The 57,401-nt window shown below is 74.2% G+C and carries 52 protein-coding genes and 2 pseudogenes (1 of these 54 running past the window's edge); 9 read left to right on the top strand and 45 right to left on the bottom strand.

The genetic code is table 11. The features are described 5' to 3' along the window. The 6 genes in view from carB to pyrR are tightly spaced (each overlapping or abutting the next) and all read right to left on the bottom strand, a layout consistent with a single transcriptional unit that may run on beyond the window. On the bottom strand, positions 1-630 hold the beginning of the coding sequence (gene carB / locus CAE01nite_RS05815) for a carbamoyl-phosphate synthase large subunit (protein WP_146901350.1). The gene continues 2,697 nt to the left of window position 1, outside the view; only the first 630 of its 3,327 coding nucleotides appear in the window; it begins with the start codon at positions 628-630; its stop codon lies off the left edge, out of view. Continuing rightward, on the bottom strand, positions 630-1,859 hold the full coding sequence (gene carA / locus CAE01nite_RS05810; RefSeq protein WP_146901347.1) for a glutamine-hydrolyzing carbamoyl-phosphate synthase small subunit: 1,230 nt from the start codon (positions 1,857-1,859) through the stop codon (positions 630-632). Before carA ends, carB begins: the two co-directional genes overlap by 1 nt. Further along, on the bottom strand, positions 1,856-2,473 hold the full coding sequence (locus CAE01nite_RS05805) for a PH-like domain-containing protein (protein WP_186816436.1): 618 nt from the start codon (positions 2,471-2,473) through the stop codon (positions 1,856-1,858). Before CAE01nite_RS05805 ends, carA begins: the two co-directional genes overlap by 4 nt. Then, positions 2,473-3,840 carry a dihydroorotase gene (locus tag CAE01nite_RS05800; RefSeq protein ID WP_146901344.1) on the bottom strand — a complete coding sequence of 456 codons (1,368 nt, stop codon included), beginning with the start codon at positions 3,838-3,840 and terminating at the stop codon, positions 2,473-2,475. The genes CAE01nite_RS05805 and CAE01nite_RS05800 overlap by 1 nt, the downstream gene beginning before the upstream one ends. Then, positions 3,837-4,832: an aspartate carbamoyltransferase catalytic subunit gene (locus CAE01nite_RS05795; RefSeq protein WP_146901341.1), complete on the bottom strand. Its 996-nt coding sequence runs from the start codon at positions 4,830-4,832 to the stop codon at positions 3,837-3,839. The genes CAE01nite_RS05800 and CAE01nite_RS05795 overlap by 4 nt, the downstream gene beginning before the upstream one ends. Beyond that, positions 4,829-5,389, bottom strand: coding sequence for a bifunctional pyr operon transcriptional regulator/uracil phosphoribosyltransferase PyrR (pyrR, locus tag CAE01nite_RS05790; RefSeq protein ID WP_146901338.1), 561 nt, complete (start codon positions 5,387-5,389; stop codon positions 4,829-4,831). The genes CAE01nite_RS05795 and pyrR overlap by 4 nt, the downstream gene beginning before the upstream one ends. A 253-nt stretch (positions 5,390-5,642) precedes the next feature. Here pyrR and CAE01nite_RS05785 point away from each other — a divergent pair, with 253 nt between their 5' ends. After that, entirely contained in the window at positions 5,643-7,856 is a 2,214-nt protein-coding gene (locus CAE01nite_RS05785) for a putative bifunctional diguanylate cyclase/phosphodiesterase (RefSeq protein WP_146901333.1), read from the top strand. 58 nt (positions 7,857-7,914) lie between these two features. Here CAE01nite_RS05785 and nusB read toward each other — a convergent pair whose 3' ends face one another. The 5 genes from nusB to CAE01nite_RS05760 all read right to left on the bottom strand — a co-directional run bounded on the left by nusB (position 7,915) and on the right by CAE01nite_RS05760 (position 11,569). After that, a complete protein-coding gene (gene nusB, locus CAE01nite_RS05780) occupies positions 7,915-8,331 on the bottom strand; it encodes a transcription antitermination factor NusB (protein ID WP_146901328.1) in 417 nt (138 codons plus the stop codon). Next, complete coding sequence (gene efp, locus CAE01nite_RS05775) at positions 8,332-8,895, bottom strand: elongation factor P (protein ID WP_146901325.1); 564 nt, start codon at positions 8,893-8,895, stop codon at positions 8,332-8,334. A 96-nt stretch (positions 8,896-8,991) separates the two neighbouring features. Continuing rightward, positions 8,992-9,618, bottom strand: coding sequence for a MarR family transcriptional regulator (locus tag CAE01nite_RS05770; protein ID WP_307724975.1), 627 nt, complete (start codon positions 9,616-9,618; stop codon positions 8,992-8,994). A gap of 72 nt (positions 9,619-9,690) precedes the next feature. Further along, entirely contained in the window at positions 9,691-10,137 is a 447-nt protein-coding gene (locus tag CAE01nite_RS05765) for a type II 3-dehydroquinate dehydratase (protein WP_146901316.1), read from the bottom strand. A gap of 43 nt (positions 10,138-10,180) precedes the next feature. Continuing rightward, positions 10,181-11,569, bottom strand: a complete 1,389-nt coding sequence (locus CAE01nite_RS05760; RefSeq protein WP_186816435.1) for a DUF222 domain-containing protein — start codon at positions 11,567-11,569, stop codon at positions 10,181-10,183. 577 nt (positions 11,570-12,146) lie between these two features. Here CAE01nite_RS05760 and CAE01nite_RS05755 point away from each other — a divergent pair. After that, positions 12,147-12,581 (top strand): VOC family protein, encoded by a 435-nt coding sequence (locus CAE01nite_RS05755; protein WP_146901311.1) that lies wholly within the window; start codon positions 12,147-12,149, stop codon positions 12,579-12,581. Between the two features lie 68 nt (positions 12,582-12,649). Here CAE01nite_RS05755 and aroB read toward each other — a convergent pair whose 3' ends face one another. From aroB to CAE01nite_RS05645, 22 genes are all read right to left on the bottom strand, one after another. Further along, on the bottom strand, positions 12,650-13,813 hold the full coding sequence (gene aroB, locus CAE01nite_RS05750) for a 3-dehydroquinate synthase (RefSeq protein ID WP_146901308.1): 1,164 nt from the start codon (positions 13,811-13,813) through the stop codon (positions 12,650-12,652). Beyond that, entirely contained in the window at positions 13,810-14,367 is a 558-nt protein-coding gene (locus tag CAE01nite_RS05745) for a shikimate kinase (protein ID WP_146901303.1), read from the bottom strand. The genes aroB and CAE01nite_RS05745 overlap by 4 nt, the downstream gene beginning before the upstream one ends. Then, positions 14,364-15,557 carry a chorismate synthase gene (gene aroC / locus CAE01nite_RS05740; protein ID WP_146901300.1) on the bottom strand — a complete coding sequence of 398 codons (1,194 nt, stop codon included), beginning with the start codon at positions 15,555-15,557 and terminating at the stop codon, positions 14,364-14,366. The genes CAE01nite_RS05745 and aroC overlap by 4 nt, the downstream gene beginning before the upstream one ends. Before the next feature lie 140 nt (positions 15,558-15,697). Then, positions 15,698-16,723, bottom strand: a complete 1,026-nt coding sequence (locus CAE01nite_RS05735; RefSeq protein WP_146901296.1) for a hypothetical protein — start codon at positions 16,721-16,723, stop codon at positions 15,698-15,700. Next, positions 16,720-17,394 (bottom strand): PilN domain-containing protein, encoded by a 675-nt coding sequence (locus CAE01nite_RS05730; protein WP_146901293.1) that lies wholly within the window; start codon positions 17,392-17,394, stop codon positions 16,720-16,722. Before CAE01nite_RS05730 ends, CAE01nite_RS05735 begins: the two co-directional genes overlap by 4 nt. Next, complete coding sequence (gene pilM, locus CAE01nite_RS05725) at positions 17,391-18,455, bottom strand: type IV pilus assembly protein PilM (RefSeq protein WP_146901290.1); 1,065 nt, start codon at positions 18,453-18,455, stop codon at positions 17,391-17,393. Before pilM ends, CAE01nite_RS05730 begins: the two co-directional genes overlap by 4 nt. A gap of 121 nt (positions 18,456-18,576) precedes the next feature. After that, a complete protein-coding gene (locus CAE01nite_RS05720; RefSeq protein ID WP_146901287.1) occupies positions 18,577-19,350 on the bottom strand; it encodes a prepilin peptidase in 774 nt (257 codons plus the stop codon). A 12-nt stretch (positions 19,351-19,362) separates the two neighbouring features. Further along, positions 19,363-20,538 (bottom strand): hypothetical protein, encoded by a 1,176-nt coding sequence (locus CAE01nite_RS05715; protein ID WP_146901284.1) that lies wholly within the window; start codon positions 20,536-20,538, stop codon positions 19,363-19,365. Between the two features lie 68 nt (positions 20,539-20,606). Continuing rightward, positions 20,607-21,278, bottom strand: a complete 672-nt coding sequence (locus tag CAE01nite_RS05710; protein ID WP_146901281.1) for a hypothetical protein — start codon at positions 21,276-21,278, stop codon at positions 20,607-20,609. Continuing rightward, positions 21,275-21,688: a hypothetical protein gene (locus CAE01nite_RS05705; RefSeq protein WP_146901278.1), complete on the bottom strand. Its 414-nt coding sequence runs from the start codon at positions 21,686-21,688 to the stop codon at positions 21,275-21,277. Before CAE01nite_RS05705 ends, CAE01nite_RS05710 begins: the two co-directional genes overlap by 4 nt. A 94-nt stretch (positions 21,689-21,782) precedes the next feature. Next, positions 21,783-22,196: a type II secretion system protein gene (locus CAE01nite_RS18725; protein WP_146901275.1), complete on the bottom strand. Its 414-nt coding sequence runs from the start codon at positions 22,194-22,196 to the stop codon at positions 21,783-21,785. A 165-nt stretch (positions 22,197-22,361) separates the two neighbouring features. Continuing rightward, positions 22,362-23,591 carry a type II secretion system F family protein gene (locus CAE01nite_RS05695; protein ID WP_146901272.1) on the bottom strand — a complete coding sequence of 410 codons (1,230 nt, stop codon included), beginning with the start codon at positions 23,589-23,591 and terminating at the stop codon, positions 22,362-22,364. Then, entirely contained in the window at positions 23,591-24,853 is a 1,263-nt protein-coding gene (locus tag CAE01nite_RS05690) for a type IV pilus twitching motility protein PilT (protein WP_246131028.1), read from the bottom strand. The genes CAE01nite_RS05695 and CAE01nite_RS05690 overlap by 1 nt, the downstream gene beginning before the upstream one ends. 147 nt (positions 24,854-25,000) lie before the next feature. After that, positions 25,001-26,677 (bottom strand): GspE/PulE family protein, encoded by a 1,677-nt coding sequence (locus CAE01nite_RS05685; RefSeq protein WP_146901266.1) that lies wholly within the window; start codon positions 26,675-26,677, stop codon positions 25,001-25,003. Positions 26,678-26,804: 127 nt separating this feature from the next. Continuing rightward, positions 26,805-27,650, bottom strand: coding sequence for a shikimate dehydrogenase (locus tag CAE01nite_RS05680; protein WP_146901263.1), 846 nt, complete (start codon positions 27,648-27,650; stop codon positions 26,805-26,807). Between the two features lie 8 nt (positions 27,651-27,658). After that, positions 27,659-28,846, bottom strand: a complete 1,188-nt coding sequence (mltG, locus tag CAE01nite_RS05675) for an endolytic transglycosylase MltG (RefSeq protein WP_246131027.1) — start codon at positions 28,844-28,846, stop codon at positions 27,659-27,661. Positions 28,847-28,900: 54 nt separating this feature from the next. Further along, positions 28,901-29,500, bottom strand: a complete 600-nt coding sequence (ruvX, locus tag CAE01nite_RS05670; RefSeq protein WP_146901260.1) for a Holliday junction resolvase RuvX — start codon at positions 29,498-29,500, stop codon at positions 28,901-28,903. Next, a complete protein-coding gene (alaS, locus tag CAE01nite_RS05665) occupies positions 29,497-32,208 on the bottom strand; it encodes an alanine--tRNA ligase (protein WP_146901257.1) in 2,712 nt (903 codons plus the stop codon). The genes ruvX and alaS overlap by 4 nt, the downstream gene beginning before the upstream one ends. Before the next feature lie 53 nt (positions 32,209-32,261). After that, positions 32,262-32,675, bottom strand: coding sequence for a hypothetical protein (locus CAE01nite_RS05660; protein ID WP_146901254.1), 414 nt, complete (start codon positions 32,673-32,675; stop codon positions 32,262-32,264). Further along, positions 32,672-33,037, bottom strand: coding sequence for a DUF948 domain-containing protein (locus CAE01nite_RS05655; RefSeq protein WP_146901251.1), 366 nt, complete (start codon positions 33,035-33,037; stop codon positions 32,672-32,674). The genes CAE01nite_RS05660 and CAE01nite_RS05655 overlap by 4 nt, the downstream gene beginning before the upstream one ends. Before the next feature lie 168 nt (positions 33,038-33,205). Beyond that, positions 33,206-33,832: a 30S ribosomal protein S4 gene (gene rpsD / locus CAE01nite_RS05650; RefSeq protein ID WP_146901248.1), complete on the bottom strand. Its 627-nt coding sequence runs from the start codon at positions 33,830-33,832 to the stop codon at positions 33,206-33,208. A gap of 237 nt (positions 33,833-34,069) precedes the next feature. Continuing rightward, entirely contained in the window at positions 34,070-35,470 is a 1,401-nt protein-coding gene (locus CAE01nite_RS05645) for a replication-associated recombination protein A (RefSeq protein ID WP_146901245.1), read from the bottom strand. A 143-nt stretch (positions 35,471-35,613) separates the two neighbouring features. Between CAE01nite_RS05645 and CAE01nite_RS05640 the strand changes: the two genes are divergently transcribed. The 4 genes from CAE01nite_RS05640 to CAE01nite_RS05625 all read left to right on the top strand — a co-directional run bounded on the left by CAE01nite_RS05640 (position 35,614) and on the right by CAE01nite_RS05625 (position 40,578). Then, complete coding sequence (locus CAE01nite_RS05640; protein ID WP_307724973.1) at positions 35,614-37,845, top strand: MMPL family transporter; 2,232 nt, start codon at positions 35,614-35,616, stop codon at positions 37,843-37,845. A gap of 116 nt (positions 37,846-37,961) precedes the next feature. Continuing rightward, complete coding sequence (locus CAE01nite_RS05635) at positions 37,962-39,152, top strand: LLM class flavin-dependent oxidoreductase (protein WP_146901239.1); 1,191 nt, start codon at positions 37,962-37,964, stop codon at positions 39,150-39,152. 38 nt (positions 39,153-39,190) lie between these two features. Further along, on the top strand, positions 39,191-39,808 hold the full coding sequence (locus CAE01nite_RS05630) for an FMN reductase (protein ID WP_146901237.1): 618 nt from the start codon (positions 39,191-39,193) through the stop codon (positions 39,806-39,808). A gap of 251 nt (positions 39,809-40,059) precedes the next feature. Continuing rightward, positions 40,060-40,578, top strand: a complete 519-nt coding sequence (locus CAE01nite_RS05625; RefSeq protein ID WP_146901235.1) for a hypothetical protein — start codon at positions 40,060-40,062, stop codon at positions 40,576-40,578. 89 nt (positions 40,579-40,667) lie between these two features. On the opposite strand, the pseudogene CAE01nite_RS05620 reads toward CAE01nite_RS05625, so the two are convergent. The 9 genes and pseudogenes from CAE01nite_RS05620 to aspS form a co-directional block, all read right to left on the bottom strand. Further along, positions 40,668-40,949 (bottom strand): annotated as a pseudogene (locus CAE01nite_RS05620) (ATP-binding protein); the annotation flags it as partial. Positions 40,950-40,985: 36 nt separating this feature from the next. Continuing rightward, positions 40,986-42,509, bottom strand: a complete 1,524-nt coding sequence (locus tag CAE01nite_RS05615; RefSeq protein ID WP_146901229.1) for a sensor histidine kinase — start codon at positions 42,507-42,509, stop codon at positions 40,986-40,988. After that, a complete protein-coding gene (locus tag CAE01nite_RS05610) occupies positions 42,506-42,970 on the bottom strand; it encodes a response regulator (protein ID WP_146901224.1) in 465 nt (154 codons plus the stop codon). Before CAE01nite_RS05610 ends, CAE01nite_RS05615 begins: the two co-directional genes overlap by 4 nt. Then, on the bottom strand, positions 42,967-46,041 hold the full coding sequence (locus tag CAE01nite_RS05605) for a PAS domain S-box protein (protein ID WP_146901221.1): 3,075 nt from the start codon (positions 46,039-46,041) through the stop codon (positions 42,967-42,969). Before CAE01nite_RS05605 ends, CAE01nite_RS05610 begins: the two co-directional genes overlap by 4 nt. 98 nt (positions 46,042-46,139) lie before the next feature. After that, positions 46,140-47,612 carry a glycosyltransferase family 2 protein gene (locus tag CAE01nite_RS05600; protein WP_146901216.1) on the bottom strand — a complete coding sequence of 491 codons (1,473 nt, stop codon included), beginning with the start codon at positions 47,610-47,612 and terminating at the stop codon, positions 46,140-46,142. Then, positions 47,609-48,649: a HEAT repeat domain-containing protein gene (locus CAE01nite_RS05595; RefSeq protein WP_146901212.1), complete on the bottom strand. Its 1,041-nt coding sequence runs from the start codon at positions 48,647-48,649 to the stop codon at positions 47,609-47,611. Before CAE01nite_RS05595 ends, CAE01nite_RS05600 begins: the two co-directional genes overlap by 4 nt. After that, positions 48,646-49,035, bottom strand: a complete 390-nt coding sequence (locus CAE01nite_RS05590) for a response regulator transcription factor (RefSeq protein ID WP_146901207.1) — start codon at positions 49,033-49,035, stop codon at positions 48,646-48,648. Before CAE01nite_RS05590 ends, CAE01nite_RS05595 begins: the two co-directional genes overlap by 4 nt. A 147-nt stretch (positions 49,036-49,182) precedes the next feature. Then, entirely contained in the window at positions 49,183-49,947 is a 765-nt protein-coding gene (locus tag CAE01nite_RS05585) for a GNAT family N-acetyltransferase (RefSeq protein ID WP_146901203.1), read from the bottom strand. A gap of 48 nt (positions 49,948-49,995) precedes the next feature. Beyond that, positions 49,996-51,846 carry an aspartate--tRNA ligase gene (aspS, locus tag CAE01nite_RS05580; protein ID WP_146901199.1) on the bottom strand — a complete coding sequence of 617 codons (1,851 nt, stop codon included), beginning with the start codon at positions 51,844-51,846 and terminating at the stop codon, positions 49,996-49,998. A 178-nt stretch (positions 51,847-52,024) separates the two neighbouring features. Between aspS and CAE01nite_RS05575 the strand changes: the two genes are divergently transcribed. Next, positions 52,025-52,492: a PPOX class F420-dependent oxidoreductase gene (locus CAE01nite_RS05575; RefSeq protein ID WP_146901196.1), complete on the top strand. Its 468-nt coding sequence runs from the start codon at positions 52,025-52,027 to the stop codon at positions 52,490-52,492. A gap of 11 nt (positions 52,493-52,503) precedes the next feature. On the opposite strand, the gene CAE01nite_RS05570 is transcribed toward CAE01nite_RS05575, so the two are convergent. The 3 genes from CAE01nite_RS05570 to CAE01nite_RS05560 all read right to left on the bottom strand — a co-directional run bounded on the left by CAE01nite_RS05570 (position 52,504) and on the right by CAE01nite_RS05560 (position 55,972). Next, complete coding sequence (locus CAE01nite_RS05570) at positions 52,504-53,610, bottom strand: Rv2578c family radical SAM protein (protein ID WP_146901447.1); 1,107 nt, start codon at positions 53,608-53,610, stop codon at positions 52,504-52,506. A gap of 65 nt (positions 53,611-53,675) precedes the next feature. Further along, entirely contained in the window at positions 53,676-55,100 is a 1,425-nt protein-coding gene (hisS, locus tag CAE01nite_RS05565) for a histidine--tRNA ligase (RefSeq protein WP_146901191.1), read from the bottom strand. 92 nt (positions 55,101-55,192) lie between these two features. Continuing rightward, on the bottom strand, positions 55,193-55,972 hold the full coding sequence (locus tag CAE01nite_RS05560) for an MBL fold metallo-hydrolase (protein WP_146901186.1): 780 nt from the start codon (positions 55,970-55,972) through the stop codon (positions 55,193-55,195). Between the two features lie 110 nt (positions 55,973-56,082). Here CAE01nite_RS05560 and CAE01nite_RS05555 point away from each other — a divergent pair, with 110 nt between their 5' ends. Continuing rightward, complete coding sequence (locus tag CAE01nite_RS05555; RefSeq protein WP_146901181.1) at positions 56,083-56,877, top strand: peptidylprolyl isomerase; 795 nt, start codon at positions 56,083-56,085, stop codon at positions 56,875-56,877. After that, positions 56,874-57,401 (top strand): annotated as a pseudogene (locus tag CAE01nite_RS05550) (hypothetical protein); the annotation flags it as partial. The gene CAE01nite_RS05555 and the pseudogene CAE01nite_RS05550, both read left to right, overlap by 4 nt.

Here is a 57,401-nt window from a genome sequence, read left to right as displayed (position 1 = left end):
GATCGACTCCTCCAGGAGCACCTCGGTGGTCGGCGAGTAGTGCAGGCCCTGCCCGGCGATCTGCCGCAGCTCGGCCTCGTCGTAGGCGATGCCCGAGCCCAGACCACCCATGGTGAACGAGGGCCGCACCACCAGGGGGTAGCCCAGCTCGTCGGCGGCGGCGAGCACCTCGTCGAGCGTGTGCGTGATGAACGAGCGGGCCGACTCCGCGCCGCAGCGCTCGACGACGCCCTTGAACAGCTGGCGGTCCTCGGCGAGGTGGATGGCGGCGATGTTCGCGCCGATCAGCTCGACGCCGTACTCGTCCAGGACGCCGTTCTCGTGCAGCGCGATGGCGGCGTTGAGCGCCGTCTGCCCGCCCAGGGTGGGCAGCAGGGCGTCGGGGCGCTCCTTGGCGATGATCGAGGCGATCACCTCGGGGGTGATCGGCTCGACGTAGGTGGCGTCGGCGAACTCGGGGTCGGTCATGATCGTCGCGGGGTTGGAGTTCACCAGGATCACCCGCAGGCCCTCGTCCCGCAGGACGCGGCAGGCCTGGGTGCCGGAGTAGTCGAACTCGGCGGCCTGCCCGATGACGATCGGGCCCGAGCCGATGACCAGGACGCTGGCGATGTCGGAGCGGCGGGGCATCAGTGGGCGTCCTTCGGGGTGGTGGGGGCGGCCGAGGGCGCGCCCTGCTGCATGAGGTCCAGGAAGCGGTCGAACAGGTAGGCGGCGTCGTGCGGTCCGGCGGCGGCCTCGGGGTGGTACTGCACCGAGAAGGCCGGCAGGTCCAGGGCCGACAGGCCCTCCACGACGTCGTCGTTGAGGTCCACGTGGGAGACGACGACCCGGCCGTAGCGGCCGCCGTCGTGCGGGGCGACGCTCTCGCCGTCCAGCGGGGCGTCGACGGCGAAGCCGTGGTTGTGCGCGGTGATCTCCACCTTGCCGGTGGTCCGGTCCATCACCGGCTGGTTCACCCCGCGGTGGCCGTAGGCGAGCTTGTAGGTCCCGTACCCCAGCGCCCGGCCGAGCAGCTGGTTGCCGTAGCAGATGCCGAAGAACGGGATCCGCCGGTCCAGGACGTCGCGCAGCAGGTCGATCTCGTGCGTCGCGGCGGAGGGGTCCCCGGGGCCGTTGGAGAAGAACACCCCGTCCGGTCCGGTCGCGAGCACCTCGTCGATGGTCGCGGTCGCGGGCAGCACGTGGACCTCGACGCCGCGCTGGGCGAGCGAGCGGGGGGTGTTGGACTTGATCCCCAGGTCCACCGCGGCGACGGTGGCGACCGGGGTCGCCAGGCGCTCCCCGTCCGGGCCGAGCGCGGGCACGACGTACGCGGTGCCGGTGGAGACCTCGCCGGCCAGGTCGGCGCCGGCCATCCGTGGTGCGGCCTCGACCTCGGCGCGGAGCTCGGCGACGGGACGGGCGCTGCCGTCGCGTCCGGCCAGCGCGTCCCCGGAGAAGATGCCGGCGCGCATGACGCCGCGCTCGCGCAGGTGCCGGGTCAGCGCACGGGTGTCGATCGCGCTGATCCCCACCACGCCCTGCTCGGCGAGCTCGGAGTCCAGGTCCCGCGTGGAGCGCCAGCTCGAGGCGCGGCGGGCGGGGTCGCGGACGACGAAGCCGGCGACCCAGATGCGGGTGGACTCGTCGTCCTCGTCGTTCACGCCGGTGTTGCCGACGTGCGGCGCCGTCATGACGACGATCTGCCGGTGGTAGGAGGGGTCGGTGAGCGTCTCCTGGTAGCCGGTCATGCCGGTGTTGAAGACGATCTCGCCGACCGTGCGGCCGGTGGCGCCGTACGCGCGCCCGGTGAACACGCGCCCGTCCTCCAGGACGAGCACGGCGGGGCCCGCCGCGCGGGCGGTCTGCTCGGTCACGCTGTCTCCTTGTCGCCGCCGCCGGGAGCCCCGGCGTCGTTCGGGCCGGCCGTGTCGGTGCCGGCGTCGTCCGGGCCGGCCGTGCGGTCGCCGGCGTCCGTGTGGTCGATGAGGCCGCGCACGGCGGTCAGCAGCGGCTCGCGGTCGGCCGAGCGGCGCAGCCGCAGGCCGGTGTCGAGCGCGGCGGCGCCGCTCGCGGGGGGCTGCCAGGTCAGGACCACCAGGCCCTGGCCGCCCACGTACTTTCCGGCCATGCCGCCCGAGGTCCCGGCGGCGCGCAGCGCGGAGGCCGGGAGGAACAGGTTGCGCGCGCCCGGACGCTCGATGCGGACGCCGGCGTCGAACACCTGCACCACGGCGGCCGACCGGGTGCCCAGGTCCTGCGCGACGACGCGCTCCAGCCAGTCACCGGAGACGGTGCTCGAGACGTACGTGCCCTCGATCGGTGCGGTGCGGGCGGCGCCGAGGGACCTGTCGTCCGCGGCGGGGACGTCGGGCAGGTCCGGCACCGCGGCGGCCGTCCGCTCCCCGCGGCGCTGCCACCCGCTGCGCATGCCCCACAGCGCGGCGACGCCGGCCGCGGCCAGCAGCGCGACGGTCACGGCGGGGGGCATCAGCGCACCTCGCCGGACGCGGGGGCGGTCGCCGACGGGGCGGGCACGGCGTGCCCGTCCAGGACGGTCGCGCGTCCGCGCAGGAAGGTCGCCACCACCCGGCCGGGCAGCTCGCGCCCACGGAACGGGGAGTTGACGCTCGCCGTGCCCTGCCGCTCCGGGACGACGGTGGTGCGCGCCGCCGGGTCGACGAGCGTGAGGTTCGCCGGCTCGCCGACGGTCAGCGGGCGGCCGTGGTCGGTGACGCGCCCGATCCGCGCGGGCGCCTCGGACAGCACCCGGGCGACGTCCGCCCAGGTCATGCGGCCGGTCTCCACCATGGTCTCCTGCACGACGGAGAGCGCCGTCTCCAGGCCGGTCATCCCCATGGCCGCCGCGGCCCACTCGCAGTCCTTGTCCTCGCGGGTGTGCGGGGCGTGGTCGGTCGCGACGATGTCGATCGTCCCGTCCGCCAGGCCGTCGCGGACGGCGTCGACGTCGGCCTGCGTCCGCAGCGGCGGGTTGACCTTGTAGACCGGGTCGTAGTCGCGGGCGAGCTCGTCGGTCAGCAGCAGGTGGTGCGGGGTGACCTCGGCGGTGACGTCGATGCCGCGGGACTTGGCCCAGCGGATCAGCTCCACGGACCCGGCGGTGGACAGGTGGCACACGTGCAGCCGCGAGCCGACGTGCTCGGCGAGCAGCACGTCGCGGGCGATGATCGCCTCCTCCGCGACCGCGGGCCAGCCCGTCAGCCCGAGCTCGGCGGACACCACCCCCTCGTGCATCTGCGCGCCGACCGTCAGGCGCGGCTCCTGCGCGTGCTGGGCGACGACGCCGTCGAAGGCCTTGACGTACTCCAGCGCGCGGCGCATCAGCACCGGGTCGTGGACGCACCGGCCGTCGTCGGAGAAGACGCGGACCCGGGCGGCGGAGGCAGCCATCGCGCCGAGCTCGGCGAGGTGCTCGCCGTCCAGGCCGATGCTGACCGCGCCGACGGGGTGGACGTCAACCCAGCCGGCGTCGCGGCCCAGCCGCCACACCTGCTCCACGACGCCGGCGGTGTCGGCGACCGGCGACGTGTTCGCCATCGCGTGCACGGCCGTGAACCCGCCCAGGGCGGCGGCGCGCGTGCCGGACCCGACCGTCTCGGCGTCCTCGCGGCCGGGTTCGCGCAGGTGGGTGTGCAGGTCGACCAGGCCCGGCAGGGCCACCAGGCCGGCGCCGTCCACCTCCACGACGGGCGACCCCGCTGCGGCGTCGCGGTCGAGCGCCGCCTGGATGTCGCCCCGTCCCGCCGCGGCGATGACGCCGTCGGCCAGCAGCAGGTCGACCGGGTCACCGCCGAGCGGCGCGACCCCCCGCAGCACGTACCTCGTCGAGCCGCTCACGCGATCCCCGTCCTCTCCTCGTGCGTCTCCCCCGCCAGCAGCAGGTACAGGACCGCCATCCGCACCGCGACGCCGTTGGCCACCTGCTCCACGATCACCGCACGCGGCGAGTCCGCCGCGTCGGCGGAGATCTCCAGCCCCCGGTTCATCGGGCCGGGGTGCATGACGACGGCGTGGTCCGGCAGCAGGTCCAGGCGGCGCTGGTCCAGGCCGTAGTTCCGCGTGTACTCCAGCGGCGTCGGGAAGAACCCGCCCGCGGACGTCCCGGCGCCCATCCTCTCGCGCTGGACGCGCAGCATCATGACGGCGTCGGGCGCCCCGTCCGCGAGCACGGGGTCCAGGTGGTAGGACACGTCGCACGGCCACTGCTGGACGCCCACCGGCACCAGCGTGGGCGGCGCCACCAGCGTGACGCGGGCACCGAGCGTGGTGAGCAGCTGCACGTTGGAGCGGGCGACGCGCGAGTGCAGGACGTCGCCGACGATCGCCACGTGCAGGCCGTCCAGGTCGCGACCGGCGGGGTCGCTCGCGCCCGCGCCGCCGACCAGGTGCCGGCGGATCGTGTAGGCGTCGAGCAGCGCCTGGGTGGGGTGCTGGTGCGTGCCGTCGCCGGCGTTCACGACAGCGCCGTCCACCCACCCCGACCGGGCCAGGACGTGCGGAGCCCCGGACGCCTGGTGCCGGATCACGACGGCGTCGGCGCCCATGGCCTGCAGCGTCAGGGCGGTGTCCTTGAGGGACTCGCCCTTGGAGACGCTCGAGCCCTTGGCGGAGAAGTTGATGACGTCGGCGGAGAGCCGCTTCGCGGCCGTCTCGAAGGAGATGCGGGTGCGGGTGGAGTCCTCGAAGAAGAGGTTGACCACCGTCCGGCCGCGCAGGGTGGGGAGCTTCTTGATCTCCCGCGACTGGGTGGCGGCCATCTGCGCCGCGGTGTCGAGGATCAGGACGGCGGCGTCGCGGTCGAGGTCACCGGTGGAGAGCAGGTGCCTCACCGGGTCGCCTCGATGAGGACGGCGTCGCGGCCGTCCGTCTCGTCCAGCAGCACCCGGACCCGCTCGGCCTGGGACGTGGGCAGGTTCTTGCCGACGTAGTCCGCGCGGATCGGCAGCTCGCGGTGCCCACGGTCGACGAGCGCGGCCAGCTGCACCGCACGCGGGCGGCCGAGGTCGTTGATCGCGTCGAGCGCGGCGCGGATGGTGCGGCCGGAGTACAGGACGTCGTCGACCAGCACGACCACCTTGCCGTCGATGCCGCCTGCGGGCAGCCGGGTGGTCCCGATCGGCCGGGTGGGGTGCCGGGACAGGTCGTCGCGGTACATCGTCACGTCGAGGACCCCGACCAGCGCCAGCGGGTCCAGGCCCGGCTCGACGGCGGCGAGGCGGCGCGCGAGGCGCTCGGCGAGCGGCAGGCCCCGCGTCGGGATGCCGAGCAGGACGAGGTCGTGGGCACCCTTGTTGCGCTCGAGGAGCTCGTGGGCGATGCGGGTCAGCGCTCGACCGATCTCGGGAGCGCCCAGCACGGTCGTGGGCACAGCAGGGCCGGACGTCATCCGGCGACCTCCTTCCCCGCCTCACAGGACGGGCCTTAAAGGAATGTCTGTCGGCGCCGACGATACCCGCCGGTGACCGTGCAGCTGGACGGGCGTCCGCCCAGCGGGCACCCGGTGGTCGACCGTCGACGGCTCCGGTGCTGCTCCGGACGGGTGGCTCGATCGGGTGGACCTGGCGCCCGTGCGGGCGACGCGCCGGCTTGTGCAGTCCTTCAGGACTCCAGTCATGGGCTTGATGACTGATACTCGTCCCATGCCCGTGAGCGTCTCCTTCGTCGCCGTCGTCACGCAGAGCGTGGCGGCCGGCCTGGTCGCAGGCCTGTGCCTCCTGCAGGCCATCTGGTGGCGCAACGACCGCGGGCGCAGCGGCTCGGGCTGGCTGCTGGCGTGGACGGCGGCGATCGGGGTCCTGCTCGCCGTCAACGTCGCCCTGTCGGTCCTGCCGCCCGGGACGGCGTACGACGTCGTCATGTTCGCCCGGGCGCAGGTGCTGGCGACCTGCGTGGTCCTCGCGCTGCCGACCGTGGCCGCCTTCACGGGTGGGCCGCCGGTCCGTGCCTGGGTGCTCGCCGCAGCGGCCGCCTTCGCGCTGCGCGCCGTCGTGTGGCTCACCACGGACCTGGTCGTGGTCGCCTCCACGGGGGCGAGCAGCGTCCGCGGTCCGCTCGCGGTCCCGACGTTCTTCCTGCCGCTGCTCGTCGTCGTCGGCTATCTGCTGCGCGCGCTGCGGAGCACGGACGACCGGCGCGCGTCGGTCGTCATCGGCGGGACGGGGCTGGTGTCGGTCGCGCTCCTGGCGCTCCCCTACCTGGCGCCGGTCGGTCCCTGGACGCACCCCCTGACGGTCACCTGGACGCTGCCGCTGGTGGCCGGCCTGACGGCCGTCGGGCTGGGGCGCCTCGCCACGGTGGATCGCGAGACCCGTCGGCAGCACGCGCTGCGGGACGCGCTCTCGGAGGCCAGCAGCGCGGCGTCGGTGGCGACCGAGCCCGACGGCCTGCTGCAGCAGGCCGAGACGATCGCGCGCCGGCACCTCGGCGACCCGACGGTCGCCGGCACGACCCGCCCGTTGCCCTGCGGTCGGTTCGTCACCACGTTCGAGCGTGCCGACGGGGCGTCGACCGACCCGCGGGCCGCCGGGTTCCTCGACGACCTGGCCCGCCTGGTCTCCAGCGCGGCCGAGCGGATCACCCTGGCGCGGGACCTGCGGCAGGCGGCGTTCGTCGACTCCCTCACCGGGCTGCCCAACCGGCATGCGCTCGAGCGCCACCTCGCCGCGGCGATCCGCACCGCGTCCGAGCGCAACCACCAGCTGGCGGTCCTCTTCTGCGACCTCGACGGGTTGAAGATCGAGAACGAGCTGCACGGCCACGCCTGGGGCGACCGCCTGCTCACGGACGCCGGCCGCCACCTGCGGGCGACGGCCGGCGAGGACGGCGTCGTCGCGCGCTTCGGCGGCGACGAGCTCGTCGTCGTCCTGGCGGAACCGGGGCCGCCGGAGGCGCTGCGCGACCTCGCGTGGCGCATCCGGAGCGGCCTGTCGACCGGCGTGCCGGACCGCGCGGTCCCGCTGCTGTCGGTGGGCATCGCCCTGTGGTGCCCCGAGTCGGCCGGCGCGCCGGAGCACCTGCTGCGCCAGGCCGACGCCGCGATGCTCGAGGCCAAGCGCACCCGGTCCGGCGTCGTCGTGTTCGACGACGCGCTCCGCGCCCGCATGCAGGCCGAGGAGGAGCTGCGGCGCGAGCTCGACGTCGCCCTGGTCGGCAACGAGCTCACCGTGCACTACCAGCCCGTCGTGGACGCCCGGACGCTCGAGGTGGTCGGCGTCGAGGCCCTTGCGAGGTGGGAGCACGGCGGACGGCTGCGGATGCCCGGTGAGTGGCTGCCGTTCGCGGAGGACACCGGGCTGATCGTCCCGATCGGCCGCACGATCGTGGGCATCGCCAGGGGCGGCTCGCGGCGGATGGGTCTCCCCGTCATGGTCAACGTGGCCGCACGCCAGCTCGCGGAGCCGTCCTTCGTCGACCACGTCGTCGCCGACTGGGGCCGCGGGGACTGGGGCCGGCTGACCCTCGAGATCACCGAGAGCGCGCTGCTGCAGGACATGCCGCACGTCCTGGAGTCGCTCACGCGTCTGCGCGCGCTCGGCGCGCGGATCGCGATCGACGACTTCGGGACCGGCTACAGCTCCTTCGCGCGGCTCGCGACGCTGCCGGTCGACGTCCTGAAGATCGACCGCGCGTTCGTCGACGCGGTGACGACGGACGAGGGCGCAGCGGTGGTCCGCGCGATCGTCAGCCTGGCGCAGGCCTACCGGCTGGACGTCGTGGCCGAGGGCGTGGAGACCCTCGAGCAGCTCGACGCGCTGGTCGCCCTCGGCGTGCCGAAGCTGCAGGGGTTCCTCCTCGGGCGGCCGGCGGCGGGCCGTCCGGGGCCGGTCCGGCTCCCCCGGCCCGCCGAGCGGTAGGGACCGCTCCTGCCGGAGGTGCCGACCGGGCAAGACCGGACAGGCCGGTCGGGACCGGTCAGGCGAGCAGCGTCGGCTTGAGGTCGACGATCCGGCCGAGCAGGCCGTTGACGAAGGTCGGGGACTCGTCGGTGGACAGCGTGCGGGCGAGCTCGACCGCCTCGTCCACCGCGACGGCGTCGGGCACCTCGTCGTTGTAGAGGACCTCCCAGGTGCCGATGCGCAGCAGGGCGCGGTCGACGGCCGGCATGCGCTCGAGCGTCCAGCCGTGGGAGTGCGTGGACAGCACCTCGTCGATGCGGGGCCGCTCGGCGAGGACGCCCTCGACGATGTCCACGGAGTACTGCGGCAGGGCCGCCTCGGTGCCGGGCTCGGCGATCCGCTCGGCGAGCAGCGTCAGCGGGTCCCGCTGACGCTGCTCCGCCTCGAAGAGGACGTCGAGGGCGCGCTTGCGCGCCTTGGTCCGGGCACCCACTTAGTCGTTCACGCGGCCCAGGTAGCTGCTGTCGCGGGTGTCGACCTTGACCCGGGTGCCGGTCTCCAGGAAGAGCGGGACCTGGATCTGGTGGCCGGTCTCGAGCGTCGCCGGCTTCGTGCCGCCGGTGGAGCGGTCACCCTGCAGGCCGGGCTCGGTGTAGGTGATCTCCAGGACGACCGACGGCGGCAGCTCGACGTACAGCGGGATGCCCTCGTTGGTGGCGACCATCGCGCTCTGGTTCTCGAGCAGGAAGTTCGACGCGTCGCCGACGGTCGTCTCCGACACGTGCAGCTGGTCGTAGTTGTCCGTGTCCATGAACACGTAATCCGTGCCGTCCTTGTACAGGTACTGCATGTCGCGCTTGTCGACGTTCGCCGTCTCGACCTTCAGGCCGGCGTTGAACGTCTTGTCGACGACCTTGCCGGAGAGGACGTTCTTGAGCTTGGTGCGCACGAACGCGCCACCCTTGCCGGGCTTGACGTGCTGGAACTCGATGACGGTCCAGAGCTGACCGTCGATGCGCAGGACGGTGCCGTTCTTCAGGTCGTTGGTGGTGGCCACGATGGCTGCTTTCGTCGAGGGGGTGCATGCGTGCCGGCGCACTCGGCGCCCGGCAGACCGCCGTCGATCCTAGCCTGCCGACGCAGGGGCGGCGGTTCACGCGCCGAGCACCCGGGTGCCCTCGGCGGCCCGCAGCAGCCGCGCCGCGAGCGGCCGGGCTGCCAGCTCCTCCGCCCACAGGGCCGTGCGCAGGCGCTGGCTCACCGCCTGCTGGGTGACCCCGAGGCGCCGGGCCACCTCCCCCTGACGAGCCCCTGCGCCGGCGTCCCGGACGGCGTCGATGACCTGCCACCCGGCCGCCGTCCGCCGGGACGCCACGGCGCCCAGCAGCGTGAGGACCGCCTCGGCGTCTGCGGCGGGGACGGGGTCGCTGCCGACGACGGCGACCGCGACACCGCCGGGGCGGGTCTTGGCCCGCTCGACCGCCGCGCGGGCGAGCACGAACGCGTCCCCCGAACCCGCCCGGCTGGACGCCGGCAGCGGCTCGACCACCGGTCCGGCGCCGATCCCGACGCTCCAGCCCCCGGTGCGCAGGATGGCCGCACTGAGCTCGACGACGAGCACGGCGTCGTCGAGCACCGCCTGCACCTCGTCGCCGACGGTGCGCTCGAACGCGCGGACCGGACGCCGTCCGGGCTCCCGGGCCAGGTGCTGAGCGAGCGTCTCGAGCAGGTCGTCCACGCGGTCCCCCACGCGACGGCTGCCGATCTGGTCGACCGTCATCACGAGCACGTCGACAAGGCTAGAGTCTGGTTCCTCGCTCCACCATGTCGGAACCTTGTTGCTGCAATCGGATCAAGCGGTCAGACGCTGCGCGACGGCCTGCAGGGCGAGGCGGTAGGAGTCGAAGCCGAAGCCGGCGACCGTCCCCGTCGCGACGGGCCCGACGACGGAGTGCGAGCGGAACGCCTCGCGCGCCGCGGGGTTAGACAGGTGCACCTCCACGAGCAGGAGCCCGGAGGTCGTCACCTGCGCAGCGGCGTCCCGCAGCGCGTACGAGTAGTGCGTGAACGCGGCGGGGTTGATGACCACGTGGACGCGCGAGTCGACCGCCTCGTGCAGCCAGTGGACGATCTCCGACTCGTCGTCGGTCTGGCGCACCTCCACGTCGAGGTGGAGCTCGGTGCCCCATGCGCCGGCAGCGGACACGAGGTCGTCGTACGACGCCGCCCCGTAGACCTCGGGCTCCCGTACCCCCAGCCGGCCGAGGTTGGGTCCGTTCAGCACGAGCACGCGAGTCATGGCGGCGAGCCTAGGGCCCGGCGCACCGAGGAGACGCCGCGCCTCACGCCTTCACGCCGGCGCGTCGTGCTCCGCGCCGATCTCGTCGCCGTGCGCGTCGGTGAACACCCAGCGCTCGCGTCGTCGGTGGATCTCGATGTGGCGTCGATGGACGAGGTCGTGGTGGTACCAGCAGAGCAGGATCCCGTTGTCGACGCTCGTGCTCCCGTGGTCCCGTGCCCAGTGCTGCACGTGGTGCGCGTCCGCCAGGACCGGCGGCGCAGCGCAGGTCGGATATCGGCAGTGCTTGTCCCGGGCGACGATCGCCGCACGTCGGGGGCCGGTGAAGGTCCGTTCCGCCCGGCCGACGTCCATGACCTGCGACCGGCCCGAAGATGATCCGCTGGATCTCGCTGTCGCACGCCAGCCGGTCGAGCAGCGCCCTGGGGATGGGGGTGCCGTCCTCGAGCTGCGGCGGCCCGGCGACGCTCTCGCCGGCGAGAATCGCCCGCGTGCCGTATCCCGGCGTGCGAGCCGGCGTCTCCCCCGTCGCGTGCTCGCCCGAACGGCGACGCGCGGCCGCGACCAGCGCGGCGAGCTCCGCATGCCCGACCAGCACGCTGAGCCGCGGCCGGGTCGTCCGCCGGCTGCCGGTGCGACCGTGGTCGAGGCTGATCTGCGCGACGTCGGCCAGGGCCTGGGCCCGTCGTTGGTCCGTGGTGCGGTCGTCGTCCGCTGCGGGTACGGCGGTGGCGGCCTCCAGGGCCACCTTGAGCGTCTGACCGTGCGGGACGGTGAGCCAGCCCTGGAGGTGGTAGCCGTCGCCGAGACGGCTCAGCTGCAGGTGCTCCCGGTCGCACGCCTCGACGTACCCGCGGTCGTCCGCGTCGGGGTCGAAGACCGCGGCCGAGTGGCGTGTGAGGAGCCGCAGGCCGTCGACGGACCGCGTGCGCGCCTCACCGACGAGGAAGGCCTCGTTGCACTCGTTGTCGGGGTCCGCGAGCACCGCGCACCGCTGCGGCGTCGTGGGGGCGAGCGTCGCGAGCACCTGCGCGTGCGCGAGCGAGATCTCACCGGACCGGGCCGCCAGGTCGGTCAGGGGCAGCGAGTCCCGCAGCGTCCGGCCGAGCCTGACCTGGGCGTGCGCCGTGTGCGTCGGCAGGTGGTGGCGACGAGCGACCCAGGTCGCGAACGACCGCGCTCCGCCGGTCGCCCACAGCCCGTCCGCCTCGACCACCGGCAGGGTGCGGATCTTCAGCGCCTCGAGCCGGCTCGTCGCCGCGGCCAGGGCGTTCACCATCGCGAGGGCGGCGCGGCCTTCGCACTGCGACACGTCGGCCGCGCACAGGGTGTCCGTGACCTGCGCCAGCACGCTCAGTGCCGCCGCCACGTCGGGGGCCAGTCCGGCCAGGTCCGCGGACGATGCGGCAGGCGGGTGCTCGACGACGTCCACGTCCGCCTCCATTCCGTCGCGGGGTTCTCGGGCTTTTGCTCAATTCCCATGCTAGGAGGAGCCACTGACACGCCGGAGAAGTGATCAATGGCCTGTGGACGGGTTCTCGTCCGAGCGACCTGGGGGCGGGTGGAATGCTGGGCGAAGCCGTCGAGAAATGGCGCCGCCCAGAACCTGCTGGGCGACGACGGTGTCCCCTCAGGTCGGGGAAGCGATGGGTGAGGTGGCCGCGCATCCGGGCGAGGGGGGCGGCATGGCGGCGCCCTCGCAGCCCGTTTGCCGGTCCTACCGCGGCTCAGCCGGGCCAGGTCGAGGCCCGGCCGCACTGACGACCACCCCGTCGAGACCGCCGAACCGGCTGACCACCACCCGTCGAGACCGCCCAACCGGCTGACGACCACCCGTCGAGACCGCCCGGTCGCGGCGCCTACCAGGCCCCTCACCACTTGCTCCGATGACTTGCGAGCAACCGGGCGGTCGAAGCCAGGGAGCAAGGGCCACGGTCACGCCAGCGCGGCCGCACCGCCCGCACCGCCCGCACCGCACCGCACACCCCGTCCACGAGAGCGAGACCACCATGACCGCGATGTTCGTCAACCTGCCGGTGAGCGACCTCGAGCGCGCGAAGGCGTTCTACACGGCGATCGGATTCACCATCAATCCTCTCTTCACCGACCACAACGCCGCGTGCGTGGTCGTGGAGGAGGACCACAGCTACTTCATGATCCTCGTCCGGGAGTACTTCCAGACCTTCTCCGACCGGCCGATCGGCGACCCGGCAGCAGCCGTGTCCGTGGCGACCGCCATCTTCCTCGACGACCGTGAGGCGATCGACAAGGCCGTCGCCGACGGCATCGCCGCGGGCGGCACGGAGTCGCACCCGGCCACCGACCTGGGCTTCATGTACCAGCGCCAGCTCACCGATCCCGACGGCAACGTCCTCGAGTTCGGGTACATGGACCCGGTCGCCGCCCAGCAGGGTCCCGAGGCCTACGCGAGCCAGCAGGCCTGAGGTCGATCGCCGCCCGCCCGGTGCTCGCGTCAGGCGGCCACGCGGGGACGCGGGGACGCGCCCAGGCCCTACAGCGAGATGGTCCTCGTCGTCGGGGCGTCCGCGCTGATCTCGGCGTAGGCCGCAGCGAGCAGCGTCGGGTCCGGGCCCTCCAGCCGTGCGGGCCTGGCGAGGTCGTCGAGCACGACGAAGCGCAGCAGGTCCCCGCGGGACTTCTTGTCGCGCCGCATGACCGCGAGCAGCTGCTCCCACCGGTCGCCGCGGTAGGTCACCGGCAGGCCCACCGACGTGAGGATGTCGCGGTGACGGTCGACGACGGCGTCGTCGAGGCGGCCCGCGAGCCGCGCCAGCTCGGCGACGAACATCATCCCGACGGACACCGCCGCCCCGTGCCGCCACGCGTAGCGCTCGACCTGCTCGATCGCGTGGGCGAGGGTGTGCCCGTAGTTGAGGATCTCGCGGAGGCCCGCCTCGGTGAGGTCCTCCCCCACGACCCGCGCCTTGACGCGGATGGAGCGCTCGATCAGCTCGGTCAGGACGTCCTCGCCCGCGCTGTCCTCCCCCGACGCGCCGCCGCGCTCCACGAGCCCCGCCGGGTCCGCCTCGACGAGCTCGAGGATGCGCGGGTCGGCGATGAAGCCGCACTTGATGACCTCGGCCAGGCCCGCGACGAAGTCCCACTTCGGCAGCGACTCCAGCGCCGCGAGGTCGCAGAGCACACCGGCCGGCGGGAAGAACGTGCCGACGAGATTCTTGCCCTCCGCCGTGTTGATGCCGGTCTTGCCCCCGACGGCGGCGTCGACCATCGCCAGCAGCGTGGTGGGGATGTGCACTACCTTGATGCCGCGCAGCCAGGTGGACGCCACGAACCCTGCGAGGTCGGTGGTGGCACCGCCGCCCAGGGACACGATCGCGTCGGAGCGCGTGAAGTCGGCCTGCCCGAGCACGCCCCAGCAGAACGAGGCGACCTCGGCGGACTTGGCGCCCTCGGCGTCGGGCACCTCGGCGAGGATCGCCTGGTACCCCTGGGCGACGAGGTCCTCGCGGACGGCGTCGGCAGACGCGGTCATCGCCTCGGTGCAGATGATCAGCACGCGCTGGACGTCGGCGCCCAGGAGGGCCGGCAGCTCGCCGAGCAGGCGCCGGCCGATGACGACGTCGTAGGGACGCTCGCCCTCGACGCGGACGACCCGCGGGGCGGTGGCGGCGGTGGTGCGGTCGGTCTCGGTCACGGCTGTGCGTCCTTCGGTCCGTCGTCGCCGGAGACCAGGCTCTCGGCGATGGTCCGGGCGACCTGCCCGGCGGTGCGGCCGTCCGTGCTGACGGCCAGGGTGCTGAGGCGCTGGTAGACGGGTCGGCGCCGTTCCATGAGCGCCTGCCACTGCGCGCGCGGGTTGCCGACCAGCAGCGGGCGGGCCTGGTTGAAGCCGACCCGCGGCGAGGCGTGCGCGAGCGACACGTCGAGGAAGACGACGACGCCGCCCCGCCCGGCGTACGCGACGAGATCGGCCTCCGTCAGCGGGTCCATCACGGCGCCGCCGCCGAGCGCCAGGACGCCGTCGTGCTCCTCGAGGGCCCGGGCGACGGCCGCGCGCTCCAGGGTGCGGAAGTGCGGCTCGCCGTCGTCGACGAAGATCTCGCGGATGGGCTTGCCGGCGCCGGCCTCGACGTCCGCGTCGGTGTCCCGCAGCCGCAGCCTGAGCTCGTGGGCGAGCGCCCGCCCCACGGTCGACTTCCCGGCGCCGGGCGGGCCGATGAGCACGACGCGCGGTCCGGACCCGCTCACCGCTGCAGCTCGGGGACCGCGGCGAGGTAGCCGGCGACGTTGCGCGCGACCTCGGCCACGGAGTCCCCGCCGAACTTCTCCAGCAGCGCGTCGGCCAGCACCAGGGCGGTCATGGCCTCGGCGACGACGGCGGCCGGCGGGACCGCGCACACGTCGGAGCGCTGGTGCTGCGCCTTGGCCGGCTCGCCGTTGGCGGTGTCGACCGTGGACAGCGCGCGCGGGACGGTCGAGATGGGCTTCATGGCGGCGCGGACGCGCAGGACCTCGCCGTTCGCCATGCCGCCCTCGATGCCGCCGGCACGGTTGCTGCGGCGGCGGATGCGTCCGGACAGCGGGTCGCGCTCGATCTCGTCGTGCGCCTGCGAGCCGCGCCGGGCCGCGGTGCGGAAGCCGTCGCCGACCTCGACGCCCTTGATCGCCTGGATGCCCATGAGCGCCGCGGCCAGCCGCGCGTCCAGGCGCCGGTCACCGTGCACGTAGGTGCCGACGCCCGACGGGACGCCGTACGCGAGGACCTCCACGATCCCGCCGAGGGTGTCCCCCGCCTGGTGGCAGTCGTCGATCTCGGCGACCATCGCCGCGGACGTCGGTGGGTGCGCGCAGCGGACGGGGTCGGCGTCGAGGAGGGCGACGTCGTCCGGCGTGGGCAGCGGGGCGTCGTCGGGCACGCCGACCGGGCCGATCGCGACGACGTGCGAGACGAGCCGGATGCCGGCGGCCTGCTCCAGGAACCTGGCCGCCACGGTCCCCAGCGCCACGCGCGTGGCGGTCTCGCGGGCGGAGGCGCGCTCGAGGACGGGGCGCGCGTCGTCGAAGCCGAACTTGCGCATGCCGACGAGGTCGGCGTGGCCGGGACGGGGTCGGGTCAGCGGCGCGTTGCGCGCGCGGTTGAGCTTCTCGGGGTCGTCGACCGGGTCGGCGGACATGACGTCGACCCACTTCGGCCACTCGGTGTTGCCGATCTCGAGGGCCACCGGGCCGCCCTGGCTGAGTCCGAGCCGGACGCCGCCGAGGATCCGGACCTCGTCCTGCTCGAACTTCATCCGGGCCCCGCGGCCGTAGCCCAGCCGCCGTCGCGCGAGCGCGTCCTGGATGTCCCGGGTCGTCACCTCGACGCCGGCCGGCAGCCCCTCGAGGATCCCCGTGAGGGCGGGGCCGTGCGACTCTCCGGCGGTCAACCAACGCAGCATGGCGTCGATCCTTCCACGCTCGCCGAGGGGTCCCGGCCCACGTCCGGGCTGCGGACGCGGCAGGGGCCGGCGCTGCGGAGGGACGTCACGTGCGACGGGGGCGAGGGACGACCGGCCGGTGGCTCGTCGGCCGGTGGCTCTCAGCCGCCGGACGGCGGGTCCGCGGGTGCGGCGTCGGCGTCGACCTCGACGCCGGGGGTCGTCGACGTCGTCGTGGCCGCGGGCGGGGTCGAGGACGCTGCCTGGGTCGCCGCTGCCGCCGCCGCCGCTGCGGCTGCGCGCTCGGCGGCTGCCGCCTCGGCGGTCGCGGACGCCTCGGCGATCGCCGCCGCCACGGCGTCCGCCACCGACTGGGCCGGGTCGGGCGGCACGGGCGCGGGTGCCTCGACGGACGGGACGAACGGGTTCGCCCCGGAGCCGCCCGGCAGCGGCACGCCGTCCTCGGTGGGCTCGGAGTCCGAGCGCGGCAGCACGTACGCGAGGGCGCCGACGGTCACCTCGACGTCGCCGACCGCGGTGGCCGGCATCCTGTCGGTGGGGTCCGACTCCTCGAGCGCCTTGACGGCGAGCGTCGTGACGAGCAGCTGCCTGTCCAGAGCGGTCTGCACCGCAGCGAGGAACGCCCGGGCCGGCTCCACCGAGCCGACCACGTCGATGCTGAGCGGGATCGCGACCATGCCGGGTACCGGCGGAGCCACCGGGGCCGCACCCGCCGGCGGGGCGGCCGGCGCGGCAGGCGCGGCCGGGTCGGTGGTCGCGGCGGTGTCCGAGGCGGCGCCCTCGGCGGCCGCGGGCGGCGCTACCGGCTCACCGGTGAGGGCCACCGCGGTCGACACGTCCATCCCGACGATCGTCACACCGGCGGCGGTCGCGGCGGCGGCCAGCTCGCGTGTCAGGTCGGTCAGCGTGGCCCGCGACGGCACGGCGGCGTCCAGGGCGGTCAGCTCGGACTCGTACTCGGCGAGGTGCGCGAAGTCGGCGCGCAGCGCGTCCACGGACGCACGCAGCGCCTCGTTCTGGTCGCGGACCTGCTCGGCCTGGGCACGCGTGGCCGCGGCCTGGTCCAGCAGCGGTCCGAACAGGAGCAGCCACGACGCGACCAGCGCGAGCAGGCACACGACGGCCGTGCCGGCGATCCATTCGACGGAGCCATTGCGGCGGGTCATCGGTCCCCCTCGGGCTGCGGGTCGAAGCGGTGGGCCAGCGCGGCGTCGTCGACCTGGATCGTCCCGGTCATCTCGTAGCGGAGGTCGCCGCCCTTGTCGGCGCGGTCGACCGTGGTGACCCGGACGTCGCGGAACCCCGGCACGGCGTCCAGGGCGTCGGCCCACGCGGCGGTGTCCGGCACGTCCGCGGCCAGGGCGGTGAAGGTGATCGCCCCGATCCCGGCCACGACGAGCGGGTCGGCCGAGCCGGGGGCGGCGGCGAGCGGGGTCGCGCCCGTGTAGTCGAGCGTGCTGATCCCGACGCCGGGTGGGGTGACCGCTGTGATCGCACCGAGGTAGTCCGACCACAGGATCTCCTGGGCAACCCCGTGGTCACGCGCCGATCGGAGCGTCTCCAGCTCGGCCCGCAGCGAGGTGATCCGGGCGAACGGGCGCTGCTCCGCCACGATCCCGGCCGACTCGGCGTCCGCCTGCGCGAGCTCGGAGTCCGCGATCTGGGTCTGCAGCTGCGCGACGGCGGCGACGGTGCCGATGGCGAGCAGCGTCACCCCGCTGGAGACCAGCGTCCAGCGCTTGACGACGCCGAGCGTCCGGGCCTGCCGGACGTCCCCGGGCAGCAGGTTGACCTGGGGACGGGCGGGTGCGGCGAGAGTCGCCGTCCGTGCCCTCATGCCGCCACCCCGTACGCCAGACCGATCGGCGTCGCCATGACGGCGGCGTTCCGGGTGACCGACCGGAGGCGCTCGTCACGCACGACCCGCAGCGACCCCAGCGGATCGCCGGCGACGACGGGCAGCCGGCTCGTCGCGGCCAGGTACCGGTCCAGGCCGGGGAGCTGGGACGCGCCCCCGCTGAGGACCGCCACCTCGATCCCGGCCCCGGTGTTGTTGCTCGCGTAGTAGACGAAGGTGTTGCGCACGGCCTCCACGAGCGGCCGGACCACGGTGCTGATCGCCTCCGCGGCCGCCTCCTGCTCGGGGCCGACCTCGCGGCCGATCCCGACCGCCCGCTTCACGTCCTCCGCCTCGGCCGCGGCGATGCCGAGGGCCGCGGCGACGGCGTCGGTGACGTTCTGCCCGCCGGACGGCAGCATGCGCACGAAGCGCGGGACGCCGTGCGCGACGATGACGACCTGGGTGATGCGGGCGCCGATCTCGACCAGGGCGACGGTCCGCGCCGCGTGGTCGCCGTGGGCCAGCGACCGCAGCAGGGCGAACGGACCGAGGTCCACCATCTGCGTCCGCAGCCCGGCGGACTCCACGGCCATGAGGTTCGCGCGGACGGTGTCCCGGGTGGCGGCGACGAGCATGCCCTGGACCATCCGTCCGGACGAGCCCTCGCGCTCCCCCGTCGGGTAGTAGTCGAGCAGCGCCTCCTCGACCGGCATGGGGATGAGCTCCTGCACCTGGAACGGCAGCGAGGCGCGGATGTGCGGCAGGGGCATCCACGGCAGGTCGAGCTCGCGGACGACGACGCGCTGGTTCCCGACGCCGATGTTGACGTCGCGGGTGGAGAACCGGCCCTCGGCCCACAGCCGCCTGAGGGCGTCCGTCACGGCGGAGGGGTCGGCCACCTCGCCGTCGCGGACGGCGCCCAGCGGCAGGCGCACCTCGGCGTACCGGGTCAGGGTCGGCACGGGATTCCCCCCTGCGCGGCCGCGCGCGAGCCGGATCTCGGCGGCGCGCACGTGCGTGCTGCCGACGTCGAGGCCGACGACTCCTGCCTTGGGCACGGCGGGGCTCCTTCTGTGGTCTACGTGGTCCGCCCGGCCTATCGGCAGGCGATCACCCGTTGTGACCTGTTGCGCCCGGCGCCGTCGTGCCGGTCCTGCGAAGGACCCGCCGCGTCGCCCGTCAGACCAGGAGGCCCAGGTAGGCACCCCACAGCGGCTCCCCGACGGCGACACCGAGGCCGGCGCCCAGCAGCATCCACGGGCCGAACGGGATGCCGCTGCCCCGACCGGCGCGGCCGGTGACCAGCAGCACGACCGCGAAGAGGCCGCCGAGGACGAACGCGCCGAAGGCGCCGACGGCGAACGGTCCCCAGCCGAGCCACGCCAGTGCGCCACCCAGCAGGCCGGCGAGCTTGACGTCGCCGAAGCCCATGCCGCCCGGCTTGGCCAGGCACAGCGCGAAGTACGCCACCCAGAGCGCCGTGCCACCGATGACGGCCCGCAGCAGCGCCGACCAGTCGCCGGTGCCCCACGAGGCCAGCGCGAGGAGCGCCCCGAGCACGGGGTACGACGGCAGGACGATCGCGTTCGGGAGCCGGTGGGTGTCGAGGTCGATCAGCGCGAGCGCGACGCCGATGGCGGCCAGGTAGGCGAAGGCGGGCACGGCCCACGGCCCCACGAGGAGCGCGACCAGCGCGAACAGGACGGCGGTCGCCGCCTCCACCGCCGGGTAGCGCGCGGAGATCCGCGTGCCGCAGTCCCGGCAGCGACCCCTCAGGACCAGCCACGAGAGGACCGGCACGTTGTCCCACGGGCGGATGCGGCTGCCGCAGGTCGGGCACCGGCTCGGCGGGTGCACGACCGACTCGCCGGCGGGCACGCGGGACACGACCACGTTGAGGAAGGAGCCGACGAGGAGGCCGAGGAGGGCGAGCGGGGCGACGAGGAGTGACATGGGGCTCTCGGCCTAGGGGTTCGGGATGTCGAGCTTCGACACCAGCTGGGTGGCAGGCCAGGGCGCGTCGTTCCCGAGGATCCTCGCGGTGGCTGGTGCGTACGTCAGGCGGACCTTGTCGTGGTACCAGAGGGAGCAGGCGTAGATCTGGCCGGCGAAGTCCTGCTGCTGGGGCGCGCCGGACTCCCCGAACACCATGCCGGCCGCGCTGTACAGCATCACGCGCGCGCCGTCCAGCGTCTGGATCCCGGTGCCCCCCGCTCCACGCCCGATCTTGACGTCGGCCGCATCGCTCGCGCACGACCCGGTCCACGGACGCACGACGTACAACGTGTGCGGCAGCCCGTCGGTGGAGCGCACGACCAGCGTCCCGCTGAGCTCGAACTGGTCGGCGAAGATGACGAGGTCCGCCCCGAGCTCGACCGTGAACCTCGCGCCGGTCGCCGAGGAGAGCCGCAGCGCCGAGCAGCTGCTCGACCGGGCCTCGACCCTGAGCGGAACCGTGACCCGAAGAGCGGTCGCCCCCGCAGTCGCGGTGAGGGTGCAGGTGCTTGAGAGGCCGGCGCCGAGTCCGGCCGCCATGTCCGGGACCGACATGACGTCGAACCGTCGCCACCGGTAGTCGTCCTTGGTGAGTCCGGGGAACTGGGCGGCTGTCGCCGACCGGGTCGTCAGGCCCGTGCCCTCGGTCCCCGTGGCGAACTCCAGGAGGTGCCCGCCCGCTCGCGGCGACTGCGTCGTCATCTCCACGTAGGGGAACTCGAGCTTCCTGCCGGTGTAGACCGAGTCGACGGTCTCGACGTCGCCCGAGCTCTGGCCGGCAACCCCTCGCTGGATCGCGTCGCCGGTCGCCCGCAGGCGCACCTCGGAGGCCTCGGCGACCGGACAGCCGTTCACCCACTCCCCGGTCGGCGCGTTCGGGCGCTGGTACTGGACCCGCACGGTGAACACCGGGCCGGGGGTCGGGCTCGCGATGGTTGCGGGGCCACCGGACGGGTCCGGGCGGCAGATCGTGGGGTCCATGAGCCTGGTGCGGGCGTAGTCGATCCCCGCTTCCGCAGCGGCGACGGCCTGCACGGAGGCGCGGTTGCTGCTCGTGTGACCGATGGCGAACACCGTCATGGTCGCCAGGGTCGCGGCGATGATCCCGGTGAGCGTGACGACCCAGACGACCGTGGCCATGGCCACCCCGGCATCCGTCGGAGCGACCGGGACCGCGCGCCGGCGGGCTGGGCTCAGGAGGCGAGGACACGTGGTCAGGAGCACGGGGACCTCGTGATGTCTCGGGGTGATCGGGTGGTGACGGACGTGGACACGACCACGGCGTCCCGCGAGGTGACGACCTCCCCCACTGCCCGCGGCGACGTCGGCAACCGCAGGTCGAGCGTGACGGTGCCGGCGGTCGGCGTCGTCGAGTGGGTGAACAGCGGACGCATCTGTCCGTCCACCTGCGAGGGGTCGACCGGTCGGCGGGTGACGCCCTCCGCGAGCACGGTCCAGGTCTCCCGTTCCTCGCGCGTCACGGGCTCGGCGAGAGCGCCCGGGGCTGCGGGGCCGGCCGGGACGCGCTTGGTGGACAGCGTCTCGTTCGCGGCGTCGTAGAACCACGCCTGGCACACGGCGGTGTAGACGCTCGCCGTCCCCGCACGGGTGCTGACGACGAGGCGTTCGTTGGCGTGGGTGGCGGACCAGGGGTCCAGGCGCACGGTCCCCGCGAAGCGGACCCCGTCCTCCACGGACGCCGCGACGAGCTGCGCCGCCATGCCGGCATCCGTGGTGGCCCGCACCTCGCGCTGGGTGGTGACGGCCGAGCTCACGACGATGCCGGCGAGCGGCAGGAAGACGAGGACGAGTGCGGAGGACACCAGCATCTCGGCGGCGGTGATGCCCCGGTCGTCGGTGGGGAGCCGGAGCGGTCGGGTCCTCACGGGTTCTCCAGCAGCACGTAGGTCGAGCCGGTGGCCAGCGCTGGGCCTGGTGTGCCGGTGCGCGCCACCCGGACGGTGTACCGCACGAGTCCCGGGCACGCGGTGCTCGGTGCCACCGGGACCAGCTCGGTGGTGACGGCGTACCTGCGGTTTTCGCCGTCACGGGCGTCCACGTCGGCCGTCGTGGCCCTGAGCGCCGTGCAGGTCGCACCGCTGACCCGGGCCAGCTCGAGCTGCCGGCTCACCAGCCTGGTCGCGGTGGCGACGGCCGTCTCGGTGGCCGCTGCCGTGGTGGTGCGGGCGACCACCGGCAGGAACGCCATGGCGACGACGGCCAGGACGAGCATCGACACGATCACCTCGGCCAGGCTGAGGCCGCTGTCGTCGGGACGGCCCGCGTCCTCATCCATGACGCCCTCCTCCGTGATGCGGAACATGTCAAGACAGGGGTGTGGGGTGCGACGTCGCCGTCGCACCCCACACGTCTTGTGGCAAGACGCTCGATCAGGCGCAGGCGCCGGCCTTGATGGAGCCGGTGTCGAGCACCGAGAAGATCGCCGTGCTCGCGGACGTGATCTGGAGGCAGAAGGTGTCGGCGGCGCCGGCCGTGCCCTTCGTGTACTTGCCCTTGAAGTCGGTCGTGCCCGTGGACCCTTCGGCGCCAGGAACCAGGGCGGTGATGGACCCGAGCGAGACCGACGCCGCGGGCGGGTTGTCGACGAGCGTCATGACAAGCGCGGTCTTGGCATTCGCCAGGTCGGCCTTGGCGGCGGCGTCCTTCGCCTTGCCGGTCTGACCGAGGTACACCGGGATGGCGATGGCGGCGAGGATGCCGATGATGATGACGACGACGAGCAGCTCCACGAGGGTGAAGCCCTTCTGGTTCTCGTCGAGGGCCTTGCGCATGCGAGCCTCCATGGTGGGCTCTCCTTCGGGAGTCGTGGGGACGTGGTCGGCGTTCGCCGTGTGACTTCTGGATCGGCACCCGCCGCAGCTGCGTGAGGGCCTCGTGGCGTTTCCGTGCGCTATTCACCCGTACGCCGGGTCGGCTCCCGCCGGCGGCAGCACGAACGCGCGGCAGGGCTATTCCACGAGGGTGAAGATGTTGAAGATCGGCAGGTAGAGGGCGATGATCATGCCGCCGATGAGCGTGCCGAGGACCGCGATGAGCAGCGGCTCGATGAGTGAGGTCAGCTGCTCCGTCGTCGCCTGGACGTCCTGGTCGTAGAACTCGGAGATCTTCGCGAGCATCGTCTCCAGCGCACCGGCGTCCTCGCCCACCGCGATCATCTGCACCACCATCGGCGGGAACACCGGATGGTCACCGAGCGGTGCGGCGAGCGGCTGCCCGTTGCGGACGCTCTCCTTCACCTCGGCGACCGCGCGCTCCACGGCCCAGCTGCCGCTGGTCTCCCCCACGACGTCGAGGGCGTGCAGGATCGGCACGCCGGCGCCCATCATCGTGCCGAGGTTGCGGCTGAACCGGGCGATCGAGATCTTCGTGAACAGCGTCCCGAAGACCGGCACCCGCAGCTTCAACGGGTCGATGACGGCGCGCACGGCGTCGTCGTACCGGTGCTTGTTCCACCACCAGGCGCCGACCACCCCGGCGAGGACGAGCAGGGGTGACAGCCAGGTCATCGCGTGGCTCGCTGCGACGAGGATGCGGGTCGGGAGCGGCAGCTCGCCGCCGAGGTCCTCGAACATGCCCTGGAACACGGGGACGATGAAGACGAGCATCCCGATCACCGCCAGGACCGCCATCCCGAACACCATGGCGGGGTAGGTCATCGCGGACCGGATGGTGCTGCGCAGCTTGACCTCGGACTCGTAGTTCTCCGCCACCGACACCAGCGCGGTTTCGAGGAAGCCGCCGGTCTCGCCGGCCCGGATGATGTTGAGCATGAGGGGTGGGAACACCTCGCGGTGAGCGGCCATCGCGCTGGACAGCGACACGCCGCCCTCGACCTCGTGCCGCACCCGCGCGAGCACCTTGGCCAGCACCTTGTTCTCCGTCTGGTCGGCCAGGATGGCGAGGGCGCGCAGCAGGGACAGGCCGGCCGACACCATGGTCGCCAGCTGCCGGGACATGATCGCGACGTCCTTCAGCGGCACCCGGTCGCCCAGGGACGGCAGGGTCAGCTCGCGGCGCAGCCCGGTCGTCCGCACCGGGTCGATCGCGATCGGGGCCAGGCCCATGGTCTTCAGCCGGGACGCGACGGCGGCGGTGTTGACCGCCTCGATCCGGCCCTTGACGACCTTCCCCGCGCTGTCCCGGACCGCGTACTGGAAGGTCGTGGTGGCGTCCGACATCAGCCGACCACCGGTCCGAGATCCAGGCCCGCCGACCCGAAGGCGTCCCCGGGGATGTCGACCGAGGACCAGCGCAGCTGCCGTCCACTGCCCGACCGACCGGTGAGCCGGGAGAAGTCCTCCCGGTCGTGGCAGCGCTCCAGGCCCTCCTCCCAGGTGATCGAGCCCGCGGCGGTGAGGCGGGCCAGGTCCTGGTCCAGGGTGTGCATGCCGTGCTGCGCCCCGGCTTGCATGGCGGACATGAGCTGATGGGTCTTGCCCTCGCGGATGAGGTTGCGGATCGCCGGCGTCGCGACCATCACCTCGGTCGCGACGGCGCGACCTCGGCCGGACGCCGTCCTGCACAGCGTCTGGGAGACGACGCCCTGGATCGCGCCGGCGAGCTGGGTGCGGACCTGGCCGTGCTGCTCGGCCGGGAAGACGTCGATGATCCGGTCGACGGTCTGGGCGGCGTCCTGCGTGTGCAGCGTCGCGAAGACGAGGTGGCCGGTCTCCGCCGCGGTCAGCGCCACGGAGATCGTCTCCAGGTCACGCATCTCGCCGACGAGGATGATGTCCGGGTCCTGACGCAGGACGTGCCTCAGCGCGCTGGCGAAGGAGTGCGTGTCCGTGCCGACCTCGCGCTGGTTGATCAGCGATCGCTTGTGGCGGTGCAGGTACTCGATGGGGTCCTCCACCGTGACGATGTGGTCGTCCCGGGTGCGGTTCGCGAGGTCGATCAGCGACGCCAGGGTCGTGGACTTGCCGGACCCGGTGGGCCCGGTGACGAGCACCAGCCCACGGGGCAGGCCCGCGAAGGTGCCGACCACGGGCGGCATCCCGAGCTGGTCGAGCGCCTTGATCTCGTGCGGGATGAGGCGGAACACCCCGCCGACGGACCGGCGCTGCTGGTAGAGGTTGACCCGGAAGCGGCCGACGCCGGAGATGGCGTAGGCGAGGTCGAGCTCCAGGTTCTCCTCGAACGTCGCGCGCTGCGCCGGCGTGAGGATGCCGTACAGCATGCGTCGCACGGAGTCGGGGCCGACGGCCTCGTGCACGTCCAGCGGCCGGAGCGCACCGTCCACGCGGATGGTCGGCGACGCGCCGACCGTCAGGTGCAGGTCCGACGCGCCCCGGGCCACCATGGCCCGCAGCACGCCGTCGAGGTCCGGGTCGCCGCCCGAGGGCTGGGTCGGGACCCGGTCGAGCGCGCCGCCCGGGACGCCGTCGTACCGCGGCGTGGTGCCGCGCAGGTCGTCCGCTGTCGCGTGGGGCTGGCTCACAGATGCGCCTCCAGGTCGTCGGTCCGCCGACGGCGGGCTCCGGCATGGCGGCGCGCGCCCGGCGGGCCGCACCGTCGTCGTCGACCTATCGGCCGCCGGCGCGGATGTGTGAGCGACCGGTGCGCCGAGAGGTCCATCGCGACCCGGTCAGCTCACGACCCGGAGCACCTCGTCGATCGACGTCAGCCCGAGCGCCACCTTGGCCCAGCCGTCCTCGCGCAGCGGCACCATGCCCTGGGCACGAGCGGTCCGCGCGACGTCGGCGCCGGACGACCGGGCGACCGCGTGCCGCTCGATCTCCTCGGTGACCCGCATGACCTCGTGGACCGCGATGCGGCCGCGGTACCCGGTGCCCGAGCAGGACCCGCAGCCGACGGGACGGTGGAGCTTCGGCACGTCGTCGCCGGGCGTCCACGGGAACCGCGCCGCCCGGAGCTCGGACTCCTCGGGCAGGTACGCCTCCTTGCAGCGGTCGCAGAGCCGGCGTGCCAGCCGCTGGGCCACCACGGCGTCGAGCGCCGACCCGACCAGGAACGGCTCGATCCCCATCTCCACGAGTCGGGTGACGGCGGACGGCGCGTCGTTGGTGTGCAGGGTCGACAGCACCAGGTGCCCGGTGAGGGCGGCCTCGATGGCGATCTGCGCGGTCTCGTGGTCGCGGATCTCGCCCAGCAGCACGACGTCGGGGTCGGACCGCAGGATCGAGCGCAGCGCCCCGGCGAACGTCAGGCCCGCCTTCGGGTTGACCTGCACCTGGTTGATGCCCGGCAGCCGGTACTCGACCGGGTCCTCGACGGTGATGACGTTGACCTCGGGCCGGGACACCGCGTTGACCGTGGCGTAGAGCGTCGTGGACTTGCCCGACCCGGTCGGGCCGGTGACCAGGATCATCCCGTAGGGCTTGGTGTAGGCGGCGCGGTAGGTGTCGAGGTTCCCGCCGAGGAACGCCAGGTCGCGCAGGTCGAGGCTCGTCGAGGTGTTGTCCAGGATCCGCATGACGATCTTCTCGCCCCACACGGTGGGCAGGGTGGCCACCCGGAGGTCGACCTGGCGTCCCTGGTGGGTGACCGACAGCCGGCCGTCCTGCGGGCGCCGACGCTCGGCGATGTCGATGTCGGCCATGATCTTCACGCGCGAGATGACGCCACCGACGATCGCCCGCGGCGCCCGCTGCGTCTCGTGCAGCACGCCGTCGATGCGGTACCGCACCCGCAGGTCGTGCTCCGTCGGCTCGAGGTGGATGTCCGAGGCCCGGTCGGTGATCGCCTGCGTGATCAGCAGGTTCACGAACCGGACGATGGGTGCCTCGTCATCGGCGACCTCGCCGATGCGCGCCAGGTCGTCCGCGGGCTGCTCGGGCACCTGCTGCTCGAACGCGGACGAGAGGTCCTCCATCTCGCCGTCGACCCGGCAGTAGCGGTCGATGGCACGCATGAGGTCGTCACGCGTCGCCACGACGGTGCGCACGGCCATCCCGCAGTGCGTCCGCACGTCGTCGACGGCGACGACGTTGCCCGGGTTGGCGGTGGCCAGCACGAGATAGCCGTCCTCGATCCGGACCGGCAGGACGACGTGCCGGCGGCACAGCGAGCCGGGCACCAGGGACGCCGCCATCCGGTCCACCGGGTACTCGTCCAGGTCGACGAACGGCATGCCGACCTGCACGGCGAGTGCCTGGACCAGCTGGCGCTCGGTGACCAGCCCGATCTCGACCAGCGTCGTGCCCAGCGAACGGCCGCGCACCTGCTGCTCGGCCAGCGCGGCGGACAGCTGGGACTCGGTGACGAGCCCCTCGTCGAGCAGGATCTGTCCGAGCTGCTTCACGTGGCGGCCTTCCGGGTGCGGGGACCCGACGACCGGCGGCGGCCGCCGGTGCGGGTGTCCTGTGCACCATCGGCAGGTCGCTGCTCGCGCGTAGGGATTCGGCTGCGAGCCCCTCGCGCGCCGGCCTCTACCCCGCCAGCCGCTCCGCCAGCGCCCGCTCCATCGCCTCCAGCGGCGCCGGACGGGACGTCATCAGCCGGACCTGCTCGACCGCCTGGTGCAGCAGCATGCGCTCACCGCCGACGACGGCGCCGCCGCGCGCCTCCCACGCGACCGACAGCGCCGTGGGACGCGGCTCGTAGACGACGTCCAGCAGGACGCCGTGCACCGCCGTGCCGGCTGCCGACGCGCCCAGCTGGCCGGCGAGGCCGTCGGCCGCGTGCGCCGGGAGCGTGGAGACGACGACGTCGGCTCCCGTGAGCGAGCCCAGCGCGTCGTCCAGCGGGGCGTACCGCGGCTCGACGCCCATCCGGTGCGCCGCTCGCATGAGGGCACCGGCCCGGCCGACGGAGCGAACGTGCACGACCGGCGTCGTGCACCCCAGCTGCGCGAGGGCGGCGAGCGTCGACGCGGCGGTGGCGCCCGCCCCGAGCACGGCCCCGGTCAAGGGGCCGGACCCGCGCACGAGCCGCTCGCCCAGGGCGGCCAGGAGGCCGTGGACGTCCGTGTTCGCCCCGACCAGCACCGGCCGGCCCGGGGCGCCCTGCACGAGCACGGTGTTGACCGCTCCGACCACCTCGGCCAGCGGCTCGACGTGGTCCAGCAGCGGGAGGACCGTCTGCTTCAGCGGCATCGTCAGGCTGAGCCCGGCCCAGGCGTCGTCGAGGTCGCGCAGCAGGTCCGGCAGGCCCTCGGACGTGACGTCGACGGCGTCGTAGCGCCAGTCGACCAGCCCGAGCGCGGCGTAGGCGGCTCGGTGCAGCGTCGGGGACAGGGAGTGCTCGATGGGGTGGCCGAGGACGGCGGCACGCATGGCCGGGCTCAGCCGTCCTCCCCCGAGCCGTCGTTCGCGAGCCACTCCTGGTACTGCGCCTTGCCGGCGAGGAACTCGTCGTAGGAGTCCGTGAAGATCGTCTCGCCGGTGTCCAGGTCCACGGTGATGAAGTAGACCCAGTTCCCCTCGGCCGGGCTCAGCGCCCCGGCGATGGCGGCCTCGCCCGGGTTGGAGATCGGGGTGGGGGGCAGGCCCAGGTGCATGCGCGAGTTGTAGGGGTTGTCGACCTCGAAGTCGGCGGCGACCAGCTCGATCGCCGGCTTGCCCAGGCCGTACGCGTTGATCGTGTCCATCCCGAGCGGGATCTCGCGGTCCAGACGGTTCTGGATGACCCGCGCGACCTTCGGGTACTCCTCCGGGAAGGAGACCTCCTTCTCCGCGACCGACGCCATGATCAGCACGGTCTGGCGCCGCTCGGCCGGGACGCCCAGGCCGTCGAGCACCGAGACCGTCTTGGCGACCATCTCGGAGAGGATCGTCGTGGCGGTCGACGCGGGCTCGAACGAGTAGGTCGCGGGGAACAGCCACCCCTCGATGCTGCCGCCGGACTCCGGCGGCAGGCCCACACCGCCGCCCGTGGCCGCCGCCTGCAGCTCCTCGACGGGGATCAGGGTCACGGCGGAGATGCGCTCGTAGGTCTGGTTCGCGGTGAGCCCCTCGGGGATCGTCACCTTGTAGGAGATGCGCCGGGCGGTGTCCAGCAGCGCGTTGACCGCGTCGGACGCCTTCATCTCCAGCAGCAGCTCGTAGGTGCCCGGCTGGATCGACGCGGCGGCGGGGTTCGCGGTGTAGGCGGTGGTGAACGCGTTCACGCTCGCGACGACGCCGGCCCCCTCGAGGGTCGCGCCGATCGCGGCGCCGGTGTCCCCCGGGTTGACGACGACCTGGGCCGACCCGTGCCCGGGCCCGGGGTGGTCGGCGACGCTCTGCGTGGTGCCGCTGCGGTCGAAGAGCGGGGCGAGCACGCGCACGACGACATAGCCCGCGCCGACGAGCAGCAGCACGGCCAGCACGACGGCGATCACGGACCGACGCCGGCGCTTGCGACGCAGGCGCTCCCGGCTCTGGTCGCGGCGGCTCGCCCGGGTCGCCGGCACCTCCACCTCGGTGGTCTCGGGCTCGAGCAGCTCACCCACGGCCAGATGACCGGCGGCGCCGGGGCGACCGCTCTCCACCGCCGGCCACGTCCACGCTGCCGGCTGCTCTCCGGGTTCCTCGTTTCGCACTGTCTACCGTTCCGTCGTCTCGCCGTCGCCTGCCACGCCGCGTGCCGGTGGAGCCGGGTCCACGACCCGCTCCCCCGCTCGCGACCCCCCGGCGCGCTCCGCCTCGAGAGCGGACTGCAGGATCACCACCGCGGCCGCCTGGTCGACGACCTGCCGGTGGCGGCGTCCGGACCGCCCGGACGCATGCAACGCCTGGTGAGCGGACACCGTGCTCATCCTCTCGTCCACGAGCCGCACGGGCACGGGTGCGACAGCGGACGCCAGCGCCTCAGCGTAGACGCGTGCGGCCTCGGATGCCGAACCCTCCGCCCCGGAGAGGTGACGCGGCAGACCCACGTAGACCACCGCGGCGAACCGGTCCGCGACCTCGGCCGCGATGCGGGCGACGTCGGCGGGCAGGGGACCGCGCGACCTGGAGTACCGGCCCCACCCGACCGCGTCCCGCGGGACGGTCTCCACGGGGGTCGCCACGATGCCGTCCGGGTCGCTCGCGGCGAGCCCGACGCGGACCGACCCGACGTCGACGCCGACCCGGGCGCCGCGCCGCCGGCCGTCGCCGTCGTCGGTCCCCGCGGGTGCGGCGGTGCCCGGCCCGTCGCTCACCGGGTGGCTGCCGAGCCGACCTGCGACGCGACGCCCGCCAGTGCGGCGGGCAGCGACGCGACGTCGGTGCCGCCGCCCTGGGCCATGTCGTCCTTGCCGCCGCCGCCGCCGCCGAGGACGCCGGACGCCGCCTTGGCGAGCGCACCGGCGCGGATGCCGCGCGAGCGCGCCTCGGCGTTCGTCACCACGACGACCAGCGGCCGGTCCTTGCTGACCCCGCCGACCGCGACGACGGACGCCGCGGACTCCCCCAGCCGCCCGCGCACGTCCAGCGCGAGCGCGCGCAGGTCGTCGGCGGACGAGACCTCGCCGGCGTCGTGGGTGACGACCCGCGTCCCGTCGGCCGTGGTGGGCGCGGTCGCCGCGAGCTCCCCCGCGGCGGCCAGGAGCCGGCCCTGCCGCAGCTGCGCGAGCTCCTTCTCCGCCTCCTTGAGCCGGCTGACCAGGGAGCCGACGCGTGCGGGCAGCTCCTCGGTGCGCACGTTGAGCAGGCCGGTGAGCTGGCCGACGAGCGCGTGCTCCTTGGCGTGGAAGCCGTAGGCGCCGTCGCCCACCAGGGCGTCGACCCGCCGCACGCCTGAGCCGATCGAGGACTCCCCGAGCAGCGTGACCATGCCCAGGTGCCCCGAGGACGGGACGTGGGTGCCGGCGCACAGCTCGCGGGACCAGTCCCCGCCGATGGAGACGACGCGGACGCGGTCGCCGTACTTCTCGCCGAACAGCGCCATCGCGCCCGAGGCGCGCGCCGCGTCCAGACCCATGACGGCGTCGGTGACCTCGAGGTCCTCGGCGAGCCGGGTGTTGACGCGCTCCTGGATCTCGCCCAGTGCCCCGCCGGGCAGGCCGGACCCGTGCCGGAAGTCGAACCGGATGCGGTGCGGTGCGTTCTCCGAGCCGGCCTGCGTCGCGGTGTCCCCGAGCGCCTCCCGGACCGCCTTGTGGACCATGTGGGTCGCGGTGTGCGCGCGGCTGATCGCCCGGCGGCGCTCGGTGTCGATCGTGGCCGTCCCGGGGTCCCCGAGCGCGACGCTGCCGTCGACGAGTCGGCCGCGGTGCACGGACAAGCCCTTGATCGGCGCCTGGACGTCGTCGACCTCGATGACCGCGCCGGAGTCGAGCTGGATCGTGCCGTGGTCGGCCAGCTGCCCGCCGGCCTCGGCGTAGAACGGCGTGCGGTCGAGGACCACCTCGACCGCGAGCTGGGAGTCGGTGGCCGTGGCCGCCGGGACCGGGGCGCCGTCGACCAGCAGGCCGTCGACGCGGACCCGCGCCACCTGGTCCGTGTAGCCCAGGAACTGGACCGGGCCTGCGAGCTCGGACTGCAGCGCGCGGTACGCCTCGGTGCCCGCAGGCCCCGCCTTCTTGGCCATCGCGTCCGCGCGGGCACGCTGCCGCTGCGCCTGCATGAGGGCGCGGAACGCCGGCTCGTCGACCGTGACGCCCTGCTCCGCCGCCATCTCCAGCGTCAGGTCGATCGGGAAGCCGTAGGTGTCGTGGAGCGTGAACGCCTCGTCACCGCCCAGGGTCGGCACGGAGGACGTGGTGGACCCGACGTGCGCTCTCGCGGCCGCCACGGCGCTGTCGAAGATCGTCGTGCCGGCCACCAGGGTGCGGCGGAACGCCTCCTCCTCCGCGACCGCGACGCGCGAGATCCGGTCGAAGTCGCGCTCGACCTCGGGGTAGGAGTGCTTCATCGCGTCGCGGGACGTCGCGAACAGCACCGGGAACGTGGCGTCGTCCACCCCGAGCAGCCGCATGGAGCGCACCACGCGGCGCAGCAGCCGCCGCAGCACGTACCCGCGGCCCTCGTTGGACGGCGTCACGCCGTCGCCGATCAGCATGAGCGCGGACCGCACGTGGTCCGCGACGACCCGCATGCGCACGTCGTCGTCGTGGTCGGCGCCGTAGCGACGCCCCGACAGGCGCTGCGCGGCCTCGATGACGGGGAACACCTCGTCGATCTCGTACATGTTGTCGACGCCCTGCAGCAGGTACGCGACCCGCTCCAGGCCCATGCCGGTGTCGATGTTCTTCTGCTTGAGCTCCCCGCGGACGCGGAACTCCTCCTTGCTCCTCACCTCGTCGATCTCGTACTGCATGAACACGAGGTTCCAGATCTCCAGGTACCGGTCCTCGTCCACGACCGGCCCGCCCTCGGCGCCGAACTCCGGCCCGCGGTCGATGTAGATCTCCGAGCACGGGCCCGCGGGGCCGGGCTGCCCCGTGGACCAGTAGTTGTCCTTCTTGCCCCGGCGCTGGATGCGCTCGACCGGCATGCCGGCGACGTCCTGCCAGAGCTGGTACGCCTCGTCGTCGTCCTGGTAGACGGTGACCCAGACCTTCTCGGGGTCGAACCCGTAGCCCCCGGCGTCCTGCGGCGTGGTGATGAGCTCCCACGCCATGCGGATCGCCTCCTCCTTGAAGTAGTCGCCGAAGGAGAAGTTGCCGTTCATCTGGAAGAACGTGCCGTGCCGGGTGGTCTTGCCGACCTCCTCGATGTCGAGGGTCCGGACGCACTTCTGCACGCTGGTCGCGCGCGGCCACGGCGGGGTCCGCTCCCCCACCATGTAGGGGATGAAGGGCACCATGCCGGCGACCGTGAACAGCAGCGACGGGTCCTCCGAGACCAGGGACGCCGAGGGCACGACGGCGTGGCCGCGGCTGGAGAAGTAGTCGAGCCAGCGCTGGCGGATCTCGGCGGTACGCATGGTGTCCTCAAGGTCGGGGGGGCGGCGGGTGTTCCCCCCGCCGCCCGGCTGTGTCAGTAGAAGGAGTAGCCCTCGGGGCCGTCCTCGGGATCCTCCGCGCGGTGCGAGCCGCCGCCCGGACGCGCTCTGCCGCCCCGGTCCCCCGCGCGCGGGTCCGACGCGCTCGCGCCGGACGCGCCGTCCGCACCGGACGAGGCGGCGCGCTGGGCGCGCCAGGCGTCGACGGTCGTGCGCGAGCGCGCCAGGTCAGCACCCGCGAGCAGGTCCGCGCGGAGCTCGGACTCGCGCTGCGCCGTCGCGGTCCGGAACTCCTCGCGGGCGCGACGCACGGCGCCGGTCACGCCCGCGGCCGCGCCGAGGGCGCTGCGGGCGCCGGCGGGGACGTGCCGGTCGGTGACCTCTCGGGCCTTGCGCAGGGCGGTGACCGTCCCGGCCGCGCCGACGGCGACCCAGAACAGGCGCCTCACGGCGTCGTCCGCCCCGGCAGGACCGAGCCGACCGCCCGGCGCACCCCGTAGGAGAGCGCGGCGAGCTTGAGCATCGGCTCGCCGACCGTCGCCGCGAACAGCGACGTGAGCGCCGAGACGTTCTCCCCGACCTGCGCCGCCGAGGTCGTGATGGCGTCGACCTTGCCCAGCTGGGTGTTCGTCGAGGCGATGGTGGCGGCCGTCTCGTCCAGGACCGGGACGGTGTGGTCGGTGATCTGCTTGACGGAGGCGCGGGTCTCGTCCAGCACCCGTCCCAGCTTGACCAGCGGGACCGCCAGCACGCCCACGAGCAGGACGAACGCGATCGCCGCGATCAGCCCTGCGATGTCTCCGACCGACATGACCTGCTCCTCGTTGACGTACCGCTGACGTGCCCGGCCGGGGCTCCCGGCGGGCCGCGAGAACACTACCGCCCCACGACAGACGCCCCGCTCGGCCGTGAGGCGCGAACGGGGCGTCCGGGGTGGGCGGCGTGCCGCGTGCGGCGGCCGACCGGGCGTGCGGGTGGGTCAGCGGGCGTAGTACTCCACGACCAGCTGGACCTCGCAGGTCACCGGGACCTCGGCGCGCTTGGGGCGGCGCGTCAGCACGGCGGACAGCTTCTCGAGCGAGACGTCGAGGTAGCCCGGGACGGCCGGCAGGACGTCGCGGTGCGCGCCGGCAGCGGCGACCTGGAACGGCACGGTGGCCTGGCTCTTCGGCTTGACCTGGATCGTCTGGCCGGGCTTCACCCGGAACGAGGGACGGTCCACGATCTTGCCGTCGACGAGCACGTGACGGTGCACGACGACCTGGCGGGCCTGGAGGATCGTGCGGGCGAAGCCCGAGCGCAGCACCAGGGCGTCGAGACGGGTCTCGAGCAGCTCGACCAGGGCCTCACCGGTCAGACCGGCGTCCTTGCGGGCCTCCTCGAACGCCCGGGCCATCTGCTTCTCGCGCAGGCCGTACTGGGCGCGCAGGCGCTGCTTCTCGCGCAGACGGACGGCGTAGTCGGACTCGGTCCGGCGGCGGGCACGGCCGTGCTCGCCGGGCGGGTAGGGCCGCTTCTCGAAGTGCTTGACGGCCTTCGGCGTCAGGGCGATGCCCAGCGCACGGGAGAGGCGCACCTGACGGCGCGCACGGGTCACAGAGGACACGGTGTGTTCTTCCTGTCGTTCGGTGGTGACGTCACACCCGCGGTCGAGGAGTGGTCCCCGGCGGGCGTGGGGCCGACCAGGTGCGCGAGACTGATCGCAGCGGCTGAGGCCCCAGGGTGGTCGTCCCCGGTCCCGCGGTGCTGACAGGTGCGGGTCCTGGCCGGACGACCTCACGACTCTACCGCACCCGCCCGCCAGGGCCGGTCCCGCTCGGCGTGCCCGGGTGTGACGTCGGCGTCAGCGGTCGTCGAGGATCGCGCGGATGCGCTCGAGCCGCTCCCCGACCGACCGCTCGAACCCGCGGTCGGTCGGGGTGTAGTAGCGCGTGCCGACCAGCTCGTCCGGCAGGTACTGCTGCGGGGCGACGGCGTGCGGCTCGTCGTGCGCGTAGCGGTAGCCCTGCCCGTGGCCGAGCTTCGGCGCGCCGGCGTAGTGGGCGTCGCGCAGGTGGGGCGGCACCGACCCGATCCTCCCGGCCCGCACGTCGGCCAGCGCCGCGTCGATGCCCAGGTACGCCTTGTTCGACTTCGGCGCGGTGGCCAGGTGGACGACGGCCTCGGCGAGCAGGATCCGGGCCTCCGGCATCCCGATCAGGGCGACGGCCTGCGCGGCGGCGACCGCCGTCTGCAGCGCGCTCGGGTCGGCCATCCCGACGTCCTCGGCGGCGGCGATCACGATCCGGCGCGCGATGAACCGCGGGTCCTCGCCGGCCGCGATCATCCGGGCGAGGTAGTGCAGCGCGGCGTCGACGTCCGACCCGCGTATGGACTTGATGAACGCGCTGATGACGTCGTAGTGCTGGTCGCCGTCGCGGTCGTAGCGCACCGCTGCGACGTCGATCGCCCGCTCCACGGTCGCCAGGTCCACGACGGCCGGCGAGGCCGGCACGGCGGCGCCGTCCGGTCCCCGGTCCACGCCGGCGCCGTCGGACAGCGCCGCGCCCGCCGCCGCCTCCATGATGGTCAGCGCCTTGCGGGCGTCCCCACCGGCCAGGCGCAGCAGGTGCTCCTCGGCGTCCGGCTCCACGACGACCGCGCCGCCCAGGCCGCGCTCGTCGGTGACCGCGCGCCGGACCAGGGTGCGCACGTCCTCGGTGCCCAGCGGGCGCAGGGTGAGCAGCAGCGACCGGGAGAGCAGCGGGGAGTTCACCGAGAAGCTCGGGTTCTCGGTGGTGGCCGCGACCAGCGTGACCCAGCGGTTCTCCACGCTGGGCAGCAGGGCGTCCTGCTGCGCCTTGGTGAACCGGTGCACCTCGTCGATGAACAGGACGGTCTCGCCGCCCCCGGTCGCGAGCCGGCGGCGCGCGTCGTCGATCACCGCACGCACGTCCTTGACCCCGGCCGTCACGGCGGACAGCTCGACGAACCGGCGTCCGGACGTCGCGGCGATCAGGTACGCCAGCGTCGTCTTGCCGGTGCCGGGCGGCCCCCACAGGACCACCGACGTCGGGGCGGCGCGCCGCGAGGTCTCGTCGGCGGGCCCCACCAGACGGCGCAGCGGCGAGCCGGCCACCAGCAGGTGCTCCTGGCCGGCCACCTCGTCCAGCGAGCTCGGTCGCATCCGGACGGCGAGCGGGGCGTTCGGCGCGGCCTGCGGCAGCCCCTGCGAGGTCGAGGTGACCGCGTCGAACAGATCCATGGTGCGAGCCTACGCAGGCCCACCCGCGCCGGCCGCCGCCCCTCGGACGGCACCGGGGACCCCCGGGACAGGGCTGCCGGCGCGCTCGGCGGGCTGCCTGCCGGCGCGCGCCGCACCCGTCCGCACCTGCGATGCTGACCGGCGTGTTCGAGACCCTTGGCCGCCGCATCGCCCGACGCCCCCTGATCTCCGTGGTCGTCTGGGCCCTGCTCACCGCCGGCGGCTTCGGCCTCGCGATCGTCGGGGTGGGCGGCGAGAGCCTCTTCGACCGGCTGTCGAGCGGCGAGCCGTACGTCCCCGGGTCGGAGAGCCAGGAGGCGAACGACCTCATCGAGTCGTCCTCGATCCAGGCGGCCTCGCTGACCCTGCTGCTGGACGGCGTCGACCCCACGGCCGACGGCCTGGTCGAGGCCATGGCGCCGGTGCACGAGGACCTGACCGCCGTCGACGGCGTGGCGACCGTCATCGACCCGCTCCTGCTCCCCCAGGGCGCGGCGAACCCGGCGGCCGCGCCGCTCATCGCGACCGGCGGCGACGGCTTCCTCGTCGTGGTCGAGCTGCGGCCCGACCTGGACGAGGCGGCCCGTGAGCGGGCGCTGGCCGCCGTCGAGCGACGGCTGGACGCCGTGCCGGACGACCTCGCGGGCGTCGCGCCGGACGCCACCGGCGTGGTCGGCGGCGAGTCGCTCATCGTCGAGGCCATCACCGACCAGGTGGAGGAGGACCTCGCCACCGGGGAGGCGATCGCGCTGCCGATCGCCCTGCTGGTGATGGTCCTGGTGTTCGGCGGGCTGCTCGCGGCCAGCGTGCCGATGGTCGGGGCCATCGCGTCGATCGCCGGCGGGCTGGGGACGCTGTACGGGTTCTCCTCGTGGCTGGACCTGGACTCCTCCGTGGTGAACATCGTCACGCTGCTCGGGCTGGGCCTGTCCATCGACTACGGGCTGCTGATCGTGTCGCGGTTCCGCGAGGAGCTGCACGCGGCGATCGGCGCCGAGGGTGCGCAGCCGCACCGCCGCCACCGCAGGGACGTCGCGGTCGCCACGGCGGTCGCCCGGACCATGGCGACGGCCGGGCGCACCGTCGCGTTCTCCGCGCTGACGGTCGGGATCTCCGTGGCGGGGCTGATCCTCTTCCGGCCCGACATCCTGCGCGCGTTCGGTGCGGCGGGCGTCGCGGTCATCCTCATCGCGCTGGCCACCGCGCTCACGCTGGTCCCGGCGATGCTCGCGATCTTCGGGCGCCGGCTCCTGCGCCCCGGGCTCATCAGCCGGGTGCCGGGGCTGCGGGTGCTGCTCGCGCGCACCGCGGACGTCCAGTCCGAGGAGGGCTCGTTCTCCCGCCTCACCGCACGCGTGCAGCGCCGTCCGTGGGCGGTGATGGGCGGCGTCGTGGTCGTGCTCGCGGTGCTGTCCCTGCCCCTCGCGCACCTGCAGCTGCGCAACTCCACCATCGAGCTGCTGCCGGCGGACTCCCGGCAGCGCGAGTACGTCGAGGCGCTGGCGGCGGACTACCCGGCCTCGACGTCGCCGTCGGTGGTGGTGGTCGCCCAGACGTCGCTGGCGGACGCGACGACCTGGGCCACGTCGCTGGCCGACATCGACGGCGTGGAGTCGGTGGACCCGCCGCTCGCGCTGGGCTCCCGCGTGCTGGTGGGGGTCCGGACCGCCGGCGACGCGGCGGGCGACACGACGCAGGACGTCGTGCGGGACGTCCGGGACCTCGACCCCGGCTTCCCGACCTGGGTCACCGGCCAGGCGGCCGGCCAGATCGACTTCGTCACCGCCCTCACCGACCGGGCGCCGTGGGCGGCTGCCCTGGTGGTCCTGGCGACCTTCGTCCTGCTGTTCCTCATGACCGGGTCGGTCGTCATCCCGGTCAAGGCGCTGCTCACCAACACCATCTCCCTCGCGGCCTCGCTCGGGGTGCTCGTGTGGGCCTTCCAGGACGGCAACCTCGCCGGCCTGCTGGCCTTCACCTCGACCGGCGGCATCGAGACCTACGTCGTCGCGCTGGTCATCGCCTTCGCGTTCGGGCTCGCGATGGACTACGAGGTGTTCCTGCTCTCGCGGATCAAGGAGCTGCACGACGCCGGGCACCCCGACGACGAGTCCGTCCGGCTGGGCCTGCAGCGCTCCGGGCGGATCATCACGTCCGCCGCCACCATCATCGTCGTGGTGTTCACGGGCTTCGTCTTCGGCGAGCTGCTGGTCATCAAGGAGGTCGGCTTCTCCCTCGCGGTCGCGGTGATCATCGACGCGACGCTGGTGCGGCTGCTGCTCGTCCCGGCGACCATGACGCTGCTGGGCCGCGCGAACTGGTGGGCGCCGGCGCCGCTGCGGCGCGTGTACGACCGGTTGGCCATCACGCACTGACCGTCGGGCGGCCGGCACGGCGCGCAGGGGACGGCGGCCTCCGGAATAGGCGGCGCACCCGAGCCGTTGGGGCGGATGTACATGCAGATGCATCGACTTTGACGAAGGACGCAGCCATGCAGTTCGGGATCTTCACCGTCGGGGACGTCACCACGGACCCCACCACGGGCCACACGCCGGACGACACCGAGCGGGTCCGCTCGATGCTGACCATCGCCCAGCACGCGGAGGAGGTCGGCCTCGACGTCTTCGCCACCGGCGAGCACCACAACCCGCCGTTCGTGCCGTCCTCGCCGACGACGATGCTGGGCTACCTCGCCGCCAAGACCGAGCGCATCGTCCTGTCGACGTCCACGACGCTGATCACCACCAACGACCCGGTGAAGATCGCCGAGGACTACGCGATGCTCCAGGTGATCTCGGACGGCCGCATGGACCTGATGATGGGCCGCGGCAACACCGGCCCGGTCTACCCCTGGTTCGGCCAGGACATCCGCCAGGGCATCCCGCTCGCGATCGAGAACTACGCGCTGCTGCGCCGCCTCTGGGACGAGGAGGTCGTCGACTGGCAGGGCAAGTTCCGCACCCCGCTGCAGGGCTTCACCTCCACCCCGCGTCCCCTGGACGGCGTCCCGCCGTTCGTCTGGCACGGGTCGATCCGCAGCCCCGAGATCGCCGAGCAGGCCGCCTACTACGGGGACGGCTTCTTCCACAACAACATCTTCTGGCCTGTCGAGCACACCGCGACGATGGTGGCCTACTACCGGCGCCGCTTCGAGCACTACGGCCACGGCGCCGCCGACCAGGCGATCGTCGGCCTCGGCGGCCAGGTGTTCATGCGTGCGAGGAGCCAGGACGCCGTCCGCGAGTTCCGCCCGTACTTCGACGTCGCACCGGTCTACGGCCACGGCCCGACGCTGGAGGAGTTCACCGAGCAGACGCCGCTGACGGTCGGCAGCCCGCAGCAGGTCATCGACCGGTACGCCTCGATGCGCGAGCACGTCGGGGACTACCAGCGGCAGATGTTCCTCATGGACCACGCCGGGCTCCCGCTCAAGACGGTCCTGGAGCAGCTCGACCTCCTCGGCGGCGAGGTGGTCCCCGTGCTCCGCAGGGAGATGGAGGCCAAGCGCCCCGCGCACGTGCCGGCGGACCCGCCGAGCCACGCCGAGCGCGTCGCGGCCCGTGCCGCCGCCGCCGCCCCGGCCCCGGGCAGCACGGCGCCCGTCGCCGACCGCTGGACCGGCCGCACCGCCGAGGACGACGCCCCGGCCGCCGCGCGCGCCGGCTCCGCGTTCGGCCTGTGAACCCCCGCTCCGCACCGTCACCGTCAGGAGAACCAGCCATGACCACCCGCACCCTCGCGGTCGTGACCGCGGGCCTCAGTCAGCCGTCGTCCACCCGCCTGCTCGCCGACCGTCTGGCGCAGGCCACCGCCGACGAGCTCGCCGCACGTGAGATCACGGCCGACGTCCGGACCTTCGAGCTGCGCGACATCGCGCACGACGTCGTCAACATGATGCTGACCGGCTTCCCCAGCGCGGCTCTGAAGGACGTGCTGGACACGGTGACCGGGGCCGACGGCGTCATCGCCGTCACGCCGCTGTTCACCACGAGCTACTCGGGTCTGTTCAAGTCGTTCGTCGACGTCCTCGACAAGGACTCCCTCGCCGGGATGCCGGTGCTGCTCGGTGCGACGGGCGGGACCCCGCGCCACTCGTTGGCCCTGGAGTACTCCCTGCGCCCGCTGTTTACCTACCTGCGGGCCGACGTCGCCGGGACCGCGGTGTTCGCCGCGACGGACGACTGGGCCGGTGAGGCCGACGCGGTCAACCCGCTGCCGGGCCGGATCCGCCGCGCGGGCCGGGAGCTGGCCGAGATGGTCGCCGCACGGGAGAACTCCGGACCGGTGGACGTGTTCGCCGACGCCCCGTCGTTCGCGCAACTGCTCGGCGACCTCTGACACCCCGGGGCCCGCGTCGTCGGTCCGGCGAGGCTGTCGCCGGGACCGCCGGGGTCCCTACCATGGTCGGCATCGAAGTGCACACGTCGGGCGGCCCGCCCAGGGCCTGCGCCTCCCCCGCCGGCGAGGGAGGCGGCCCGCCGGGTGGTCGGGCGACCGACGGGACCTGACCCGCCGCGCCGCCGCAGCGGTGCGTGCCGTCGCCGCGCACCACGTCCACCGCAGAGTCCTCACAGCACATGAGGTGCCACATGGTGCAACGCCTGCATGCACGCAGGGCCGTCGGGGCTGCCGCCGCAGCCGCGGCCCTGGTCCTCACCGGCGGTGTCGCCGGTACGGCGTCGGCCGAGCCGCCGACGCGCGAGGCGTCCCCGTCCGGGCTGCCCGCCACGTTCCCCGCCGGAGCAGCCTGCTCCTTCCCCGTCGAGATCGAGGAGGCGGAGCCGGCCGGGCTGGAGGAGGTCGACTTCGGCGAAGGCCGCACCGTGGTGCTCGGGCCCTTCGTCGTCCGGCTGACCAACAAGGAGACCGGCCGGAGCGTCGTCCGGGACATCTCCGGGCCGATCACGAACAAGGGGGCCCGGTCGACCGCGTTCGGCGCGACCGTCACGCCCATCTTCGCCGGCAACGACCCGGACGACCTGCTGCCGGGCGGTGAGCCCGGGCTCTTCTTCGTCCAGGGCGTGGTGGTCTTCGAGAACTTCGTCCTGACCCGGCTGACCGGTCAGGTCGAGGACCTCTGCGCGGTGCTGGCCGGGCCCGGCGCCTGACCCACGGCGGGACCTCCGGCCGGCGCCGGGGGACGGCGGCTCGACCGGCCGTCCCCCGGCGTGGTCCGCCCGGACGTCCCCGTCGCGTCCTATCCCGCCGCGGAGACCTCGAGCCGTGCCGGCGCAGAGTTCGTCGCAGGCTTCCCCGGACCGTGTCGGGTCGTCGCGGCGGCGCCGCCGACGGCAGGGTCGGCGGCGCCCTCCGCGAGCGCCCCCGGGAGGGTGACGAGGAAGCTGTTGGTCGCCAGGTCGTAGGTCGCGTCACCGCCGTGGGCGCGGGCGAGGTCCCGCACGATGGACAGCCCGAGCCCGGCGCCCCGCGCAGGACCGGCGGAGTCGGCGCGCGTGAAGCGGTCGAACAGCTGCCGCGGTGACCGGTCCCTGAGGGTCTGCCGACCTCGGTCCGCTCACCGGGGCAGCGTGACGACGACCGTGGTGCCCGTCCCCGGCCGCGACGTCAGCTCGATGGTGCCGCCGTGCGCCTCGACGATGGCCCGGGCGATGGACAGACCGAGCCCGGTGCCCGGGATCTGGCGCGTGTAGGCGTCGTGGGCCCGGAAGAAGCGCTGGAACAGCCGCGCCTGCTCCTCGACCGGGATCCCCGGGCCGTCGTCGGCCACCGTGACCGCGACCGTGGACTCCCCCACCTGCGTGCTCACCACCGCGGTGCCGCCCGGCGAGGTGAACTTCACGGCGTTGGACAGGAGGTTGACCAGCACGCGCTCCACCTGCAGGCGGTCCGCCGGGACGACGACGGGCCCCGGGGCCGGCCGGGTCCGCAGCGTCACGCCGGCGGCGGAGGCGGACGGCCCCAGGTCGCGCAGGACCTGCTCGACCAGCTCCTGGACGTCGACCGGGGTGAGGTTCGGGCTCAGGGTCCCGGACTCGGTGCGGGCGAACGTCAGCAGGTCCTCGATGAGCGCCAGCAGGCGCCCGGCGTTGCGGTCGACGACCTCGACCATGCGCCGCTGGGCGGGTCCCAGGTCCGTCTCGTCCGCCTCGGTGAGCATCTCGGTGTACCCGCAGATGTTGCTCAGCGGGGTGCGCAGCTCGTGGGAGACCGTGGCGACGAACGTGCTCTTGAGCCGGTCGAGCTCCTGCAGCTCCGCGTTGGTGCGGGTCAGCTCCTCCGCCTGGCGCACGAGCTCCTGCTCGGCGCGCCGGCGTGCGGTGATGTCGAGGAACTGATGGACCAGGCGCCTGGCTGCCGGGTCGCCGTCGTGGATGAGGGACGCGGTGTAGTGGGTCCAGGTGACCGCGCCGTCCGACCCGCGCAGGCGGATCTCGTGGTTGGTCACCGGGTCCCCGCCGTCCACCAGCGCCCGCACGTGGTCCTCGACGACGGCGTGGTCCTCCTCGGCGACGACGGCGGTGAGCCGGCCTCCGCGCAGGTCGACCCGGGGACCGGGCACCATCGCCACCAGGGCCGGGTTGGCCTCCAGGATCTCCCCGCCGGGAGTGGTGACGGCCATCCCGAGGGGGGCGTTGTCGAAGGCCGCCCGGAACCGCTGCTGGTGCCGGGTGGAGGCGAGCCGGGCGCGGGCGCGCTCGCGCACGAGGCGCCGCTGCTCGAGCGCGTGCTCCACCGCGGGGCCGAGCCGCGTGAGCCGGTCCTTGAGGAGGTAGTCCACCGCGCCGTGGCGCAGCGCCTCGACGCAGGCCTCCTCGCTCATCGCGCCGGACACGACGATGACCGGGATGTCCTGGCCGCTGTCGCGCAGGAGCTCCAGCGCGTCCAGCGCGGTGAGCTGGGGCAGGGAGTAGTCGGCGAGCACGATGTCGGGGTCGCCGGCCAGTGCCGCCAGGTAGCCCTCGCGGTCGTCGACGCGTCGCCACGTCGGGGAGAAGCCGGCGCGGCGCAGCTCGAGCACGAGCAGCTCGGCGTCCAGGGCGGAGTCCTCCAGCAGCAGCACGTCCAGCGGCGCGCTCACGCGCGGACCACCCGTCCGGCGTCGGGGTCGGGCTCGTTCAGCACCAGCCAGTAGAGCCCGATGCCCTGGATGACGGCGAGGAACTTCTCCATGTCGACGGGCTTGACGATGTAGCTGTTCGCGCCGAGCTCGTAGCAGGCCGACAGGTCCCGGTCCTGCGCGGACGAGGTCATCATGACGACGGGCACGTGCCGCAGCCCCGGGTCGCCTTTGAGCCGGCGCAGCACCTCGATGCCGTCCACGAGCGGCAGCTTGATGTCGAGCAGGACCAGGCGGGGCGGGGGCTCGCTGCCGCGGTGCGCCCAGGCCCCCTGCGCGAACAGGTAGTCGAGCGCCTCCGCGCCGTCGCGGGCGACGTCGACGAGGCTCGCGAACTCCGCGCGCCGGAAGGCGATCCGGGCCAGCTCGAGGTCGTCGGGGTTGTCCTCGACGAGCAGCACGCGGTTCGGCACGGCGGTCATCGCACGCTCCTCGGGGTGGGGATGGCGGGGGTGGGGTCGGCGGACGTCGCGGGGACGGTTGCCGCCACCAGGGCGGTCGCCGCGTCCGGGCCGGGAAGGGTGAAGGAGAAGGTGGCGCCGCGGTCGGGCTCGGCGTCGGCCCAGATCCGGCCGCCGTGGCGGTGCAGGATGCGCGCGGTCAGCGCCAGGCCGATGCCGGTGCCCTCGTAGTCCTCCGCCCGGTGCAGGCGCTGGAAGACCTTGAACAGCTTGTCGGCGTAGCGCATGTCGAAGCCGGTGCCGTTGTCGCGCACGAAGTAGACCGGTGCACCGTCGTCCCCGGTCCGGCTGCCGACCTCCACCAGGGCGCGCTCGCGGCCGCGGGTGTACTTGACGGCGTTGCCCACCAGGTTGGCCACGACGTGACGCAGCAGGCGGGGGTCGCCCTCGACGGGCGGCAGGTGGCCGACCGCGAGGTCGACCACCCGGCCCGCACGCTCGACGGCCAGCTCCTCCCACACGTCCGTCACCAGCGGGTCGAGGTCGACGGGCCGGACGGACATGTCCTGACGCTGCAGCCGCGAGAACGACAGCAGCCCGTCGATGAGCTCGCCCATCTGCTGGGCCCCGGCCCGGACCCGGTCCAGGTACCGCCGTCCGGCGTCGTCCAGCTGGTCCGCGTGGTCCATCGCGAGCACCGCGGCGAACCCGTCGACCGCCCGCAGGGGCGCGCGCAGGTCGTGCGAGACGCTGTAGGAGAACGCCTCGAGCTCGCTGTTGACCTCGAGCAGCGCGTCGGCCTGCGCCTCGAGCTGCGCCGTCCGCTCGTGCACGCGCAGCTCGAGCTCGGTGTTGAGGTCGCGCAGCGCCCCGTTGAGCCGCTGCAGCTCACCCTGGGCACGCACCCGGTCGCTGATGTCCCGCACGGCCGCCGAGACGATGACGCCGTCGTCGGACTCCAGCGTGCTCAGGCTGACCTCGGCGGGGAAGAGGGAGCCGTCCCGACGTCGGGCGGACAGCTGCATGCCGCTGCCCATCGGTCGGGCGACGGGGTCGTGCAGGTAGCGGGCGCGATGGGCGGCGTGGCCGGAGGCCGCCGCCTCGGGCACCAGCACCTCCAGGGGACTCCCCAGGAGCTCCTCGCGCCGGTACCCGAAGAGCTCGTCGACCTTGCTGTTCGCGAACACGATCGTCCCGTCCTCGGTGCACCCGACGAGGGCGTCCGGGGCGGCCTCGAGCAGGTCGCGGAACCGTGCCTCGTCCCGCTTGCGCGCGGTGATGTCGCGGGTGACGTTGACGAACCCGCGCAGGGCGCCGGCGTCGTCGTGCACCGGCGTCAGCACGCTCAGCGCCCAGAAGCGGGTGCCGTCCTTGCGGACCAGCGACCACTCGGGCTCGATCCGCCCGGTCCGGACCGCGTCGGCGAGCGCACGCTGCGGCTCCCCCGCGGCGACGGCGTCCGCGGGGAAGAGCATCGTGTAGGGCCGGCCGAGGACCTCGGCCTCGGTGTACCCGTTGATCCGCTCGGCGTTGGCGCTCCAGCTGGCCACGTGACCCTGCGCGTCCAGCATGACGATGGCGTGGTCGCGGGCGCCGTCGAGCAGCAGGCGCAGCTGCTCCTCCGAGCGCCGCACCGCCTCGTGCGCGGAGCGGCGCGCGGTCACGTCCTGGAAGACGGTGACCGCACCGGACTGGCCGGTGCGCGGGTCCAGCGGGCGCGCGGAGACCTCGAGCCACAGCCCGTCCGGTCGCGCCTCGTTGCGCAGGAACATCTCGACGTCGTCGACGGACTCGCCGGCCAGGGCGCGCACCACCGGCAGGTCGGCCACGGGGAACGGCTCGCCGCCGTCCGCCAGGAAGACGCCGTGGTGCGACGGCCACCGGTCGGGTCCGTCGGGCTCCTCGAGCCGGAGGATCGAACGGGCCGCCCGGTTGCTCAGGAGGTAGCTGCCGTCCTGGTCCACCACGGTGACGCCGTCCCCGAGGCTGTCCATCACGGCGCCGAGCAGCCCGGCCTGGCGCTGGGCCTCCTCACGGGCGGAGCGCAGCTCGCGGGTGGCCTCCTCGACCCGGCGCTCGGCCCGGCGGTGCGCGGTCGCGAGCACCAGGACGAGTGCGGTCGAGAGCACCGTGAGCCCCACTCCGCCGGCGCCGACGGCCAAGGCCAGGACGTCGTCGCCACCGGGCAGGTCGGCGCGGTGCGCGTGCGCCTGCAGCAGCCACTGCTGGTCGGCGATGACGATCCGCTCGGTGCGGCGCAGGTCCCCGGCGCTGCCGGGATCCGGGTCGTCGCCGGCGACGGTCGTCCAGCCGTCGCCGCCGTCGGCGAGCAGCGCCGCCCGGGCCAGCCCCTCGCCCGTCTGGTGCAGCGTCGAGCCCATGAAGTCCTCGCCGCGCATGCCCATGACCAGCCAGCCGCGGAACGCGCGCGGTCCCCCGTCGGCGGCCGGCGCGAGCACCGGGGCGGAGATGAGGAACGACAGCTGACGTTCGTCGGCCGGCAGGTCCCGGTCGGACAGGAGCTGGTACGGGCGAGACACGGTGACCGTGGACAGCTCCCGGCCGCGCAGCAGCGCCGCGGTGGCCTGGGGGGAAACCAGGAGGTCCTGCCCCAGGGGCGCCAGGGTCCCGGCCGACACCGGGCGCTGCAGCACCGAGAAGATGTGCTCGTCCCGGTCGGGCGAGGGCCGCAGCTGCAGGTCGGCGACGCCGCGGCGGCGCCACTGCTCCTGGACGGCCGGCACCTCGGCGCCGTCGGCGGGCACGACGAACGCGATGCCGGAGGCCCCGGGCAGCTCCATGCCCTGCAGCGTGGCGGTCAGGGCGTCGAAGGAGGCGGCGTCCACCTCCGGCATGGAGGCGGCGCCCGCGGCGAGCGTGGTCAGGGTCTCGACGTAGCGCCGGGCCTCGGTGGTGACCGCCGCCTGCATCGCCGTGGCGCGCTGGTCCATCAGCCGCTCCTCGGCGCGTCCCTGCTGCTCGCTGAGCAGCACGGCCAGGCCGGTCGAGGTCGACAGGCCGACGATCGCGACCACCAGGGCGACGGCCGGCACCCGGCCGGGACGTCGTGGGCGGCTCGTGGAGGGGGGCACACCTGTGTCATCGGCCGCCGGACCGGTCCCGGGAGGGTTCTGGACGTGCGGGCTGCCGGACCGGTCGCCCCGTCGTGCGGCCGTGTGGCTCCCGGTGCTCACGCGGCGCTCGGGGACGGGGTGGCCGCCTCGGTCCCGAACCCCTGCCGCGTCATCACGCCCCAGACCTGCTCCCGACGCCGCAGCCCCGCCCAGAGGCCCTGCAGGCGCCACCACGCGGTGAGCTGGCGGTACCCGAGGTTCTCGACCAGGGCGACGCCGACCGACACGGCCAGGTCCCGCCACCGGCCGTAGCGGTGGAAGGAGAACTCCTCGACCGCCAGGGCGGCCATGGAGACGAACATCGCGTACGCGTAGACCGCCAGCACGACGGCCAGGGCGCGGGCCGGCTCCAGCAGCCCGGTCACCAGGGCGAGCGGCCCCAGGGCGGCGCCGACGAGCTCCAGGACCGGCGCCAGCAGCTCGAAGACGACGTAGTAGGGCAGCGCGACCAGGCCCACGCGCCCGTAGCGGGGGTTGCCGATCATGCGGCGGTGGCGCCACAGGACCTCCAGCAGCCCGCGGTGCCAGCGCCGCCGCTGGCTGCCGAGGACCCGCCGGGTCGACGGGACCTCCGTCCAGGAGATCGGCTCGGACACCGCGACCACGCGGTAGTCCCGGCCCTGGTCCCGCATGGCCCGGTGGACCGCGACGCACAGCTCGAAGTCCTCCCCGATGCAGGTCGGGTCCAGGCCGCCGACCTCCACCAGGACGTCGCGGCGGTAGAGGCCGAAGGCGCCGGAGATCAGCACGAGCGCCCCGATGCGGGACCATCCCGCGCGCCCGAGCAGGAAGGCGCGCAGGTACTCCATGACCTGGATGCGCGGCAGCCATCCCTGGGGCATGCGGGCCTCGACGACACGTCCGGCGACCACCCGGCTGCCGTTGACCGCGCGCACGACGCCGCCGGAGGCGACGACCCGGGCCGGGTCGTCGACGAACGGGCGGGCCACCACGGTCAGCGCGTCGGGGTCCAGGAGGGAGTCGGCGTCGACGAAGCACACCAGCTCGTGCCGGGCCACGTTGATGGCGACGTTGAGGGCGTCGGAGCGCCCGGAGTTGGTCTTGCGGACCACGACCAGCGGCGTGCGCCCGTCCGCCGGGACGTGGACCGACAGCACCGTGGCGGTGGTGGCCACGTCGTCGGGGATGCGGCGGGCCTCGGGGACCAGCCCGTAGGCCTCGACGAGGCGCGCGAACGTGGCGTCGGTGGAGCCGTCGTCGACGACGACGACCTCGTGACGCGGGTAGCGCAGCGCGAGCAGCGCGCTGACCGACGCGACGATCCCCGCCTCCTCGTTGTAGGCGGGGACCAGCACGGACACCGCGGGGGTCAGCGGGGACGACAGCGTCTCGTCGTGGTCGGTGAAGGACGCGCGGCGGCGGTTGAGGCTCCCCTCCCGCGCCGCGAGCAGCACCAGGGCCAGGTAGCTGGAGTTGAGCAGCAGGAAGTAGACGAGCACGGGCCACAGGGACAGGTCCATGACGAGGGCGACGGCGTCGCGCAGGTCGCCGGCGACGAAGTCGCTCATGCGGCACCCGTCAGGGCGGGGACGCGCTCGGCGACGGCGACGACGGACGACGGCGTCGAGCGGGCCAGGACGTCGGCGCGGGGCACGCCGAGGCCGAGCAGCGCGTGCCCCGCCTCGGTCGCGACGCGCGCGTCGGGGTCGTGGAGCAGCCCGTCCAGCACCGCGACGGTGCTGGACGCGCCGAGGTCCCCGAGCGCGCGGGTCGCGGCGACGCGCAGCGCCCCGGGCGAGCCGGGCCGCGTGGCCCGGACCAGGTCCGGCACGGCGCCGGGCATCCCGAGCGCACCGAGGGCCGTCGCGGCCAGGCAGCGCACGTCGGTGAGGGGGTCGCCTGCGAGCAGGCCGCGCAGCGCGGTGCCGGCGCCGGTGACCCCGAGCCGGCCCAGGACGACGACGACGGTCGAGCGCACGACGGCGACGGGGTGGTCGACGGCGGTGAGCAGGTCCGGCGCACCGGCCGGACCGATCCGCAGCAGCGCCTGCGCGACCGCGGCCGGCGGGACGCGTGGGGGCTCCGCGGCGAGCGCGCGCAGCAGCGAGGGGACGGCCGAGGCGGAGCCGAGCCGGCCGAGGGAGCGGGCGGCGACGTGGCGGACGTCCGCGTCACGGTCGTCCAGCAGGCGCACGAGCGACCGGACGGTCCCGGGGACCTGGGCGCGTCCGAGCAGGTCGGCAGCGGCCGCGCGCCGGGAGGCGCGTCGGCGGTGCAGGTCCCGGCGCGCCCGGACGAGCACGCCGCGGGTGCCCAGCAGCCGCACGACCTCCTCGTGGCCCTCGCCGCGGACCTTCGCGAGCAGCGCGACGACCGCCGGCTCCAGCACGCGCCACGACGCCGTGTCGAGGGCCGCGACGGCGGTCGCCGCCTCCCGGGCCTCGGGCGGGTCGCCCGCCACCAGGGACAGCAGCAGGGGGCGGTGCTGCGCGGTCAGGCGCCGGACCCGGGCCTCCCGCAGCCGGCGGGTGACCCGGCGGGCCACGACACCGAGCATCACGAGCGCCGCCACTGCGGAGGTGACCCCGAAGGCGGCCAGGATCACGGCGCGGTCGCCGCGACCGGCACGCGGGCGAGCACGGCCTGGACACGGCTGAGCAGCTCCCGCGGGCTGAACGGCTTGGTCACGTAGTCGTCGGCGCCGGTGGCGAACCCCGTCGCCACGTCCTGCTCCTGCACGCGGGCGGTCAGCATGATGACCGGCAGCGTGGCCGACGCCGGCTCCCGGCGGATCTGGGCGCACACGTCGAGCCCGGACAGGCCGGGCATCATCAGGTCGAGGACGGCCAGGTCCGGCAGCTCCGCCCGGACCGCGTCGAGCGCCTGCACGCCGTCGCCGACGGCGACCACCCGGTAGCCCGCCTGCTCCAGCTTGAAGGAGACGAGGTCGCGGATGTCCGCGTCGTCGTCCGCCACCAGGATCGTGGTCACCGGAGCACCTCACGGTCGTGGGGCGCGGCCCAGGGTCGCCGGGGCGTCCGGCCTGCGCGGATGGATGGGGTCACAGGTGCTCCATCGGCACGGGCCCGGCTCTGTTGAGGCGGTTTGTCCGGGTCGTGCGGCCGGCGCCCCGCCGGGTCAGCCCGGCCGGTGCCGCGAGGCAAGCTCGTGCTCGAGCCGGAAGCCCAGCCGTGCGTAGACCCGGCGCGCCACGTCGTTGCTGGCGTACAGCCCCAGGCTGACCATCGGTCGGCCCACCTCGGGGACGACGAGGAGGCAGTCGCCCACCGCGGCGCTCATGACGACCCCGGCCAGCCCCTGCCCGCGGGTCGCGGGGTCGACGCCGAGCGACACCAGGTGCGGCGGCAGCCCCGGGGTGACCAGGATGGCACCGACGACGGCCCTGAGCCGTCCGCCCCGCCGGACCCCCCACCAGCCGATGAGCCGCTCGTCGTCCGGCGCGGTGCTCGCCGTGGGGTGCCCGCGCGACAGGAAGTCGGCCACCTCCGCCGCCGTGGCCGTTCCCAGCGGCAGGCGCTCGGCGCCGTCCGGGTCCCCGGTGAGAGGTCCGGCCGTCCACATCCAGTCCCAGGCGGACCCGTCGGCGGCGACGCCCAGGCCGGGAGCGAGCGCCGGGTCCATCGCCTCGAACGCCCCGCGCTGGGAGGTGACGTACCGGATCTCCGCGAGCGCGGGCCGACCCTCGCGCACCGCCTGCTCCAGCAGGCGGGCGAGCGCGGCGGGGTCGCCGAGCCCGAACAGCCCGCACCGGCGTCCCGGTCCGTCGAGGACGGCCAGCACGGCGTCGGGCGAGGTCCACGCCGCGCGCACCTCGGCCTGGGCGTGCTCACCCAGGAGGTACGGCGAGCGGCACCACGGGTCCGGCAGCTCGGTGATTCTCACCCGACGCTCACGTCGACCTCGGTGACCGGCGGCCGCCGTCGGCCGCCCTCAGCCCGCCGGCGTGGTGGAGACCGAGCCGGTCCCGCCGGCCGCGGCCGCGGGCGTGCCCTGGGTCGCGACCGACGCCCCGGCGGCGTCCCCCTTGAGGACCGGCTTCGCGTCGACCCCGGCCTCCCGGCGCTGCTCGGGGGTGATCGGGGCCGGCGCGCCGGTCAGCGGGTCGTAGCCGCCGCCGGACTTGGGGAACGCGATGACGTCGCGGATGGAGTCCGAGCCGGTCAGCAGCGTCAGGATGCGGTCCCAGCCGAACGCGATCCCGCCGTGCGGGGGCGCGCCGAACGCGAACGCGTCGAGCAGGAACCCGAACTTCTCCTGGGCCTCCGCCTCGCCGATGCCCATGACCTCGAACACCCGCTGCTGCACGTCGCGGCGGTGGATACGGATGGACCCGCCGCCGATCTCGTTGCCGTTGCAGACGATGTCGTAGGCGTAGGCGAGCGCGTCCCCCGGGCTCTCCTCGAAGCGGTCGATCCAGTCCGGGGTGGGTGAGGTGAAGGCGTGGTGGACGGCCGTCCACGAACCGCCCCCGACGGCGACGTCGTCGTCCTCGCCGGTCGGCTTGAACAGCGGCGCGTCCACGACCCACACGAACGCCCACTCGGCCGGGTCGATCAGGCCGCAGCGCCGGCCGATCTCCAGCCGCGCGGCACCGAGCAGCGCGCGCGCGTCGGACGGCGTGCCGGCCCCGAAGAAGACGCAGTCGCCCGGCTCGGCGCCGACGGCCTCGACGAGGCCGGCACGCTCGGCGTCGGACAGGTTCTTGGCGACCGGGCCGCCGAGCTCGCCGTCCTCCGAGACCGTGACGTACGCCAGCCCCTTGGCGCCGCGCTGCTTGGCCCAGTCCTGCCAGGCGTCGAACGTCCGGCGGGGCTGGGACCCGCCGCCGGGCATCACGACGGCGCCGACGTAGGGCGCCTGGAACACCCGGAACGGCGTCTCGCGGAAGTACTCGGTGAGCTCGACGAGCTCCTGCCCGAAGCGCAGGTCCGGCTTGTCCGACCCGTAGCGGGACATCGCGTCGGCGAACGTCATCCGCGGGATCGGCGTGGGGATGGAGTAGCCGATGAGGTCCCAGAGCGAGGTGAGGACCTGCTCGGCGACGGCGATGACGTCGTCCTGCTCGACGAAGCTCATCTCCACGTCGAGCTGCGTGAACTCCGGCTGGCGGTCGGCGCGGAAGTCCTCGTCGCGGTAGCAGCGGGCGATCTGGTAGTAGCGCTCCATGCCGGCGACCATGAGGAGCTGCTTGAACAGCTGCGGCGACTGCGGGAGCGCGTACCAGGAGCCGGGCGCCAGGCGCGCCGGCACGACGAAGTCCCGCGCACCCTCGGGCGTGGAGCGGGTCAGGGTCGGCGTCTCGATCTCGACGAAGTCCTGCGCGTCCAGCACGCGGCGCGCGGCCTGGTTCGCCTTGGCGCGCAGCCGCAGGTTGGCGGCCGGGACGGGCCGGCGCAGGTCCAGGTACCGGTGACGCAGCCGCGCCTCCTCCCCGATCGTCTCGTCCAGGGCGGACGACACCTGGAACGGCAGCGCGGCGGACTCGTTGAGCACGACGACGTCGGCCGCGGTCAGCTCGACCTCCCCGGTCGGGAGGTTCGCGTTCTCGTTGCCCTCCGGGCGGCGCCCGACCTCGCCGGTCACCTGCAGCACGAACTCGTTGCGCAGCCCGTGCGCGACCGCCTCGTCGCGGATGACGACCTGGGCGATGCCCGACGCGTCCCGCAGGTCGATGAACGCCACACCACCGTGATCGCGCCGCCGGTCCACCCAGCCCGTGAGGGTGACGGTCTGACCGGTGTGCTCGGCTCGCAGCGAGCCGGCGGTGTGGGTGCGGAGCACGGAGGATCCTCTCGGGGTGGTGGCGCACGGCGTTCGGCGCCCGGTCGATCCTAGTCGCGGGCCCGGTGACGGTCGTCCGGGCCCACCTGCCCCGCTCGGGCCCACCTGCCCGGCGCGGGCACGGCAGACTGTCCCGGTTCGCGTCCCCGCCGTCCGTACCGTCCCCCCGGGAGCCGTCATGGCCCGCACCATCGCCACCGCCGACCGCGTCTCCCGCGAGGAGCTGCTCGAGTTCGTCCGGCCGCGCCACCACGCGGTGCTGATGACGGTCCGCTCGTCCGGCATGCCGCAGCTGTCCCCCGTCACGTGCGGGGTCGACGACGCCGGCCGCATCGTGATCTCGACCTACCCGGAGCGGGCCAAGACCGCGAACGCGCGCCGGGACGGCCGGGTGTCGCTGTGCGTGCTGTCGGACGACTTCGGCGGCGCCTGGGTGCAGGTCGACGGCACCGCCGAGGTGCTGGACCTGCCGGACTCGGTGGAGCCGCTCGTGGAGTACTACCGCAACATCGCCGGGGAGCACCCGGACTGGGCGGAGTACCGCGAGGCGATGACCACGCAGGGCAAGTCGATCATCCGGGTCACCATCGAGTCGTGGGGGCCGGTCGCCACCGGCGGGTTCCCGGCACGGCTCGCCGAGGGCTGACGCGGCGGCGCTCAGAAGAGCGTCGTCTGCGCCGCCCCGGGGGCGAGCGCGTCGGCGCCCTCGAAGGAGGCGACCCCCGAGCCGCCCCACCCGACCAGGCTCCCGGTCGGGAACGCACCCTCGTCCGGGCGCGGGATGCCGCCGGCCTGCCGCTCGACCCGCCGCTCGAACCCGTGCTGCTCCAGCAGGGGCTTGGTCCGTGCGCGCAGCCAGTCCTTGTACTCGGTCGGCACGTACGCGCCGTTCCCGTACAGCCGCCGGTACCGGCCCACCAGCGCGGGGTGCTCGCGCGCCAGCCAGTCCAGGTACCAGGGCTTGACCGAGCCCCGCAGGTGCAGCGGCAGGACCGTCACGCCGGTCGCGCCCGCGTCGGCGAGCCGCCCGAGCAGCGGGTCCAGGTGCTCGACCGTGTCGGTGAGCCACGGCAGGACCGGCGCGATCATCACACCGCACGGCAGCCCGGCGTCCCGCACGGCGCGCACCAGGTCCAGCCGCGCCTGCGGCAGCGGCGTCCCCGGCTCGACCGACTGCTGCAGGACGGGGTCGAGCAGCGCGAGCGAGACCCCGATGCCGACCGGCACCGACTCGGCGGCCCGCTGCAGCAGCGGCAGGTCCCGGCGCAGCAGGGGCCCCTTGGTGAGGATCGAGAACGGCGTGCCGGAGGCCGCGAGCGCCTCGATGATCCCCGGCATCAGCCGGTAGCGGCCCTCGGGGCGCTGGTAGGGGTCCGTGTTGGTGCCCAGGGCCACGTGCTCGCGCTTCCACGACGGGCGCGCGAGCTCGGCGCGCAGCACGTCGACGACGTTGGTCTTGACGACGACCTGCGTCTCGAAGTCGCGACCGGCGTCCAGGTCGAGGTACTCGTGCGTCGGCCGGGCGTAGCAGTACGTGCACGCGTGCAGGCAGCCCCGCGTCGGGTTCACCGTCCACCGGAACGGCATGCTCGACGCCGGCGGCACCTTGTTCAGCGCGCTCTTGCACGCCACCTCGTGGAACGTCACCCCGGCGAAGTCCGGCGTGCGGACGCTGCGCACCAGGCCGGCGAGCGTCAGCCCCGGCAGCACGCCGGCGTCGTCCAGCGCGGCGGTGCCGTCGACCCGCTGCCCGTCCCATCGCATGAGGATCATTCGAACAGGTGTTCGACCCGCGGTCAAGCGGGCATGCCGGCTCTGTGGACCGGGCGTCAGCCGGCGGCGACCACCCGCGGCCACCGGTCCTCGGCCGGGGGCTCCCACGTCGCGGCGTCGGCCTCCGCCTGTACGCCGGACCGGATGTCCTTGACCTGGTCGGCCGTCGCCTCGACCGGCGTGCCGTCCGCGCCGGTGGACGCCGGGGTCCCCGGGAACCACACGAACGGGACCCCCCGCCGGTCGGCGTACCTGATCTGCTTGCCGAACTTCGCCGCCGTCGGCGCGACCTCGACCGGGATCCCGCGCGAGCGCAGCGTCGCCGCCACCCGGTCCGACACGGCGCGCGTGTCCTCGCCGGCCACCGCGACGACGACGGCGGACGGGACAGGGCGCGAGGCCCGGACGAGGTCCGCCCCGAGCAGCCGCGACACCAGCCGGGAGACCCCGATGGACAGCCCGACGCCGGGGTAGGTGTTGGCCCCGTCGGACGCGAGCGTGTCGTACCGGCCCCCGGAGGCGACCGAGCCGAGCTGCTCGTGACCCACCATGAGCGTCTCGTAGACCGACCCGGTGTAGTAGTCGAGGCCGCGGGCGATCTTGAGGTCGGCGACCACGACGCCCGGTGCCCGCTCGGCGGCCGCGGTGACCAGCGCACCGAGCTCGGCCAGGCCGGTCTCGAGCAGGTCGGACACCACCCCGTGGCGGGCGGCGAGCGTGCGGACCTCGTCCACGACGCCGGCGTCGGTTCCGGAGATCGACGCGAGCTCCAGGCAGGCGGCGGCCTGGTCGCGCGTGGCGCCGGCCTCGGCGACGAGCAGGTCTGCCACCGCCTCGGGCCCGACCTTGTCGAGCTTGTCGATGCTGCGCAGGACGCCGTCGACGTCGTCCAGGCCCAGGCCGCGGTAGAAGCCCTCGGCGACCTTGCGGTTGTTGACGAGGATGCGCACGGGCGGCATGCCGACGTCCGCCAGCGCCCCGAGCGCCTCGGCGATCACGAGCGGGATCTCGACCTCGTAGTGGTACGGCAGGTCACCGGCGCCGACCACGTCGATGTCGGCCTGCACGAACTCGCGGAACCGGCCGTCCTGGGGGCGCTCGCCCCGCCACACCTTCTGCATCTGGTACCGCTTGAACGGGAACGCCAGGTGACCGGCGTTCTCCAGGACGTAGCGCGCGAAGGGCACCGTGAGGTCGAAGTGCAGGCCGAGCTGCCGGTCGTCCGGCGAGCGGGGGGCGTCTACGGCGTCCGCGGCGCCGGTCCACGGCGTCTCCTCCTGCAGGCGACGCAGCACGTAGACCTCCTTGGAGGTCTCCCCCTTGCGCAGCAGCTGGTCGAGCGGCTCGACGGCCCGGGTCTCGATGCCCGCGAACCCGTGCAGCTCGAACGTGCGCTGCAGGGTGGCCAGCACGTGCTGCTCGACGACGCGCCCCGCGGGCAGCCACTCGGGAAATCCGGACAGGGGGGTGGGGCGGGACATGGGGCCTCATCCTGCCAGTCCGACGGCCGGGGTGATCCGCCGGTGCGCCCGCCGTGGTCACCCGTGGGGGTCACCCGGCGAGCGTGGCGGGATCACGCGGCGAGGTAGGGGTTGCTCCTCAGCTCGAGGTCCATCCGGCTCGCCGGGCCGTGCCCGGGCAGCACCAGCGTGGTGGGCGGCAGCGTGGCGACCCGGTCCCGCAGGGTGGCGGCCATGGTCGTCTCGTCGCCGCCGGGCAGGTCCGACCGGCCGATCGACCCGGCGAACAGGACGTCCCCGGTCAGCGCGGTGGCGGTCGCGCCGGCGACCAGCGACGCGGGCGACGGCGAGTCGGGGAGCGCGCTGCCCTCCCCGGGCACGGCCGCGACCAGGTACAGGGTGGCGCCCTCGGTGTGGCCGGGCGCGTGCCGCGCCTGCAGCGGCCGGCCGCCGAACGCCGCGCCACCGAGGTCGAGGTCCGCGGCCTCCGGACCCGGGTCGAACGTCCGGACCCGCCCGGGCGGACGGTACGACGCCGCCGGCATGCCGACGGCGGCCAGGGCCTGCGCCAGCGGGCCGCGCAGGTCGTGCACGCCGGCCGCCAGGACGCCGAGCGTCCCGAACGGGTCGGCGAGCCGGTACGCGTCCGCGGCGTGCACGTGCAGGTCGACGTCGAACTCCTCGCACAGCGCGGTGGCGTCCCACGTGTGGTCCACGTGGCCGTGGGTGGCCAGGACCGCCACCGGCCGCAGCCCCTCCCGGGCGACGAGCCCCCGTACGGCGCCGGCCACGCCGCCGCCCGCGTCGACCACGACGCACGCGACGCCGTCGTCGGCCACCAGGACGTAGCAGTTGGTCCCGAACACGGGCGCGACGACGGTGAGCAGGCGCATCCGGCCAGGCTAGCCACGGCGAGTCACCGGCAGGCCGGGTCTCCTTGCCTAGACTGTGCCCGCGGACGGTCGCACCCGTCGCACTGCGACGACAGGCACAGGGAGGTCGGGTGTCCCCGAGCAAGCGCGAGCGCGAGAACGCGCGCAAGCGGTACGAGCGCCACCAGGCTCGGCTGCGCGCCAAGCGCCTGCGTCAGCGCCAGATCGCCGGGGGCATTCTCGCCGTCGTCGTGCTCGGTCTCGCCATCGCCCTCGGTCTCGCCCTGACCCGCGAGGACGACCCGGGCATCGCGGGGGCGGCCGCCACGCCGGACGCCACCGCGCCCGCCGACCCGGCCGCGCCCGTCGACCCGGCCGCGACGCCGACCGCCGGCGCCTACACCCTCCCGGACCCGTCCCTGGCCGAGGGGCGCACCTGGACCGGCACGATCACCACGGACGTCGGGGCGATCGGCATCGAGCTCGACGGCGCGAAGGCACCGCAGGCGGTCGCCTCGTTCGTCAGCCTGGCCCGGCAGGGCTACTTCGACGGGACGTCGTGCCACCGCCTGGTGACCGGCGGGATCAAGGTGCTGCAGTGCGGGGACCCGACCGGGTCCGGCTCTGGGGGCCCGGGGTACACGTTCGGGCCGATCGAGAACGCCCCCGCCGACGACGTCTACCCGGCCGGCACCGTGGCGATGGCGCGCGTGGGCGGCGACGCCTCCTCGATGGGCAGCCAGTTCTTCCTCGTGTACGAGGACTCGCAGATCCCCGCCGACGAGGCGGGTGGCTACACCGTTCTCGGCCGAATGACGTCCGGCTTGGACGTCGTCACGGCAGTCGCGGACGCCGGGGTCCAGGGCGGTGGGTCCGACGGCCCGCCGGCCACCGGCGTCACCATCCAGGGAGTTGAGACCCAGTGACCGAGCACACCACCGACGCCACGACCGGCCAGGACCCGACCGGCGACGACGCCGTCGCCGGGGCACCGGACGGACGCCCCGAACCGGTCGACGACCTCGCCTCGACCGACGAGGCGGCTCCCGCGGCGGCTGCGGACGAGGCGCCGGCTCAGCCGGTCGCGTCCGTGGACGCGGGCGATGCCGACCTCGTGACCGGGGCAGCGGGCGGCGACGAGCCCGCCGACGCGGTGGCCGACGCCGGCCTCGCGGCCGGGGACCCGCCCACCGCCGCCGCCGTGACGGACGACGCGTCGTCGTCCCGGGACGACGACGCGGGCGAGCCGGTCGCCCCCGGCGTCGACGCCGTCCCTGCGGACGACGCCCCCACGGCCCCGTCGCCGGACGAGGCACTCGGTCAGTCGGTCGCCCCCGCCGACAGCACGCCGACGGACGACCCTGCCCCGGTGGCGGACGCCGCCCCGGCCGACGACGCCGCCCCGGTGGCGGACGCCGCCCCGGCAGACGACGCCGCCCCGGTGGCGGAC

Source organism: Cellulomonas aerilata (assembly GCF_007991755.1).
In the GTDB taxonomy this organism is placed as follows: Bacteria; Actinomycetota; Actinomycetes; order Actinomycetales; family Cellulomonadaceae; genus Pengzhenrongella; species Pengzhenrongella aerilata.
Note: the sequence above shows the minus strand (reverse complement) of the source record. Positions and strands in the feature narration are given on the sequence as shown.

Bases quoted from the DNA above. Each gene is read 5' to 3' on its own strand.
- CAE01nite_RS05730 (WP_146901293.1), bottom strand. From the start codon at position 17,394: ATGAGGGCACGGACGGCGACTCTCGCCGCACCCGCCCGTCCCCAGGTC.
- CAE01nite_RS05735 (WP_146901296.1), bottom strand. From the start codon at position 16,723: ATGACCCGCCGCAATGGCTCCGTCGAATGGATCGCCGGCACGGCCGTC.
- CAE01nite_RS05770 (WP_307724975.1), bottom strand. From the start codon at position 9,618: ATGACGGTCGACCAGATCGGCAGCCGTCGCGTGGGGGACCGCGTGGAC.
- CAE01nite_RS05610 (WP_146901224.1), bottom strand. From the start codon at position 42,970: ATGACCGCCGTGCCGAACCGCGTGCTGCTCGTCGAGGACAACCCCGAC.
- CAE01nite_RS05655 (WP_146901251.1), bottom strand. From the start codon at position 33,037: ATGTCGGTCGGAGACATCGCAGGGCTGATCGCGGCGATCGCGTTCGTC.
- hisS (WP_146901191.1), bottom strand. From the start codon at position 55,100: ATGTCCCGCCCCACCCCCCTGTCCGGATTTCCCGAGTGGCTGCCCGCG.
- CAE01nite_RS05695 (WP_146901272.1), bottom strand. From the start codon at position 23,591: ATGTCGGACGCCACCACGACCTTCCAGTACGCGGTCCGGGACAGCGCG.
- CAE01nite_RS05705 (WP_146901278.1), bottom strand. From the start codon at position 21,688: ATGGATGAGGACGCGGGCCGTCCCGACGACAGCGGCCTCAGCCTGGCC.
- aroC (WP_146901300.1), bottom strand. From the start codon at position 15,557: ATGCTGCGTTGGTTGACCGCCGGAGAGTCGCACGGCCCCGCCCTCACG.
- CAE01nite_RS05720 (WP_146901287.1), bottom strand. From the start codon at position 19,350: ATGTCACTCCTCGTCGCCCCGCTCGCCCTCCTCGGCCTCCTCGTCGGC.
- CAE01nite_RS05805 (WP_186816436.1), bottom strand. From the start codon at position 2,473: ATGCCCCCCGCCGTGACCGTCGCGCTGCTGGCCGCGGCCGGCGTCGCC.
- CAE01nite_RS05785 (WP_146901333.1), top strand. From the start codon at position 5,643: ATGCCCGTGAGCGTCTCCTTCGTCGCCGTCGTCACGCAGAGCGTGGCG.
- CAE01nite_RS05635 (WP_146901239.1), top strand. From the start codon at position 37,962: ATGCAGTTCGGGATCTTCACCGTCGGGGACGTCACCACGGACCCCACC.
- CAE01nite_RS05630 (WP_146901237.1), top strand. From the start codon at position 39,191: ATGACCACCCGCACCCTCGCGGTCGTGACCGCGGGCCTCAGTCAGCCG.
- CAE01nite_RS05600 (WP_146901216.1), bottom strand. From the start codon at position 47,612: ATGAGCGACTTCGTCGCCGGCGACCTGCGCGACGCCGTCGCCCTCGTC.
- CAE01nite_RS05765 (WP_146901316.1), bottom strand. From the start codon at position 10,137: ATGACTCGCGTGCTCGTGCTGAACGGACCCAACCTCGGCCGGCTGGGG.
- pyrR (WP_146901338.1), bottom strand. From the start codon at position 5,389: ATGACGTCCGGCCCTGCTGTGCCCACGACCGTGCTGGGCGCTCCCGAG.
- CAE01nite_RS05575 (WP_146901196.1), top strand. From the start codon at position 52,025: ATGGCCCGCACCATCGCCACCGCCGACCGCGTCTCCCGCGAGGAGCTG.
- CAE01nite_RS18725 (WP_146901275.1), bottom strand. From the start codon at position 22,196: ATGGAGGCTCGCATGCGCAAGGCCCTCGACGAGAACCAGAAGGGCTTC.
- CAE01nite_RS05625 (WP_146901235.1), top strand. From the start codon at position 40,060: ATGGTGCAACGCCTGCATGCACGCAGGGCCGTCGGGGCTGCCGCCGCA.
- CAE01nite_RS05645 (WP_146901245.1), bottom strand. From the start codon at position 35,470: ATGGATCTGTTCGACGCGGTCACCTCGACCTCGCAGGGGCTGCCGCAG.
- CAE01nite_RS05680 (WP_146901263.1), bottom strand. From the start codon at position 27,650: ATGCGTGCCGCCGTCCTCGGCCACCCCATCGAGCACTCCCTGTCCCCG.
- CAE01nite_RS05560 (WP_146901186.1), bottom strand. From the start codon at position 55,972: ATGCGCCTGCTCACCGTCGTCGCGCCCGTGTTCGGGACCAACTGCTAC.
- alaS (WP_146901257.1), bottom strand. From the start codon at position 32,208: ATGCGTACCGCCGAGATCCGCCAGCGCTGGCTCGACTACTTCTCCAGC.
- CAE01nite_RS05570 (WP_146901447.1), bottom strand. From the start codon at position 53,610: ATGCGATGGGACGGGCAGCGGGTCGACGGCACCGCCGCGCTGGACGAC.
- CAE01nite_RS05755 (WP_146901311.1), top strand. From the start codon at position 12,147: ATGACCGCGATGTTCGTCAACCTGCCGGTGAGCGACCTCGAGCGCGCG.